The sequence below is a fragment of the Streptomyces sp. NBC_00122 genome, from assembly GCF_045160845.1.
Classification (GTDB): domain Bacteria; phylum Actinomycetota; class Actinomycetes; order Streptomycetales; family Streptomycetaceae; genus Streptomyces.
In genome coordinates, this window is record NZ_CP108191.1 from 6,429,576 (window position 1) to 6,484,465 (window position 54,890).

A 54,890-nucleotide genomic window follows, 5' to 3' on the forward strand; every position below is an offset into this window, starting at 1 on the left:
AGGCGAGCCTGGCAGGAGAACTGGACCGGGCCCGCGGCACCCTCACCGCCGCCGGGATCGAGCCCGTGGTGCGGCAGTCAGGGCCCCCGCTGCCCCCGCGGACGGCGGCCCTGCTGGGCTGGGTGGTCCGCGAATCCGTCACCAACGTCATCCGGCACAGTGCCGCCGCGACCTGCGAGATCGAGGTACGCGGGGCCGCCGGGCGGGCCCGCCTGGTGATCACGGACGACGGTGACGGCGTAGGCTCGACGCCGCCGGGCAGCGGCCTGACCGGCCTGGCCGAACGCCTCGCCGCGGCGGGCGGCACGCTGCACAGCGGCCCGGCTCCCGGCGGCGGGTTCCGGGTGACCGCCGAACTCCCGGTGGAGGAAGCGATGCAGGATATGGCGCAGGAGACGGCGCAGGAGACCGTGGACGGCACCGGGGCCGAGTCCGGCGCGGCCGTGGGTACCCGGAGCGAGGAGAGTCGATGATCAGGGTCCTGCTGGCCGAGGACCAGGGCATGATGCGGGGCGCGCTGGCCCTGCTGCTCGGGCTGGAGGAGGACATCGAGGTGGTGGCACAGGTCGCCGCCGGGGACGAGATCGTGCCCGCCGCCCTCGACGCGCGGCCCGACGTGGCCCTGCTCGACATCGAACTCCCGGGCCGCAGCGGGCTCGACGCCGCCGCCGAGCTGCGCACCCGGTGCCCCGGCTGCCGGGTGCTGATCCTGACCACCTTCGGCCGGCCCGGCTATCTGCGGCGGGCGATGGAGGCCGGGGCCGCCGGATTCCTCGTGAAGGACGGGCCGGTGGAGGAACTGGCCGCGGCCGTCCGCCGGGTACTCGCGGGGGAGACCGTGATCGACCCCGCGCTCGCGGCCGCGGCACTGAGCGCGGGGCCCAGCCCGCTGACGGCGCGGGAGGCCGATGTCCTCAACGCGGCGGTGGACGGGGCGACCGTGGCCGACATCGCGGCGAAGCTGCACCTGTCCGAATCGACCGTACGGAACTACCTGTCCTCGGCCATCGGCAAGACCGGCACCCGCAATCGCATGGAGGCCGTCCGCGCCGCCCGCCGCCAGGGCTGGCTCTGAGCCCCGCTCCGCAGCGGGGCCCGTGCGCCGGCGCCCGTTCTAGTAGGCCCCGTTGACGTTGTCGATCGAGCCGTAGCGGGCGGCCGCGTAGTTGCAGGCGGCCGTGATGTTGGCGACCGGGTCGTAGGAGTCCATCGAGGTGCCGGGCACGTGGTAGGCACGGAACGTCGGGTCGATGACCTGGAGCAGGCCCTTGGACGGGATCCCGTTCTGGGCGTTGATGTCCCAGTTGTTGATGGCGAGGGGATTGCCCGAGGACTCGCGCATCACATTGCGGTGAATTCCGTTGTAGCTGCCGGGAATGCCGTGCTTGGCCATCACGTCCAGCGACTCGCGGATCCAGCCGTCGAGATTGTTCGGGTAGGCGGCGGCGGGCTTGGCGGCCGCGGCGGGCTTGGCGGCCGCGCTCTTCGCCTGGGCGGCGAGGGTCAGCTTGAGGCCCGGCCGAATGATCGACGGGTCGGTGCCGACGGTGCCCTTGTTCGCCAGGTACAGCTGCTCCCAGCCGCCGCTCAGGGAATGCTCCGCCGCGATCTTGGAAAGGGTGTCGCCCGCGACCACGGAATAGGTCATCGGGGCGGCCGCCTCCGCCGCCCCGGCGGTGGTCGTGCTGATCAGGGGGAGGGCGAGGGCCGCGCCACCCGTGCCGGCGATGGCCAGCTTGCGGGTGATCGGGTTGTTCTTCGGCCGGCGGTGCTTTCCCTTAGCGGGCATGGCGCATTTCCTCACGTGGGGGGACGGAGAGGCCCGGGGGTGGCCGGATTAGGCAGCTGACCACCGGGAATGAGGGTGACCGTAGGCGAGCCCGCCGGGCGGGAACAAGGCCCGAATTCGCCCGGTAGATCGACTTCCTGCTTTCCGCCCCGAAAATGACCTTGGCGCCCCCTTCGTGCTCAAGACAACTTTCTTTCCGGGAAAAGGGAATCAGCCCTCCCGTGGAAATGATGTTGGCGGTTTCCGAGTGACTCACATCACGGGTCGCGGGCCCGGCCTGAGCCGGGTGTCGAATGGGGGCAAGTCCACCCCCGATAGGCCGGATTCGGGCGACACGCCTGTAGGTAGTGAATCGCCCATAGTGGACGCTTTCCGGCGTGTTTCCCCCGTGTGGTGGCGCCCGCCCCCGGCTGTCAGAGCTCCGCCAGCCGCTCCAGGGTGGCCGCCACCGCCTCCTGTGAGGCCGGCAGCAGGGGGAGCCGTACGCCGGGCGTGGGGATCCGTCCCTGGGCGTGCAGCACGCCCTTGACGACCGCAGGATTGGGCTCGGCGAAGGCCGCCGCCGACATCCGGGCCAGGGCGTGCCCCAGGGGCCGCGCCCGCGCCACGTCACCCGCCCGCCAGGCCGCGGCGAGCTCCGCGAACCGGGCCGTCGCCAGGTGCGCCGAGGCCAGGATCCCGCCCCCCGCGCCCAGCGCCAGCAGCGGCGAGAGGTACGCGTCGTCACCGGCCAGCACCTCGCACCCGGCCGGCAGGTCACCGAGGAGCGCCACCGTGTCCTGCCCGATGCCGCCGCCCGCGTACTTCACACCCGCGACCCCCGCGAGCGAGCCGAGCGCCCGCAGCGCGGCGGCGTCCAGCGGCTGCCCCGTCCGGTACGGGATGTGATAGACGATCAGCGGTACGGGGCTCACCTCGGCCAGCCGCGCGAAATGCGCCAACACGCCCGCCGCCGAGGGCCGTACGAACGAGGGCACGGTCACCAGCGCCGCCCGCGCCTGCGGCCACCGCGCCAGCCGGGTCAGTGAAGCCTCGGCGGCCCGGGTCCCGCTCGCCCCGGCGCCCACGGTCAGCGGCGCGCCCCGCTCCGCGCAGACCCGGGCGCAGACGTCGGTGACGAGATCGCGCTCCGCCTCGTCGAGCGTGGCCGCCTCGGCGGTGGTGCCGAGGGCGACGATCCCGGTGGCGCCCGCGTCGAGCACCTCGTGGGCGAGCGCCTCCAGTGCCTCGGCGGCGACCTCCCCGGTGTGGGTGAACGGGGTGACGAGGGGTACGTGGATCCCGTGCAGGGTGAGGCCTTCGATGCCGTCTGCCATGTTCCCCACCCCGTCCCGTGAACAGTCCTGTGCTGTGTGCCGTGCGTTGTCCTGTGCCATGCCGTCGAGCCTGGCCCGCCCCCAGCCTCGAATCCAGTTCGCGTTTCTTACGCGACCCGTAAGCTGAGCCGATGCTCGACGTACGACGCCTGCGCCTGCTGCGCGAACTGGCCCGCCGCGGGACCATCGCCGCCGTCGCCGAGGCCCTCTCCTTCAGCCCTTCGGCGGTATCCCAGCAACTCGGCGTCCTCGAACGCGAAGCCGGTCTGCCCCTGCTGGAGCGCACCGGCCGCCGGGTCCGCCTCACCCCGGCCGGGCAGAACCTGGTGCACCACGCCGAAGCCGTACTCGAACGGCTGGAACAAGCCGAGGCCGACCTCGCCGAGGCGCGCAGCGGCCTGGCCGGGGCCCTGCGCATCGGAGCCTTCCCCACCGCCACCCGGGCCATCGTCCCGGCCGCCCTGACCGCCCTGGCCCGGCGCCACCCGGGGCTGGAGCCGATGGTCTGCGAGACGGACCCGGCGGCGGTCGCCCACGCCCTGCGGGCGGGGGACCTGGACGTGGCCCTGGTCCACGCGTACGACTTCGTGCCCGCCGCCGAGGAGCCCGGGCTGGCCACCGAGCCGCTGTACGGGGAGGCGATGTACCTCGCCGCGCCGGCCGGGGAGACAACCGGACCGCCGCCCGGCACCGGCCAGGACGCCGCCTTGCGCGCCCACGCGGACGCCCCCTGGATCACCGCCACCTCCGGCACCCTGTGCCACGCCATGACCGTACGGGCCTGCCAGGCGGCCGGGTTCACCCCGCGGGTTCGCCACCAGGTCGACGAGTTCGCCACCGTGCTCGCCCTGGTCGCGGCAGGCCAGGGCGTGGCCGTCGTACCGCAGCTCGGGGTCGCCGGCCCGGCCGGACCGGGCGTGCGCCTCACCCGCCTGGTGATGCAGCGCCGTACGAACCTCGCCTTCCGCAGCGGAGCCGGCGCCCACCCGGCCGTGGCCGCCTTCGGCGCGGCCCTGCGGGCGTCCGTACCGCCGGAACTGGCAGGGGACGCCTCCCCGGGGTTCCCCGGGACGCAGTCCGGGGGGAGGTAGCCGGGGAGATCCCGCGCCGCGGAGTGGGGCAACTCCCGTACGGCGCGGAGCCCGTGTACGTTCTGGGGGGAGCCAACGAGAGCAGAGCGGGGTAGACGTGACGCATCGCGTACGAGGGGTCATCGCCCGGAGCAAGGGCGCACCGGTGGAGACGACGACGATCCTCGTGCCCGACCCGGGACCGGGCGAGGCGCTCGTCCGGGTCCAGGCCTGCGGGGTCTGCCACACCGACCTGCACTACCGGGAGGGCGGCATCAACGACGAGTTCCCGTTCCTGCTCGGCCACGAGGCCGCCGGGATCGTGGAATCGGTCGGTGCGGACGTCACCTCCGTGGCCCCCGGCGACTTCGTCGTCCTCAACTGGCGTGCGGTGTGCGGGACCTGCCGGGCCTGCCGACGCGGACGCCCCTGGTACTGCTTCGCCACGCACAACGCCACCCAGCCCATGACGCTGGAGGACGGCACCCCGCTCTCCCCGGCGCTCGGCATCGGCGCCTTCGCCGAGAAGACCCTGGTCGCCGCGGGCCAGTGCACCAAGGTGGACCCGGCCGCGGCGCCGGCAGCCGCCGGACTCCTCGGCTGCGGGGTGATGGCCGGCCTCGGCGCCGCCCTGAACACCGGCAACGTCGGGCGGGGCGACTCCGTCGCCGTCATCGGCTGCGGGGGAGTGGGCAACGCGGCCGTGGCCGGGGCCCGGCTGGCGGGTGCCTCCAGGATCATCGCGGTCGACCTCGACGACCGGAAGCTGGAGTGGGCGCGCGGTCTGGGCGCCACGCACACCGTCAACGGCCGTAAGGAAGACGTGGTCCAGGCCATCCAGGGGCTGACCGACGGGAACGGCGCCGACGTGGTGATCGAGGCGGTCGGCCGCCCCGAGACCTACCGGCAGGCCTTCTACGCCCGCGACCTGGCCGGAACCGTGGTCCTGGTCGGTGTGCCGACCCCGGAGATGAAGCTCGAACTCCCGCTGCTGGACGTCTTCGGCCGCGGCGGGGCGCTGAAGTCCTCCTGGTACGGGGACTGCCTGCCCGAGCGTGACTTCCCCATGCTCGTCGACCTCTACCTGCAGGGCCGTCTCGACCTGGACGCCTTCGTCTCCGAGACCATCCCCCTCGACGGGATCGAAGACGCCTTCGCCCGGATGGAGCGGGGCGAGGTGCTCCGCTCGGTGGTCGAGTTCCCGTAAGCCCCAGGCCCACACTGGACCCCGTACTAGAATCGCGCGGTACGCCACACCCCGCGCCCCCGCCGCACCCGGCCGGGGGCGCGGTCCCGCACCTCGTACCCCAGGGGCCGTCCGTGACCATCGAGCACAGCTACCGCCAGCCCGGAACGGTCCTCACCGACCACCGGTTCACCGTCCCCCTGGACCACGCGCGCCCGGACGGCGAGCAGATCGAACTGTACGCCCGCGAGGTCGTCGCCACCGGCAAGGACCCGGCGGGCCTGCCGTGGCTGCTGTACCTGGAGGGCGGACCCGGCTTCGGAGCCCGGCGCTTCACCGGGCGCCAGGCATGGCTGGAGCGGGCCCTCGCCGACTACCGCGTACTCTTGCTCGACCAGCGCGGAACCGGGCGCTCCACCCCGGTGAACCGGCAGACACTGCCGCTGCGCGGCACCCCCGCCCAGCAGGCCGAGTACCTCGCCCACTTCCGCTCCGACTCGATCGTGCGCGACGCCGAGGCCATCCGCCCCGGCCTGACCGGCGGCGCGCCCTGGACCGTGCTCGGCCAGAGCTTCGGCGGATTCTGCGCGACCCACTACCTCTCCACCGCCCCCGAGGGCCTCACCGCCGCCCTGATCACCGGCGGCCTCCCGTCCCTGACCGCCACCGCCGACCAGGTGTACGAAGCCGCGTACCCCCGCATCGAGCGCAAGAACCTGGCGCACTACGAGCGTTACCCGATGGATGTGGAGCGCGCCCGCCGGATCGCGGCCCACCTCGCGGAGCGCCCGGCCGAACTCCCCGGCGGCCACCGCCTCACCGTCGAAGCCTTCCAGTCCCTCGGCCTGATGCTCGGGTCCGGTGACGGCAGCCACCAGCTGCACTACCTCCTGGAGGACGCCTTCGTCCCGGCCGCCGCCGGACCGGCCCTGTCCGACGCCTTCCTGGAAGGCGCCCGGGCCCACCTCTCCTTCGCCGGACACCCCCTCTACGCCCTGCTCCACGAGTCGATCTACGCGCAGGACCCGGCCGCGCCCACCGCCTGGGCCGCCGAACGGGTGCGTGCGGGCCACCCGCGATTCGACGCCGCCAAGACTCTCGCGGGCGACGAACCCCTCCTCTTCACCGGCGAGACCATCCACCCCTGGCACTTCACCGCCGACCCCTCGCTCGCCCCGCTGCGCGAGACCGCCGAACTGCTGGCCGCCCGTACCGGCTGGGGTCCCCTCTACGACCGGGCCCGGCTCGCCGCCAACGAGGTGCCGGTGGCCGCCGCCGTCTACCACGACGACATGTACGTCGACACCGGCCACTCCCTGGAGACCGCCCGTGCGATCCGGGGCCTGCGGACCTGGGTCACGGACGAGTTCGAGCACGACGGCGTCCGCGCGGGCGGCCCGCGCGTCCTGGACCGGCTGCTGGCCCTCGTGCGGGGCGACGCCTGAGGAATCCGCCGGTGGTGTCCAGCACGCCAACCACCCGTCCGCGCAGGCCCATTCGCCTATTGTGCGAGTCATGACCGAACAGCATGATCAGCCCGCCCCCTTGCAGCCCATGCCCACCGACTGGCAGCGAGCCCTCGCCGTCGTCGCGCACCCGGACGACCTGGAGTACGGCTGCGCGGCCGCGATCGCGGACTGGACCGACGGCGGCCGCGAGGTCGTCTACCTGCTCGCCACGCGCGGCGAGGCGGGCATCGACACCATCGCCCCCGCCGACTGCGCGCCGCTGCGCGAGGCGGAGCAGCGGGCGAGCGCGGCCGTCGTCGGAGTGTCCGAGGTGGAGTTCCTCGACTACCGGGACGGCGTCGTCGAGTACGGGCTCGACCTGCGCCGGGACATCGCGGCGGCCATCCGGCGCCACCGCCCCGAGCTGATCGTCACCCTGAACCACCGGGACACGTGGGGCGGCGCGGAGGGCGGCGGCTACTGGAACACCCCCGACCACAAGGCCGTCGGCCGGGCCGTCCTGGACGCGGCCGCGGACGCCGGCAACCGGTGGATCTTCCCCGAGCTCCTCGCCGAGCAGGGCCTGGAGCCGTGGGGCGGGGTGCGCTGGGTCGCGGTGGCCGGAACCAGCACGCCGACCCACGCGGCCGACGCCGGGCCGGGACTGGAGCGCTCGGTCAGGTCCCTGCTGGAGCACAAGGCGTACATCGAGGTGCTGACGGACCAGGATCCCGAGGAGTACGTGCGTACCTTCCTCACCGACAACGTCCAGCGGGCGGCGTCCCGGTTCGGCGGCCGTCCGGCGGTCCCGTTCGAGGTCTTCCCCCGCTGACCGGGACCCCCTTAAACTGACACTTCGTCAGATGTCAAAGGGGGTGCAGGGCAGGGTGATCGACACCATCGCCACGGACATCGCGGAGGGTGAGGAGCGGATCCGGCTGGAGACGGCGGACGGGATCGCGGTCCTCACCCTGTGCCGGCCGGACAGGCTCAACGGCTGGAGCTGGGAGTCCACCCGCCAGCTGGGCCTGCTGGCCGACCGCGTCCGCTTCGACCCCTCGGTGCGTGCGGTCCTGCTGCGCGCCGAGGGCCGGGCCTTCTGCGCGGGCATCGACGTGACCGCCCCCGGCGGCGCGATCACGGGCGGGTCCGCCGCGGAGCGGACCCGGAACACTTACGAGGGCATCCGCTGGGTCCACGAGCGGTTCGCGGTCCTCTCCCGCCTCCCGCAGCCGGTGGTGGCCGCCGTACAGGGCTACTGCCTCGGCTTCGGCTTCGAGCTGGCGCTGATGGCCGACATCCGGGTGGCGGCCGAGGACGCCGTCTTCGCCCTGCCGGAGGCGCAGCTGGGGGTGGCGGTGGACGCGGGCGGCGACCTGCGCATCGCCCGCGAGGCCGGCGCGGGCTGGGCGAAGTACCTGGCCCTGACCGGCCGGCGGATCGACGCGGCGACGGCAGAGCGCCTGAACCTGGTCCAACTGGTCGTCCCGGCCGCGGAACTGGATTCCGCCGCGCGCACCCTGACGGCGGAGATCGCCGCGAACGCCCCGCTCGCGGTCCAGGGCATCAAACGCGCGGTCGACGCCTACGCGGACGCGGCCCTGCCCGCGGCCCTCGACCGCGTCGCGATGACGGCCGCCCTCACCCTCACCTCGGACGACTGCCGCGAGGGCTACGGGGCCAAGGCGGCCCGCCGCCCACCGCACTTCACCGGCGGCTAAGCGGCCTCGGGGACGTGCCCTACTTCCCCGAGGCCGCTTAGCCCACGCTTAGCCCGGCCTTTGACGTCCGGCGTCGAACGGCCCGCGCCCCAGCTGCTCCCGCACCGGCACGACCTCGGGATTGACCAGCGCCCGGCGCTGCCAGTTCGCGCCGTCGACCACCAGCGTGTGGCCGGTGACGAACCGGGCGTACGGCGAGGCCAGGAAGGTCGCCGCCCAGCCCAGTTCGCGCGGTGCGCCCACCCGCAGGGCGGGCTGGCGCCCGTCCCTGGCGTCGGGCGCGGGCGCGGCCCGCTCCAGACCGCCCCGGATGTCGTCGGTCATGTCGGCGTGCGGGAACAGCCCCGGGACGAGCCCGTTGATCTGGATGCCGTACGGTCCCCACTCGACGGCGAGGGTCTCCACCAGGTTCTTCACGCCGGCCTTGGCGGCCGCGCTGTGGGCGAAGCCCGGCCCGCCCGTCCAGGCGTACGAGGCGCCGATGTTCACGATCGATCCGGGGGTGCCCGCCGCCAGGTGGCGGCGGCCGAATTCGCGGGTCATGAACCAGGTGCCGGTCAGCGTGATGTCGACCACCGACCGCCACGCGTTCGGGGACAGTTCCTCGGCCGGCGAGGGGAAGTTGGCGGCCGCATTGTTGACCAGGACGTCCGGCAGCCCGAGCGCGGCCTGCGACGCGTCGAACACCTCCGCGACCCGCTCGGGGTCCCGGATGTCGCAGACGGCGGCCGTCACCCGGCCCGCGCCGGGTACGGCCGCCAGCTCCTCCCGCGCCGCCTCCAGCTGCTCGGCACGGCGGCTCGCGATCACCAGATCGGCACCGAGCCGCGCGAACTCGGCGGCGATGGCCTTGCCCAGCCCGGTGCCGCCGCCGGTCACGAGGACCACCTGCCCCGCGTACGTACCGGGAGGCAGGGCGGCGGCGCCGAGCGGCGGTGGCGCGGGCAGGCCGCGCCGGGTCTCGTCCGTCATGGTGCATCGATAGCGCGCGGGCGCTCAGATCACCATGCCCGTGACAGTGCCTCCCGCCGGGCCTACCGCTGGGGCAGGTACGCCTGCCTGGTGGCGCAGGTCCAGATCACCGGCTTCAGCTTGCCCTTGGCGTTGACGGCGGCTCCGCCGACCCGGCCGTCGTCGGAGACCGACTCCGCCGCGCTGGCCTGGTTCGCGGCGAGCCGCGGCAGGGCGAGTACCGGACCCGTGCCCGGCCAGAGCTGCGCCTGGTCGGGCAGGGTTTGCTCCTCGGGGTGGAACTTGGCGGTGCCGACGGTGACCTTGGTGGTGGGGCTGATCGCCTCGAAGGTGCCGTACGGGTGGGTGTTCAGCACTCCGGGGGAGGTTCCGACCGCGGTGTACGGCGGCGTCCAGGTCCACGGCTTGTACTGGTACCCGGGCCCGTACCAGTCGTATCCGACGACGTGGCCGCTCTCGTCGAGGTCCTGGACGTAGCTCTCCTGCCCGCTGGGGGCGAGGTACCTGGCCGGTCCGCCGTCACCCGGCCAGATCACCGGGTGGGACCCCGACAGGTGGCCGCCGGTCCCGGGGTCCTCGTAGTCCTGCTTGGCCAGGCCGAGGATGTCGCCCTTGTTGTTGACGGCGGTGACCAGCTCGACGGAGGTTCCCGGGCCGGCTTCCGCCGGCAGGGGCAGCTCGCGGACCTTCTGGCCGTCCTTCCAGACGATGCCGACGCCCGCCCGGTTGCGCGAGACCACGTAGTCGGCGTCGTTGACGTCGGCTTCTCCGTACGCGTAGTCGCTCCCGGGCAGCGGGGTGATCGCCGTGGCGCCCGCCCGGTAGGTGAACACGTAGCCTTCGGCGCCGTGAACGCGGCCCACCATCAGGCCGCTCTTGTTCACGGCGAGCAGCTCGCCCTGCAGGCCGGCCGCGGGCAGCGGAACCTTGTGGAGCGTGGTGCCGGTCCAGTACACGGGCTGCGCGCCGGAGACGCCGACCGACAGCTTGCCCGCGCCGAGGGCGAGGACGCCCTGGTTCTGCGGGTTGCCCGGGTTGTAGACGTCGTCCCCGAGGGAGCCCAGTACCTGGATCCTGGGAGTGCAGGTGGTGGCGGCCGCGGCCGGGCCGGCGGCGGTGACGATGCCTGCCAGGACGATCGCGGCGGCGGCCGAGGCGCCTCGCCTCATGGGTGTGCTGTACATCGCTGAATCCCCCTGTGTGTGCGGTGGCGCAAACGCGCGCCCGCAGCCGTGCCGGCTCCGGGCGCGCGAGATCCCCTGTTGCGTCATATGCCCTGTGACAGCGGCCTGTTGATGTTATCCCCGATGTACCCGGATGTTCCTGTTCACTCGTGGTTCGTGTGTCCGATTTCCGGGAATGTCCGCCCGGTCGCGGGGGCCGTCCGGTCCCGCACGCGTCGGCCCCGGTCCCTGGCCGGTCCGAGGGTTCCCAACAGGGCAAGCGACCGCTTAGTATGCGCGCGGAGCGTGATCCCTCGACGGCGGCTGGAGGCCCCGGATGCAGGCATGGCGAGTACACACACCCGGCGAACCCCGTGAGGCCATGCGCCTCGAAGAGGTTCCGGAACCGGTCCCCGGCGAGGGCGAGGTGAAGCTCCGGGTGCTCGCCGCCAACGTCAACTTCCCCGACGCGCTGCTCGTCCGCGGGCAGTACCAGATCCGCCCGCCCCTGCCCTTCACCCCCGGCGTGGAGATCTGCGGCGAGACCGAGGACGGCCGCCGCGTCATCGCCAACCCGAGCTTGCCGCACGGCGGCTTCGCCGAGTACGTCACCGCGCCCGCGCGCGCCCTGCTCCCCGCCCCGGACACCCTCGACGACGCCGAGGCGGCCGCCCTCCACATCGGCTACCAGACCGGCTGGTTCGGCCTGCACCGCCGCGCCCGCATCCAGCCCGGAGAGACCCTCCTCGTGCACGCCGCCGCCGGCGGGGTCGGTAGCGCCGCCGTCCAGCTCGGCAAGGCCGCAGGGGCCACCGTCATCGGGGTCGTCGGAAGCAAGGCCAAGGCGCGCACCGCCGAGGAGCTCGGCTGCGACCTGGTCATCGACCGCACGGCCGAGGACCTCGTCTCCCGGGTCAAGGAGTTCACCGGCGGGCGCGGCGCCGACGTCGTCTACGACCCGGTCGGCGGCGACTCCTACACCGCCTCCGCCAAATGCGTGGCCTTCGAGGGCCGCATCGTCGTCGTCGGATTCGCGAGCGGCACCATCCCCGCCCCCGCGCTCAACCACGCGCTGGTGAAGAACTACGCCATCCTCGGCCTGCACTGGGGGCTGTACGCCACCAAGGAACCCGCCGCCATCCTCGCCTGCCACGCCGAACTCACCCGGCTCGCCGCCGAGGGCGCCGTGAAACCGCTGGTCAGCGAACGGGTCCCGCTCGCGGAGGCCGCCGACGCCGTGCAGCGCCTCGCCGACGGGAGCACCACCGGCCGCCTGGTCGTCGTACCGGCCCTGGACGGAGGCTCCCGATGACCGGCACGACCGCCACCGCGGACGAACTGCGCGTCCGGGTCCGCGGCCTGCTCGCCGCGCACCCGCCCGCGACCACCCCGCGCACCGACTTCCTGCGCGCCCGCTTCGATGCCGGACTCGCCTGGGTCCACTACCCCGAGGGCCTGGGCGGCCTCGGTGCGCCCCGCTCCCTGCAGACCGTCGTCGACGCCGAGCTGGAGGCCGCCGGAGCCCCCGACAACGACCCGCGGCGGATCGGCATCGGCCTCGGCATGGCCGCGCCGACGATCCTCGCGTACGGCACCGAGGAGCAGAAGCACCGCTTCCTGCGCCCCCTGTGGGCCGGCGAGGAGGTCTGGTGCCAGCTCTTCAGCGAACCCGGCGCGGGCTCCGACCTCGCCGCGCTCGGCACCCGCGCCGTCCTCGACGAGGACACCGGCGAGTGGGTGGTCGACGGCCAGAAGGTGTGGACCTCCAGTGCCCACACCGCCCGCTGGGCCATCCTGATCGCCCGCACCGACCCGGCGCTGCCCAAGCACCAGGGCATCACCTACTTCCTCTGCGACATGCACGCCCCCGGTGTCGAGGTCCGGCCGCTGCGCCAGATCACCGGCGAGGCCGAGTTCAACGAGGTCTTCCTCACGGGCGTCCGGATCCCCGACGGCCACCGCCTCGGGGCCGTCGGCGAGGGCTGGGCGGTCGCCCGCACCACGCTGATGAACGAGCGCGTCTCCATCGGCGGCATGCGCATCCCGCGCGAGGGCGGCATGATCGCAACCGTGGCCGCCGCCTGGCGCGAACGCCCCGAACTGCGCACCCACGCCCTCCACCAGCGGCTGCTGGAGCTGTGGGTCGAGGCCGAGGTCGCCCGCCTCACCGGCGAACGGCTGCGCCAGCAGCTCGCCGTCGGCCAGCCCGGTCCCGAGGGATCCGGGATGAAGCTCACCTTCGCCCGCCTCAACCAGGAGATCAGCGGACTGGAGGTCGAACTCCTCGCCGAAGAGGGCCTGTCGTACGAGGACTGGACCATGCGCCGCCCCGAACTGGTCGATTTCACCGGCCGCGACGCCGGCTACCGCTACCTGCGCGCCAAGGGCAACAGCATCGAGGGCGGCACCAGCGAAATCCTCCTGAACATCGTCGCCGAACGCGTACTCGGCCTGCCCCCCGAGCCGCGCGACGACAAGGACCTGGCCTGGAAGGACCTCGCCCGATGACTGCACCGATGGGTCTCCTCTACTCCGAGACCGAGGAAGAACTCCGCGCCGCCGTACGGTCGCTCCTCGCCGCCCGCTGCGACCCGAAGAGCGTCCTCGCCCGGATCGAGACCGACCGGCCCCACGACCCCGAGCTGTGGCAGACCCTCGCCTCCGGGATCGGCGCGGCCGGGCTCCTCGTACCCGAGAAGCTCGGCGGCCAGGGCGCGGGCCACCGCGAGGCGGCCGTGGTCCTGGAGGAGCTGGGCCGGGCCGTGGCCCCGCTCCCGTACCTGACGAGCGCCGTGCTCGCGACGGAGATCCTGCTCGGCTGCGACTCCGGGGACGTCGCCCCGCTGCTGCGGGAGCTCGCCTCCGGGCGGCAGGTCTGCGTACCGGCCGTGCCGCTGACCCTCGCCCCCGGCGGCCCCCTGCCGGCCGCCGTCCGGGACGTCGGCGACGGGACCCTCACCGGTACCGTCACCTCCGTCGCGGACGTCGTGGCGGCCGACGTGCTGCTGGTCCTCGCCGACACCGGGCTGTACGCCGTCCCGGCCGCCTCGGCGGTGCTGACCCCGCAGGTCCCGCTGGACCTGACGCGCCCGCTCGCCACCGTCACCCTCGACGCGGCCGCCGGCACCCGGCTCGCCGACCCGGCCACCGCCCGGGCGGCCATCGCCGGAGCCCTGCTCTCGGGGGCCGGTCTGCTCGCCTCCGAGCAGCTCGGGATCGCTGAGTGGTGCCTGACGGAGACCGTCCGACACACCGGGGTCCGCCACCAGTTCAACCGCCCCGTCGGCTCCTTCCAGGCCCTCAAGCACCGCCTCGCGCGGCTCTGGCTCGACGTCGCCTCGGCCCGTGCGGCGGCCAGGGCCGCGGCCGACGCCCTCGCCACCGCGTCCCCCGACGCGCCCCTCACGGTCGCCGTCGCCCAGGCCTACTGCGCGGGCGTGGCCGTCCGGGCCGCCGAGGAGTGCGTCCAGCTCCACGGCGGCATCGGCATGACCTGGGAACACCCGGCCCACCTCTACCTCAAGCGGGCCAAGGCCGACTCGCTCGCGCTCGGTACGGCGGGCCACCACCGCGGCCTGGTCGCGGACTTCGCGGAACTCCCGGCGCCTTAGGGGGCGTCCGGGGTACTCGGGCCGGCCGGCCGGGTCGGGCGGGTACCCGTCCCCATCTCCCGGTACGCGGGGATGCTCCGCATGGGGCCGGCCGACAGGATCGTCTCGCGCTGGGCGAGCTTTCCGTCGTGCCGGCCGCCGAGGTAGTGGGTGGTCGTCTCCAGCAGCCCGCCCTTCTTGGGGTCGATCACCAACCGGATTCTTGAGTTCCGGGTGTCCACCTCGACGGCGGTTCCGGCCCGGCCCGTGCTGTCCGTCGCAGGTCCGACCAGCCGCAGCCCCGGCATGTCCGCGAGGACCTCGTACACCGCGGCCCGCTGCCGTGGCTCGAGGGGCGCGTACGAGAGCAGGTTGCCCAAGCTGAACACGTAGTCCGCGCCCGGTTCGGCCTGGCTGCTGGACCAGGGGCCTCCGGGGAAGAACTCCTCCAGGAGCACCTTCAGCGCCGTGGCGTCCGTGGGAAGCCGCTTCACCTCCTCCCAGGCCGACACCCCCGGGGCGGGCGACGGACATCATCCACTGGTACTGCTTCGCGGGGGTCTTGACGATCTCCCCGTCGGCTCCGTCCTGGAAGAACAGGGAGTCGGGCCCCACCCACGTGCTGGAGTCGCGGACCTGCGGCGTCTCGGAGTATCCGAGCTGGGGAATATCAGGATGTCCCCACACGGTCCGTACGGCGCGGGTCCGCCAGTACGGCGCGTCCGTGGCGGCGCCCCTGGCCTCCGTCGCGGCGACCTGCCGCAGGAAGTCCGCGGCGGTGGCGGTGGCCGCAGGCGGGGAACCCCGCAGGCTGCTGACCGGGTAGACGCTCACGCCCGCCGCGATCGCGGCTATCGCCGCGGCCGAGACCAGGAGCCTGCGGGTGCGCAGCCGGCGCGGCGCCGCGACGGGCACGGTTTCGCCCTTCTCGGAGGCGGCGGCCGCCCGCACGGCCAGCAGGGCGGCCTCCACGACCGCGGTGCCCGGCGCGACCACCTCGCCGGCCGCGCGCAGCCGGTCGGCGTCGGGGAAGTCCAGGAAGTCCGTCGTACGGTCGGTCATGCCATCTCTCCAGCCAGATGAAGGGGCTTCGGGGAGTCGAGGGCGGCCGTCAGGCGGCCGCGGGCGCGGTGGAGCCGCGAACGGGCCGTTCCGGCCGGGATGCCGACCACGTCCGCCGCCTCGGTGGGCGTCAGCTGCTCCCACGCGACGAGCAGCAGCAGATCGCGCTCCACCGCCGGGAGTCCGGCGAGCGTCTCGCGCAGTTGCGGTGCCAGGGCCGCGGCGTCCAGCCGCCGGTCCACGGCGTGCCAGGGATCGCTACTGTCCGGCTCGTGCCGATGCGCCTCGGGCCGGTCCTGCGCGAGACGCCGCCAGTGACCCGACAGAACGTTCCGTGCCACGCCGAACAGCCAGGCCCTGGCCGTGCCCCGGCCGGCGTCGAATCCGCCGCGCCCGGCGAAGGCCTGCAGCCACACCTCGGCCAGCAGGTCGTCCGCTGCGTCAGGCGCCCTGCGCGCCAGGTAGCCGTGCAGGCTCGCCGACTGCCGTACGACCAGTGCCTCGAAGGCCTCCGGCTCCCGGGCCGATCTGGTCAGCAGTTCCTCTTCGTCCGCGTTCACACGCGCTCGCCTCCCCGGCCGCGTGTCGTAGCGGCCTCACCCTGTACTTGTCGCCGCGCGCGCGAGCGTTCGCGTCCCCGTCCGCGACCAGCGCCTGCCCCGCCCACGGCGCGCCGGCGCCTGATCCCTATGCTCGGCCGCATGACGGCCGCCATCACTCCGCTCACCGCCACGCAACTGCGCGCCCACCGCGACGAACTCGCCGCTCTGCTCCTCGACGTGGTCGCCGACGGCTCCTCCCTCGGCTTCCTCGCCGGCTTCGACCACGCGGGCGCCGCCGCCTGGTGGGACTCGCTGCTGCCCGCCGTCGAGGAGGGCTCCCTGGCCCTGTGGGTCTCCCGCACCGGCGGCGACGGCCGCATCGACGGCACCGTCAGCTGGCACCGGGAGTCCAAGCCCAACGGCCGCCACCGCGCCGAGCTGCGCAAACTCATGGTCCACCCGGCCGCCCGCGGCCGCGGCACCGCCCGCGCCCTGCTCGCCGAGGCCGAGGCGGCCGCCGCCCGCGCCGGCGTGGTGCTGCTGTTCCTGGACACGGAGACGGGCAGCGGCGCCGAGAACGTCTACCGGCGAGCGGGCTGGACGGAGGTCGGCACCATCCCCGACTACGCCACCGACCCGGACGGCCGCCTGCACCCCACCACGCTCTTCTACAAGCACCCTCAAGGGTGACCTCGCCCGCCGCGCGGCGTTAGACCCGTAGTCGCCGGCCACCTAGCGAGGGAGACCGAATGTCCGCAACAGCCGCCGCCCTGCCCACCCGCCGCTCGTTGCTTCGTACGGCCTTCACCGCGGCCGTGCTCGCCGGTACGGCCGCGGTCCTGGCTCCCGTGGTGCGCGCCCGCCGCCCCCGGCAGACCCTCACGCCGGCCCCGCTCGCGGAGGAGACGTACCGGGGCCGGCACATCGCCGTCGACCGGGCGGGGATCCGCATCGACGGGCGCCCGCTGCACGTCATGCGCCGGGCCGACGGCAGTTACCTCAGCGGGGTCAACCACTTCGAGTCCTTCGGGACGCCGCTGGAACTGGCCCGCGCGGCCGTCGACGAACTGGGTACGGCCCAGCTGGCGGCCGCCGCCCCGCACCACGGCTGACGGGAGGAGCCCCGCGTTGTACACCCGGCAGAACCAGAGGAACCTCACCAGCGCCCAGAAGAAGCGGTTCACGGCCGCCGTTCTGGAGCTCAAGCGCAACGGCGTCTACGACGCCTTCGTGCGCACCCACGACAAGTACTTCGTGCCCGACCGCGACCGCAAGCTCCGCGTCGGGCACATGTCCCCTTCCTTCTTCCCGTGGCACCGGCGCTACCTGCTGGAGTTCGAGAAGCAGCTGCAGGAGGTCGACCCGGGCGTGTCCATCCCGTACTGGGACTGGACCACCGACACGAGCCCGGTCTCCTCCCTGTGGGCGGACGATTTCCTCGGCGGCACCGGCCGGGTGAGCGACCGCAAGGTGATGACCGGACCGTTCGCCTACGACAAGGGCAACTGGACCGTGACGGTGGGCGTCACGGAGTCCGCCTTCCTCACCCGCAACCTCGGCCGGCCGCAGAACCCGATCGCCCTGCCCACCCCGGCCGAACTCCAGTGGGCGATCGACGACCCGGTCTACGACATCTCGCCCTGGAACTCCACCGTCGACGGCTTCCGCAACAAGCTGGAGGGCTGGGCCGCCCCCAAGAGCGAGCGCTGGCGCAACCACAACAAGGTCCACCAGTGGATCGGCGGCCACATGACCGGCGGCACGGCGCCCAACGACCCGGCCTTCTGGCTGCACCACGCCTTCGTGGACCTGATCTGGGACCGCTGGCAGCAGAAGCACCCGAGCTCCGGCTACCTGCCCGCCGTACCGCCCGCCTACGGAGACCCGCAGCGCGGCCGGGTGATCGCCCTCGACGAGCCGATGCCGCCGTGGAACATCACCCCCGGCGAGATGGTGGGCCACCAAGGCCTCTACCGCTACGAATGACACGGGAAAGGGCCCCCGCCCAGGCGGGGGCCCTTCGGCCGATCACACGATCAGGCGGTCAGACGATCCGGGGGGATCAGTGACCGTAGTCGCCGCCCTCGGTGTGGTGCTTCTCCTCGTGGCCCGACGCGTTGACGCAGGTGTTGCCGAACGCCGGGTTCAGCAGAGCGATCACGTTCACGGTGTTGCCGCAGACGTTGACCGGGACGTGCACCGGAACCTGGAGCAGGTTGCCCGACAGGACACCGGGGGAGCCGACCGCCGCACCGTGCGCTCCGGCATCGGCGACGGCCAGACCCGCACCGGTGGCCATGGCGCTACCGGCGACAGCGGTGATGGCGATTGCCTTCGCGATACGCGACATCAAGAGATCTCCTCGTGAGATATGGGCGCCGCAGAATCTGCGGCATTTGACATGGCATACAACGCCGCGACGGCCGAGGGGTCACGGCCGCTGCGCCTACCTGGTGATCGAGAAACGCGCGGAGGCGAAATACTGCCGCACCTGGGCGACCGCGCCGGGCCGCAGGACCGCGACCGCCGGGCCCGCGCACCGCGGCTCGCGGTAGAGGGTCACCGTCCGCCGGGTCCCGTTGGTGACCGCCCGGGCGCCGCCGCCCTCCGCCTCGACGCAGCCCTCGGGGTCGCCGAGCGCGTGGACCCGGTCGTCCTGGCCGACGTACTGGAAGTCCGGTCCGTCGGCCGCATGGGCCGGGGCGGCCGCGGTGAGCGTGGCGGCCGCCAGCAGCAGGGCGGGCATGGTGTGGTGGATACGCAGGGATCGCATGTCCGTCCAACCGGGCCGGGCGCGGACACGGTCACGCCTTGTCACCCGTTGGACGGCTGTGCGACCGTGCGCCGAGCACCGGACCAGGAGGACGAGATGAGCGCAGCGGGCGGCGGCAGCGGTACCGGCGGCCGACCCCGGGCCAGGACCGCGTACGGCGTGGTCGAGGGCCGGACCGGGCCGGGCGGGACCGCCGTCTTCCGGGGCATCCCCTACGCGGCCCCTCCCGTCGGCGCCCTGCGCTTCGCGGCGCCCGCGCCCCCGGAGGCATGGGACGGCGTCCGCGACGCCGGCGCGTTCGGGCCCACCGCGCCCAAGGTGCCCTACCCGCCTAAGTTCGCGGCCCTGCTGCCCGACCCCGAGATCGCCGGGGACGACTGCCTGAACGTCAACGTGTGGACCCCCGACCCGGCTCCCGGGGCCGGGCTGCCCGTCATGGTGTGGGTCCACGGCGGGGCGCTCACCCGGGGCTCCTCGGCCGTCCCCGTCTACGAGGGCTCCGCCTTCGCCCGTGACGGGGTCGTGCTCGTCTCCTTCAACTACCGGCTCGGCGTCCTCGGCTACGGACTCTTCCCCGACGCGCCCGTCAACCGGGGCCTGCTGGACCAGATCGCCGCGCTGGAGTGGGTCCGGGACAGCATCGGGGCCTTCGGCGGCGATCCCTCCCGCGTCACCGTGTTCGGCGAGTCCGCGGGAGCCATCAGCATCGGCTCCCTGCTCGCCGCCCCCCGGGCCGCCGGGCTCTTCTGCCGGGCGGTCCTGCAGAGCGGGGCCCCCGAGGCGCTGTCCCGCGACCGGGTGCGGGCCATGGTCCGGCGGATGGCCTCGCTGCTGAAGACGGCCGCCACCGCCGAGGCCTTCGGCGCCACCGCCCTGCCCACCCTGCTGGCCGCCCAGGCGGCCGTCCTGCGCAGATCCAGCCCCCTGGCCGGCGGCCCCGCCTTCGGCCTGGTCACCGACCCGGACACGCTTCCCGCCGACCCGCTCGACGTCGCGTGCCGGTCCGGCGTACCGCTGCTGATGGGGTGGACCACCGAGGAGTACCGGCTCTGGCTCGCCCCGACCGGCGCCATGCGGCTGCTGGACCGGCTGGGCCCGCTCGCCGTGGAGCTGGCCCGGTTCCGCAGCGGCAAGGACCGGGCCGCCGTCAGTGCGCTGCGCGCCGTCCTGCCCGGTGCCGGACCAGCCGATCTCGCGGGCCAGCTGCTCACCGACCGGTTGCTGCGCGACCCGCTGCGCAGGCTCGCCGGGACGCGACGGACGGCGCCGAGCTTCCTCTACGAGTTCGCGTGGCCCTCGGGCGTCCCTGGCCTCGGTGCCTGCCACGCCCTGGAGCTGGGCTTCGTCTTCGACACGCTCGACGTGTCGGAGGCGTCCTGGCTGGCCGGGCCCGACACCCCGCAGGCCCTGGCCGACGAGATGCACGCGGCCTGGGTGCGCTTCGCGGTGCACGGGGAACCGGGCTGGGCGCCCTGGAACGGCAACGGCCCGCCGAGGGTGTTCGGCGGGCCGGAGCTCAGGGAATCCGAGTTCAAGGAGGCGGAGGTGTCGCCGGTTACTCGACGGGTCCTTCCATGACCTTGCTGATGAACTGGATCGGCCCCTCACCCATGTTCGGGACATAGGTCTTGGCGTTGTGCTGGCCGCCCTTGATGATCCTCAGGTCGGTGTGGACCGGCCCCTTGTTCCCGAAGGTGGCGATGAACTTCTGCACGTCCGGCAGGGTCTTCTTGTTGTTCTCGCTGTCTCCGACCTGGAAGGCGAGGTAGACGTCCGGCCCCTTGCGATCGATGAGCTGCTTCGCCAGGATCTCGGGGTTGTTCTCGGCCTTCTCCTTATCGTGGCCCTTCCACAGCGAGGAGTCCGGGACGATGTCGGGGCCGGAGGCGATCACGGCCTTGAACTTGTCCGGGTGCTTCAGGACGGCCTTCAGGCCGGCGAAGCCGCCGGTGGAGGAGCCCATGAAGGCCCAGCCGTCACGGGACTTGACCGTGCGGAAGTTCGCCTTCATCAGGTCGGGGACGTCCTCGGTCAGCCAGGTGCCCATCTTGGGCTGGTCGGGGATGTCGGAGCCGTCCCAGTAGATGCCCTTGTCGTCCGGCGCCGGGTTGAGCACGGGCATGGCCAGGATGAAGGGCTTGCTCTTCCCCTCCGTGTACCACTTGGCGATGCTGGTCTGGAGGCCCAGGTCGGTGCCCATCCAGTAGTTGCTCGGGTATCCGGCGCCGCCCGGCAGGGCGATCATGACCGGGAAGCCGCTCTTGGCGAACTTCGGGTCGTTGTACTCCTTGGGCGCCCAGACCCATACCTTGCCCTTGAAGCCGGACTTCTTGCCGTCCAGCGTCGTGACGGCGACGTGGGTCCCGTCGGGCAGGGTCATCGAGTTCTTGAACTCGGACTGGGGTCCGGTGGGCATGAGCATCTTGGAGTTCGCCGGCTGCTGCGCGGCGTCCTTCTTCTTGCCGTCACCGCCGCCGGGCGTCTGCCCGAAGGACACCGCGGAGCCCTTGTCGGTGAACGGGGGTATCTCGAAGTGGTACATCACGCCCGCCGCTATGCCCGCGAGCGCGAGAACGGAGACGCCCGCGATCACCCAGCGCCGGGCCCGGGACTTGCGCCGGGGCTCGTACTGCGGCTCCTGCCCGTAGGGCTCCTGCGGCTCGAACTGCTCCTGCCCGTAAGGCTGCCGGGGCTGGCCGTAGGGCTGCCCGCCATGGGGCTCCTGCGGTGCGTACGACTGCTGTCCGTACTGCCGCCGTCCGTACTGGTCGCCGTAGGGCTGCTGCGGGTTCTGCCCTTCCGGCCGGTACGGCGGCTGGTACTGCTGCCCGTCGGGTGCGTACGACATGTGCGGTGGCTCTCCGGCTGGTGCTGCCCCGAGGGGCGGTGGTCTGGCGGCTTGGTTCTTCCGTTCGAAAGATGAACGAAAGCATGCCAGGGTTCCGGATTTTTCCTTCTCTTGGGGTGCTTTAGGGAAGGCCGTTGCCCGACGCCGGAAGGGCCCGCCGAGTTCCGGTTCTGTTCGCCGAGCGTCCCTGGCCCATGCACATGCCCCTGGGTATGGTGCCTGCGCGCCGCCCCCAGAACCCCCACATCCGCCCGGAGGTACTCGTGTTTGGCATGACCCCGCCACTGTCCCGTCGTGGGACCGCCCTCGCCACCGCATTCGGCATCACCGCCGCCGCCGCCGCGGCCCTGTGGGCGGGCATCGGCGCCGCCCAGCCCGCGCACGCGGCCGCGCTGCCCGCCCCCGACCACGTCGTCGTCGTGGTCTTCGAGAACCACGCCTACAGCCAGGTCATCGGCAGCTCCAGCGCCCCGTACATCAACTCGCTGAAGGCCGGGGGAGCCAACCTCACCCAGTCCTACGGCATCACCCACCCGAGCCAGCCCAACTACCTGCAGCTGTTCTCGGGCTCGAACCAGGGCGTGACCGGCGACAGCTGTTACACCCCCGGCTTCAGCTCCGCGCCCAACCTCGCCTCCGAGCTGATAGCCGCGGGCAAGAGCTGGGCCAGCTACAACGAGACCCTCCCCAGCCAGGGCTCCACCACCTGCTCCAGCGGCAACTACGCCCGCAAGCACAACCCCTGGTTCGCCTTCTCCAACGTGCCCACCAGCACCGCGAAGACGATGACCCAGTTCCCGACGGACTTCACCACCCTGCCCAAGGTGTCCTTCGTCGTTCCGAACCTGTGCAACGACATGCACGACTGCTCCGTCGGCACGGGCGACACCTGGCTCAAGAACAACCTCAAGGCGTACGCGGACTGGGCCAAGACCCACAACAGCCTCCTCGTCGTCACCTTCGACGAGGACAACCGGCTCGCCGGGAACAAGATCCCGACCGTGCTCTACGGCCAGCCCGTGACCCCGGGCAGCACGTCGGGCACCACCTACAACCACTACGACATGCTGCGCACCCTGGAGGGCCTGGCCGGCCTGACCACCCATGCCGGGAACGCGGCCGGCGCCAAGGACATCACGGGGATCTGGGCTTCCTGACCATGTACGTTGCGGACAGTCGCGGCACCCCCGCGCCCGCCGTGACCCCCGAGCCGCAGGCCGTCGCCCCGGGCACCAGCCCGGGGCGGCGCGCCGCGCTCGCGCCCACGGTGCTCGCCCTCGGCACGGTCAGCCTGATCACCGACATCTCCTCCGAGATGGTCGCCGCCGTGCTCCCGCTCTACCTCGTCGCCGGACTCGGGCTCTCCCCGCTCGGATTCGGCCTGCTCGACGGCCTCTACAACGGGGTCGGCGCGCTGGTCCGGCTCGCCGGCGGCCACCTCGGCGACCGCTTCGGCCGCCACAAGGCCCTCGCCGGAATCGGCTACGCCCTCTCCGCCCTGTGCAAGCCGCTGCTGCTGCTCGCGCACACCCTGCCCGCCATCGGGGCCGTCCTCGCCCTCGACCGCACCGGCAAAGGCCTGCGCACCGCGCCGCGCGACGCGCTGATCTCCCTCGCCGCCGCCCCCGAGCACCGCGGCCGGGCCTTCGGCGTGCACCGGGCGATGGATACCGCGGGCGCCCTGATCGGCCCGGTCCTCGCCTTCCTCATCCTGCGCGGGGCCGCCGACGGCTACGACGCCGTCTTCACCGTCAGCGCCTGCGTCGCCGCCCTCGGGGTCCTCGTCCTCGTACTCTTCGTCCCCGGCCGCCCCGCCCGGGCCCGGCCCGCCGCGGGCGCCGCGGGCACCGAAGACACCGACGCCGGCGCCGACGACCGTGTCTCGCTCAGCGCCTCGCTCGGGCTGCTGCGCGGCCGCGACCTGCGCCGGACCGGTCTGTGCGCGCTGCTGCTCGGCCTGTGCACGGTCAGCGACGGCTTCGTCTTCCTGCTGCTCCAGCGCGCCACCGGGATCGCCGACCGCTGGTTCGCCCTGCTGCCGCTGGGTACCGCCGCCGCCTTCTTCCTCCTCGCCCTGCCACTCGGGCGGCTCGCCGACCGGATCGGCCGACGGCGCGTCTTCCTCGGCGGTCACCTCGCGCTGCTGCTCGCGTACGGGCTGCTCCTCACCGGCGGCCACCCCTGGCTGCCCTACGCGGTGCTCGTGCTGCACGGCGGCTTCTACGCCGCCACCGACGGGGTGCTGATGGCCGCGGCCGCCGCGGCCGTGCCCGAGGAGCACCGAGGCGGCGGCCTCGCCCTCGTCCAGACCGGCCAGGCCCTCGCCCGCTTCGCCGCCGCCCTCGGCTTCGGTGCCGCCTGGACCTTCTGGGGTCCGCGCCCCGCGCTCGCCGCCGCGGCCCTCCTGCTTGCCGCCGCCGTCGGCGTGTGCGTCCGGCTGCGCCCCGCCGCCGACTGATCCCCACCGTGTGAGAGACACGAGAGAAAGGCCCCCATGACCCTCCAGCGCCGGATCCTGATCCTCGCAGCCTTCGTCGTCCTGCTCGCCGCCGTGGCCGTGCACTCCTTCGTGCGGGCCTCCTCCCGGGCCGACGAGAAGAACCAGCCGCAGGCGGGCGGCCCGCAGATCACCCGGGGCGCGGTCTCCCTGGCCCCGGCCGGGGGCGGCCCGCGGATCGTGTTCCGGAACATGGCCTGGGGCCCGCACCGAGACGAACTCGCCACGGTCCCGGCCGCAGCGCCCGAGGGGGCCCGTACCGCGTCCGGGGTGAGCTGCCTGCGCTTCCACGCCGCAGCCGGCACCGGAATCTGCCTCCAGGCAGACAAGAGCGGGGTCCAGGACGGCTACCGGGCCGTGGTCCTCGACTCCGGCCTCAAAGAGGTCTCCGCGCACGCGCTGGCCGGCATCCCCACCCGCGCCCGGGTCTCGACCGGCGGCCACCTCGCCGCCTGGACCGTCTTCGTCGGCGGTGACAGCTACGCCGGTACGAACTTCTCCACGCGGACCTCGGTGCTCGATCTGCGTACCGGCAGGTTCGACGCCTCGCTGGAGGACTTCACGATCCTCAAGGACGGCAAGCCGTACCGCAGCGCCGACGTGAACTTCTGGGGGGTCACCTTCGCCGCCGACGAGCGGACCTTCTACGCGACGCTGGCCACGGAAGGCCGCACCCACCTGGTCCGCGGGGACCTGACCGGGCGGACCGTGACCACCCTGCGCGAGAACGTCGAGTGTCCCTCCTTGTCGCCGGACGGGACCCGGGTGGTGTTCAAGAAGCGGGTGCCGGACCTGCCGGCCGAGGCGCCGTGGCGGCTGTACGCGCTGGACCTGGCCTCCGGGGCGGAAACCCCCCTCGCGGAGGAGCGCAGCGTGGACGACCAGGTGGTGTGGACGGACGACCGGACCGTCGTCTACTCCCTGCCGGGGGACTTCGGCGCCGACTTGTACTCCGTACCGGCCGACGGGAGCGGAGCCCCCGCCCGGCTCATGGCTTCGGCCCTCGCCCCGGCCCTCCTCGGATGAGGAAGGCGGGGGCGAGGGCGTCGAAGGACCGTTACGCCGGGATCAGCGTCTTGCGGCGCCGCTTGCGCTGCGCGCCGGCCGACAGCCTCAGCTCGATGATCGACCGCACGGTCGGCCACTCCTCGTCGAGGATCGAGTAGAAGGCAGTACTGCGGACCGCGCCGTCGAGCCCCCGCGAATGAGCCCGGCGGACCCCCTCGCAGGTGAAGCCGAGACGTTCCATCGCGGCCCGCGAGCGCCCGTTGCGGGCGTCCGCGCGCAGCGAGATGCGCCGGACGCCCCAGGTCTCGAAGGCATGGCGGAGCAGCAGCAGCTTCGCCTCGGTGTTGATGCCGGTTCCCTGGGCGCTCGGGGACAGCCAGGTATTGCCGATCTCGGCGGCATCGGGGATCGCCGTCGCCGGATCGCCGAACGGGACGCCGGGCACGGCGGGCCACACGAGGGGCCCCTGCCAGTAGTCGAGTTCCAGGAACCGGGTCGAACCGACGACCCGCCCGTCGGTGGCTCTCACCACCGCGAACGGGACCGATCGACCCGCCGCCTGATCGGCGAGGGCACGGTCGATGTACTCGTGGGACGCCTGCACGCCGTGGGGTACGGGAGTGAAGGCGTAAGTCGTACGATCCTCGGCCCCGGCCAGGGCCAGAGCCTCGGTGTGGTGGGGGGCGAGGGGCTCGAGCCGCACGGAGCGGCCGGCGAGGAGTACGGGTACGGGCACGGAGCCTTCGGTCCTTCTGGGCGGTGGGGTGGTTGCACAGTCTGCGTCCCTGACGTCGCCCCCCGTGCAAAACACGGGTGAAAGGCAACGGGCTGTCAGGTGAACGCGAGTGGCTCAATGTAGCTCTTTAAAGTCCTCTCATGAACCCCCAATTTGGCAATGGCGTGAACCTCTTTTTCGACGACTTGGGTCCCCGCGCCGGAACGCCCGTAATCCTGATCCACGGACATCCGTTCAACCGCACGATGTGGGCCCCCCAGACGGCCGTCCTGACGGCCGCCGGGTACCGCGTTATCGCCCCTGACCTGCGGGGATACGGGGAAAGTCCGGTGCGGGCCGGCAAGGTGCTGCTCGCTGATCTCGCCGACGACATTGCCGATCTTCTCGCCCGACTGGAAATCGAACAAGCGGTCGTCGTCGGTGTGTCCATGGGCGGGCAGATCGCCATGGAGACGCGGCTGCGCCACCCGGGTCTGGTACGGGCTCTCGTACTCTCCGACACCACCCCCCTGCCGGAGACCGAGGAGGGCGCGAAACACCGCCGCGAGCTCGCCGACAGGCTGCTCGCCGAAGGCATGGGGCCGTACGCCGAAGAAGTCATCGACAAGATGCTGGCGCCCTACAACGTGACCGGCATGCCCGAGGCCGCCGAGCGGGTGAGCGCCATGATGCGCGCCACCGACCCCGAGGGCGCGGCCGCCGCGCTGCGCGGCCGGGCCGAGCGGCCCGACTACCGGCCCGTGCTCGCCGGGGCCGCGGAGCCCTGTCTCGTGGTCGTCGGCGCGGACGACGTCTACACCCCGGTGGCGGAGGCCGAGGCACTGCACGCGCTGATGCCGCACTCGGTGCTCGCCGTGATCGAGCGGGCCGGGCACCTGCCCGGTGTGGAACAGCCCGAGGCCTTCAACCTGGCGCTCCTGGAGTTCCTCGCCGGGCTCTGACCCGCGAGCTGATTGGACCGCTGAACAAAGCACCGAATGGCCCAGCTGAGTGGGCCGTTCGGTGGGCCGGCGGCCCGGTGGCGATCGCGGTCCAGCCCCCGCCCGGGGCGCCGCGCCGACCGGCCGCGGCCCGGTTCGGCCATTCCGTCGGCGACGGCGCCTCCTACGTGTGTTCGGCGCGTACTTCACGCGAGTGGTCGGCCTCTCGCCGGCGCAGATCGGGCCCGGCGGTCCGGGGCCCAGACGGCGGCGTGATGGGGCCCGCGGGGGCGTCGTACAGTCGGGGTGACATCCCGGCCGGGTTGTCACCCCGAGCAGGAGGACCCGCATGCTGCGTGGGCTCACGACGACCGCGCCCGAGGCCTGACGTGGACGACGTGCTGCGGGAGCTGGCCTCCGTGGGGCCCTTCTTCGCCGTGCCGTACGGGAAGGAACCGCCCGGCCCGGGCTTCCGGCCCATGACCGCCCTGTACGGGGAGCACCTGGGGGCGTACACCGCCGAGGTCGGGCGGCGGATCGGCAGCGGACCGGGGCGCGTGGCCGCCTCCACGGCGCACCTCGGCATCGCCTCGCGGCTGTGGTCGATCGGGCTGGGGTGCGCGGCGCTGGCCGGCCGGGTGCCGGACCTGGCCGCCGACCGGGTCTGGTGGCGCCTGCCCACCGCGGGATCACTGGAGCTGTGGCTGCCCGAGCCCGGGGAACTGCCGGCCGAGGAGCTCGGCGAGAGCGTGCTGGGGAACCTGGCCCTGCTCGACGCGGGTCTGCGGGAGCGGCTGCGGGTCTCGCCCAAGGTGCTGCGCGGCAACGCCGCGTCGGGGCTGGTCGGGGCACTGCGGGTGCTGACGGACCGGGTGGCGGGCCGGGTAGCCGTGGACCTGGCGGCCGCCCTCCTGGCCGAGGACGGGCCACTGGGCGGCACCGGCACCTTCGTCCACGAGGAGGGGCTCGGGGTGGCCTTCGCACGGCGCAGCTGCTGCCTCTACTACCAGGTGCCGGGCGGCGGCTTCTGCGGGGACTGCGTGCTGCGCACACGCTAGGTCCCGGTCCCGGTCCCGGTCGCGGAACCGGCGGAGGCCGCCGGGGGCGCAAGTGCGCTCCCCCGACGGCCCCGTCCGGCCGGAACCCCTAGAAGGTCAGGTTCCAGGAGTCGATCTTGCCGATGTCGCCGCCGGCGTTGTCGTTCACCCGGAGCTTCCAGGTGCCTGCCGCGACCTCGGAGGAGGCGTTCACGGTGTAGACGGTGTTGATGTTGTCGGTGCTCCCGCCGGCGCGGTTGTGCACGGTGTACACGGTGCCGTCGGGGGCGACGAGGTCCACCTTCAGGTCACCGATGTAGGTGTGCACGATGTTCACGCCCACCTTGAGGGTGGCCGGCGCGTTGCCGGTCACCCCGCTGACGGTGATGGGGCTCTCCACGGTGGTGTTGTCCGCGATGGCGAAGTCACCGAGGTTCTCGAAGTACTTGCCGGGCGGCGGGGTGGAGCCCACCGCCTTGAGCGCGTCGACCTGTCCCTCGCCGAAGAAGCCGTTCTTGGCGGTGGTGCCCGTGCAGCGGCTGTCCGACGGGCAGGCGACGTCGTTGGCCTGGGTGGCCAGCTTGTCGCGCAGCTGCGCCGGGGTGATGCCCGGGTTGGTGCTCGCCAGCAGCGCGGCCACACCGGTCACGTGCGGGGAGGCCATCGAGGTGCCGCTCATGGTGCCGTACTTGCCGCCCGGCTGGGTGCTGTAGATGCCGGTGGTGTCGCCGCCGGGAGCCGTGACGTCGATGACGTTCAGGCCGAAGTTGGAGTACGAGGCCTTCGCGGTGGTGCCCATCGCCGAGACCGTGACCACGCCCGGGAGTTCGGTCGGGATGTCGAGGCAGGCGTTGGTGATGGTGCGGGTGACCGGCGTCGAGTCGTTCGGGCTCTCGGTGTCGGTCCGCTTGTTGGCCAGGTCGATGTTGGAGTTGCCGGCCGCCGCGACCTGCAGCGAACCCTTGCCCTCCGCGTACTCCTGGGCGCGCTTGACGCCCTCGATGATCGCGGCCTGGTCGGCGTTGTCCGGGCAGTTGAACTGCCACGGGTCGGTGTAGTAGCTGTTGTTGGTGACCTTGAAGCCGTGGTCACCCGCCCACATGAAGCCGCAGACGGTGTTCTCGGCGAAGAAGAGCGAGGAGCCCGGCTCGGCGATGCGCACCGAGGAGATCTTCACGCTCGGAGCCACGCCGATGACGCCCTTGCCGTTCTTGGCGGCCGCGACCGTACCGGCCACGTGCGTGCCGTGGGTGCCCACGTCGCGCCAGGAGCCGGTGCGGGTGTCGGCCTTGCCGTACGCGCAGGAAGCGGAGTCCGCCGCGTTGAAGTTCGGCGCCAGGTCCTGGTGCTGGTCGTCCACACCGGTGTCCAGGATGCCGACCTTGACGGAGGGGGAGCCGGTGGTGACGGCCCAGGCCTGGTCGGCCTTGATCTGGGTCATGTCGGCGCGGACCGGCTCGCCCGCCGGGGTCGTGGCCTGCGCCGGGTTGGCGGGGAGCGCCGGGTTGTAGGCGTCCGCCGGCACGTCCGAGGTGCGGGTGGCGCCGACCTGCTGGACCCCGCTCACACCGCGCATGGTGGTGGCGAAGGTGCCGGAGGCGGAGTGGGCGACGATGACGCCGATCGCGTCGTAGTTCGCGAAGACCGTGCCGCCGTTGGCGGCGACGGCGGCACGCACCGCCGAGCTGTCACCGGGAGCGGTGATCACGAGGTAGGCACGGGTGCCGGCAACCCAGGTCGCACTCTGGGAAGTCGGGGCCGCGGCCTGGGGCGCCGCCGCGGCCGCCGGGGCGGAAGCGGAGGCGGAGGGCGAGACGGGGGCGGTGCCGGCGAGCGCGGCGGGAGCCCCGAAAGCAAGTGCGGCGCCGAGGGTGGCGGCCAGCACGAGGGTACGTCGAGGTCGGCTGGATATGTGGGGTATCAATGCGTCCTCCGATGGACCGACGGTGCGGATGGCACCTACCGGTCCGTACGAAACGAGTGGTGGACGCAAGATGTCAGACGCGTGCCCCGGTATGGAAGTACCTTTTACAGCACGCGCGTTCTCCCGGCTATGGCTGAAAACAGCCCCTACCGGGAGTAGTCGGGGCCGACCGGGCTGGGCACCGTGGGGGCGAGCCCTGCCCGGTCGGCCCGTGGGGGCGGACCGGCTACACCGGTACGCGGTCCTTGTCGCCGGCCGTCTGGGGCGGCACGGCGCCCACCGGTTCGACGTGCGCGTCGTCGACCAGCGTGGTCTCGTCGAACGGCAGCCGCCCGGCCAGCACTTCGGCGGCCCGTCCGTGGTCGAACTCCTTCGTCCATGTCCCGATGAGGACCGTGGCGACGGCGTTGCCCGCGAAGTTGGTCAGCGCCCGCGCCTCGCTCATGAACCGGTCGATGCCCACGATCAGGCCGACCCCGTCGACCAGTTCCGGCCGGTGCGACTGGAGTCCGCCGGCGAGTGTGGCGAGGCCCGCGCCGGTGACCCCGGCCGCGCCCTTCGAGGCGATGATCATGAACAGCAGCAGGGAGATCTGCTCGCCCAGCGCGAGCGGCTTGCCCATCGCCTCCGCGACGAACAGTGAGGACATCGTCAGGTAGATCGCGGTCCCGTCCAGGTTGAAGGAGTATCCGGTCGGCACCGTGATCCCGGTGACCGGGCGCGACACCCCCAGGTGCTCCATCTTCGCGATCAGCCGCGGCAGCGCCGACTCCGAGGAGGAGGTGGACAGGATCAGCAGGAACTCCCGGCTCAGGTAGCGCAGCAGGGCGAACACGCTGACCCCCGTGCACACCCGCAGCAGGGTGCCCAGCACCACGAACACGAAGATCAGACAGGTCGTGTAGAAGCCGATCATGATGACGGCGAGGGACTTCAGCGCGTCGATGCCGGTGGCTCCGACCACCGCCGCGATCGCCCCGAAGGCGCCCACCGGCGCCGCCCACATGATCATCGCCAGTACCCGGAAGACCAGCTTCTGCACGTGCCCGATGCCGCGCAGCACGGGTTCGCCCGCAGCTCCCATGGCCTGGAGCGCGAACCCGCACAGCAGCGCCACCAGCAGCGTCTGGAGCACCTGCCCGCCGGTGAAGGCGGACACCAGCGTGGTCGGGATGATCCCGAGCAGGAACTCGGGGGTGCTCTGCGCCCCGCCGGCCTTGGCCTGGGCCTCGCCCGCATGGCGCGCGGCCTCGGTCAGGTGCAGCCCGCTGCCCGGATCCAGCAGGTTCCCCACCAGCAGGCCGATGGCCAGGGCCACCGTGGACATCACCATGAAGTAGCCGAGGGCGAGCCCGCCCACCGCGCCCACCTTGGCGGCCTTGCGGACCGAGCCGATCCCCAGCACGATCGTGCAGAAGATCACAGGCGAGATCATCATCTTGATGAGGTTGACGAAGCCGGTGCCGAGCGGCTTGAGCTCCACGGCCACGCCGGGGGCGGCGAAGCCGACGGCGATACCGAGGAGCACCGCGGCGATCACCGCGATGTAGAGATAGTGCGTTCTGTCGCGCCTGGCGGCCACGATGCCTCCTGTGGTGAATACGTCCCGGGAGGACCATCACCCAGGGCTGTGACCCCGGTCACCCTTGCGTTCATTGAGTTCACGAGCCGGTGCACACTGAGCGCCATGTTCCGTTTGCCCCGGCCGCCGCGCAGCCTCGCCGGCCAGCTCTTCGCCATGCAGGTGCTGCTGGTCGCCGTGGTCGTCGCCGGCTGCGCCGTCTTCGCGTACGCCACCGCGCGCGGCCAGGCCGAGGAGGCCGCCCGGCGCCAGGCCGGGGCCGTGGCCCGCGCGGTCGCCGACTCCCCGTCGGTCCAGGAGGCCGTACGGGAAGCCGTGCGCGGCACCGATCCCACCTCCCGGCTCCAGCCGTACGCGGAGCGGGTCCGGGTCGACTCGGGAGTGGACTTCGTGACGATCATGGATCCGGCCGGGCGGCGCTGGACCCACCCCGACCCGCGCCGGATCGGCGAGCGCTTCATGGGCAACACGGCCCCCGCCCTGCGCGGCGAGACCTTCAGCGAGACCTACACGGGCACCCTCGGGCCCTCGATCCGCGTGGTCACCCCGCTCAACGACGACGGCCGCGTCGTCGGCATGGTCAGCGCCGGGATCACCGTCCGCGCGATCAGCGCGCGGCTCGCCTCCCAGCTCACCGCACTCGCCTGGGTCGCCGCCGCCGCCCTCGCGCTCGGCGGGGCGGGCACGTACATCGTCAACGCCCGGTTGCGCCGCCACACCCACGGGATGAACGCGGCCGAACTCAGCCGGATGTACGACTACCACCAGGCGGCCCTGCACGGGGTGCGCGAAGGGCTGCTGATGCTCGACGGCCAGCGCAGGATCACCCTGATCAACGACGCAGGACGGGAACTGCTGGGCCTGCGGGACGCGATGACGGGCACCGGCGTCGCCGACCTGGGACTGCCCGCGCCGCTCACCGGAGCCCTGCTCGCGGACCGGCCCCGGGTGGACGAGGTGCACCTGACCGCCGACCGGGTGCTCGTCGTCAACAGCTCACCCGTCGCGGGCGGCGGCCGCCGGGGAACGGTGGTGACCCTGCGCGACCATACCGAACTCCAGGTACTGACAGGGGAGTTGGATCACGAACGCGGATTCACCCAGGCCCTGCGCTCCCAGGCCCACGAGGCGGCGAACCGGCTCCACACGGTGGTCTCGCTCATCGAACTGGGCCGCGCGCAGGAGGCGGTGGAGTTCGCCACCGCCGAACTGGAACTGGCGCAGGCGCTCACCGATGAGGTGGTCACCGCCGTCGGAGAGCCGGTGCTCGTGGCGCTGCTGCTCGGCAAGGCCGCCCAGGCGCACGAGCGGGGCGTCGAGCTGGTCGTCACCCCCGACAGCACGGCCGTCGACGGCGCGGCCGGGACCCCGCCGGCCCGGGACCTGGTCACCGTGGTCGGCAACCTCGTGGACAACGCCATGGACGCGCTCACCGGCGTTCCCGGCGGACGGATCGCGGTCACCGTGCGCTCCGGCGCCGACGGACTGCTGCTGCGCGTGGCCGACAGCGGCCCGGGCCTGCCCGAAGGGGTGGACGTGTTCCGGCGCGGCTGGTCCGGCAAGGGCGAGGGACGCGGACTGGGCCTGGCCCTCGTACGGCAGGTGGCGCTACGCCACGGCGGCACCGCGGAAGCGGCCCAGCCGCCGGGCGGGGGCGCCGAGTTCACCGTACGGCTCCCCGTGCGGCCGGAGCCGCGGCCGTGAGCGCGCCCGAGGTGCGGGTCCTGATCGTCGAGGACGACCCCGTCGCCGCCGACGCGCACGCGCTCTACGTGGGCCGGGTCCCCGGCTTCACCGCCGTCGGCACCGTCCACTCGCTGGTGGAGGCGACCCGGGCCCTGGAGCGGACCCGCGTCGACCTGCTGCTGCTCGACCTCGGCCTGCCCGACGGGAACGGCCTGCGCTTCGCGCGCGGGCTGCGGGCCGCGGGCCATCCCGTCGACGTGATCGTGGTGACCTCGGCGCGGGACCTGGCCGTGGTCCGCGAGAGCGTCTCGCTCGGTGTGGTCCAGTACGTACTGAAGCCCTTCGCCTTCCCGACCCTGCGCGAACGGCTCCTGCGCTACGCCGAGTTCCGGGCGACGGCGGGGGAGGCGGCCGGCCAGGACGACGTGGACCGCGCGATGGCGGCCCTGCGCGCGCCCCGCCCGGCCGAGCTCCCCAAGGGGCTGAGCGCGCCGACCCTGGACCGGGTCGCCGCCCTGCTGCGGGCGGCGACCGAGGGGCTGACCGCGGCGGGGGCGGCCGAGGCGGCCGGGATCTCCCGGATCACCGCCCGCCGGTACCTGGAGCACCTGGTGGACACCGGCCGCGCGGACCGCACTCCCCGGTACGGCCAGGTCGGCCGCCCCGAACTGCACTACCGCTGGCTCGCGGCGGCCGCGGCCGGCTCGGTGTCGAAGGTGTAGAACTTCCGGTGGTCCAGCAAGTCGGCCGGGGTGACGTCGTTCCACGGCCGCATCGTGTCGCCCAGGTCCACGACGTTCGGCGTGCCGGCCGCCGGCAGGTAGCCGGAGTGCGGGTGACGGGCCTGCCACTCGGCCCACAGCTTGTCCACGTAGGCGTGGTGCATCCAGAACACCGGGTCGTTGGGGGAGACGCCGGTGGCCATCTGGCCGCCGACCCACACGTGCACCCGGTTGTGCAGGTTGGCGCCGCGCCAGCCCTCCAGGCTGTTGCGGAAGCCGCCGTTCGAGGCGCTGTTCCAGGGGGCCGTGTCGTAGACGGACATGGCGAGTACGGCCTCCACCTCCTCCTTGGTCGGCAGTCCGGCGACGCCCGCGCCGAGCGCCCGGCGCAGGTAGGCGCGCCCGTCCACCCGTACGGCTATGTTCCACTTGCCCGTCGCGTACGCGAACGGGCCGTCGAGGACCTGCCCGTCGCGGGCCCGGCCGGTGCCGCCGAGGAAGTCGGCGGCCCAGAGCGAGGAGCGGGTGGTGCGGTCGGCCGTCCAGTCCCAGTAAGGGAGCGAAACGCTCGCGTCCACAGCCTGCAGAGCCGCTTCGAACTCGAGCAGAAAGCGGCGGTGCCACGGAAGAAAGGAGGGCGAGCGGTGCCCTACCCGGTCGCCCGAGTCCGTGTCGCTCATGATGAAGCCGTTGTGGGTGGTGACGAGCCGGTCGTAGCGGCCGGTGCGCTTCAGCTCGAGCAGCGCGTTGGTGAAGGCGCGCCGCTCCTCGGGAGTGAGCGCGGCCTGGTTCTTGCGGACGGTCATGCCGTGCCTCCCATCGGTGCGAACGGCGCGAGCTCGGCGCCCTGGAGCTCGCGTACGGCGGCTCTGGCCAGCGAGGCCGGGTCCGGATGCGTTTCGTAGTGGTTGACCACGCTGATCCAGGTGCCGTCGGCGTTCCGCATCACGTGCAGCTCGCGGCCGTCTATCCGGACGGTGGGCAGACCGGGGGAGTGGTGGCCGCCGTGGTGGCCGCCGCCCTCGGTGGTTATCCGGATGCGCCGGCCCTGGTACACCTCGTCGACCGGGCCGACGGATGGGGTGGCGGCCCGGGAATCGGTGGCGGCCGCGCGCGCGGTGACGCCCGCAAGGCCGAGGGCGGTGAGTGCGCCGGCAGTGGTGCCCAAGGCCTGCCGACGGGTGATCGTGTCCATGGCCGAAGAACTATCAGGGCGTCAGGGGCAGTTGGCTGCTATCCGGACATCGAGGGATAAGTTTCGCATAGAACGAGTGCCATGATCTTCCCGCCTTCGGGGCGGGCCCGGAGGTCCAGGCGGGAGGATTTTCGGTTCAGATGCTACTAGTCAGTAATTCTTTCGGTCGGATCGTACGGCTGTGGATGCGGTCGCGCCGCGGAGTCGGCCGGAAGGTGCGGCCGCTCCGCTTACCAGCGCATGTCCAGCGCGTCCAGGGCCCTCACCCGCTCCGGGGTGAGGGAGGCGGCGCGGGAGCGCTGGTTGGCGATCCAGGAGCCCAGCCGCCGCTGTTGGCCGCCGACCGGCTCCACATGCGTACGGGGGACCCTGAGGTGCCCTTCGCGGGCGTGGAACAGCTGGGCCGCCTCCAGGTGGTCCGCCCACGCGGCGGCGTGACTGCGGCGCGGCGGCGGGCGTTCCGCCTCGGTCGCCGGAGCCATCCCGAGGGTGTGCTCCAGCAGCCAGCGCTGCGCCCAGGACAGCCGCTCCCAGTTCAGGCGCTGGGTACGGACCCACCCGCCCAGGTCCTCGCCCTGGACCAGCACCTCGCCGGGCGCCAGGGGGAGCCCGCCGCCCGCGTCCAGACGTAGCCGGGTCAGGTGGAAGGCGCGCTGCCAGGAGATCTCCCAGGCGGGGCACCAGGACGCGTCGATCGCCTCCAGGGCCTCCCGCCGGTCCGCGGACAGCGCCCCCGGTCCCTCGCGGCGGGCCGCGGCCCGCTGGTTCTTGACCCACACTCCGACCGGGGCGCCGCGCCACGTGGCATCCGCCGGCGGCAGCAGGTGGCCGTGCTCCGCCGCCCAGGCGCGGGCGACCGCGAGCCCCTCCTCGAAGGCCACGTCGAAGTGGCTCCACACCATGCCGAGTTCGTCGAGCCGGGCCACCCGCTCACGGCCGAGCGCGCCCCGGCGGTACGTGCGGCGCGCGTCCGCGATCCACTGGCCCAGCGGGAACCGCGCCAGCCCGGGCGGCCACGCCCCGCCGCCCGCCGGCACCTTGAAGCCGAACGGCACCTTCAGGTCCCCGGCCGTGTCCGCGTAGATCCGGGCGGCCTCGACGCCGCGCCGCCAGTGCTCGTGCTCCGGATGCAGCACCCGCAGCCGGACGAAGGCGGCCAGCAGCGCCGGATCCCGGGGCGTGGAGAAGCTCAGCAGCGCCTGCGCCCCGGTCCCCGTACCGGAGGCCGCCGCCGGGGCGGCCGTCCGGCTCGGCGTCTGCGGCTGGGCCAGGGCCTCGACCAGGCGGGAGTCGTGCGCCCGCAGCGCTTCCAGCAGCCGCGCGAGGTCCCCGTACGCCCGCGAGGTGAGCATCGTCTCGGGCGTCTCGTCCGGTCCCAGCAGTACGGGCACCACCAGCGAGGCGACCTTCCCCTCGCCGGGCCGGATCCGCAGCGCCCGCCCCACCGCCTGCACCAGATCGGGCATGGAACCGCGTACGTCGGCCCAGTAGACGGAGTCGCACTCCTTGGTGTCCACGCCTTCGCCCAGCACCCGGACGCTGCCGAGGAAGGCCTTCTCGGCGACCCGGCCGTCCGCGAACGCGCCCAGCACCCGCCGCCGGTGGGCCGCCGTGTGCTGCCCGCACAGCCAGTCCGCCCAGACGGTACGGGGGTACACCGGGTGCGGCCGGCGGCTCGTGAGCCGCAGCCGGGCCGCCACCGCCGGGAGCCCGGCCGCGAAGGCCTCCGCCTCCTTGGTCAGGTGGTGGAAGACGAGCGTGCGCCGGAACCCCTCGTGGGCGGCCGCCTTCACCAGCGCCGTCTGCAGCGCCGCCAGCCGTGCCCCGCGCACCGCGTCCGAGCGGCCGTCCCTGCCCAGCAGTACGGCCGCCCGGAACTGCGGGTCGGTGACGTCCACGCACACCACCCGGTACGGGGCGCAGACGCCGCGGTCGATGGCCTCGGACAGGGACAGCGTGTAGCAGCGCGCGCCGAACGGCCCCTGCGGATCGTCCTCCATGGACGCCACGAGTTCGCCGCCCCGCCGCGGCCCCTCACCCCGGTCGGGCGTCTCCTCGCCGTCCTGCCAGACGCGCGGCGTGGCCGTCAGGTAGAGCCGGCGCACGGCGGGGATCCGCGCGTTGTCGTGCACGACCGCCCAGGGTTTGCCGATCCGCCCCGACGTCCGGTGCGCCTCGTCGACCACGATCAGGTCCCAGCCCGGGAGTCCGGCGAGATGCGCGCGTTCGAGAGTGCCCAGGCCCAGCGAGGCGTACGTGGCGAACACCGTGAGCCGGTCCACCGACGGGCCGCCCCAGCGGGCCAGTTCGGCCGGATCGGTGGTCGTGGGCACGCCCGCGTCCTCCCCGCGCAGCGAGCACACGGCCAGGGACCGCCCGCTGCGGCCGCCCTCCCGCCAGGCCGCGACGGTCTGCACCAGCAGATCCAGAGAGGGCACCAGTACGAGCACCCGCCCGGCCCGCAGCTCCTCGGCCGAGCGGACGGCGACGAGGGACTTCCCCGAGCCCGTGGCCATGATCACCTGGGTGCGCAGCCCGTTCGCGGGCACCCGGCCCCCGGCGGGCAGCTCCAGCGCCCGCACCACGGCGTCGACGGCCTCGCGCTGGTGCGGCCGGAGGTTCTTCCTCGCCATGTGCGTCACCCCGCCCCTGTGATCAGCCGGTTTGCCTCCAGCTCCTATCCTGCCCCCATTTTGAGGCAAAGGGCGGAGAAGCCGGGGAACAGCTCCAGCCGATGTCGAGCGGTCCATGTGACGGCAGTCACAAAGGGTGGATGTCACGTTCGTCGGGGGTGCTGTGTCCCATGGGTATGACCGACACCAAGAAGGTACTGCTGGCGGGGGCGAGCGGAGTCCTGGGGCGCCACATCACCGAGGCCCTCACCCGCACCGGCCACACCGTGATCGGCCTCGGCCGCGGCGCCGCGGCCGACGTGCGGGCCGACCTGATGAACCGCGACCAGCTGCTCCGCGCCGTCGACGGCCTCAAGATCGAGACCGTGGTGCACGCGGCCACCGCCCTGCGCGACGCGCCGATGCGGCACAAGGACATGTTCGCGACGGACGACCTGCGGCTGACCGGTACCCGGCACCTCATGGAGGCCGCCCGCGCCGTCGGAGCCCGCCGCGTCATCGCCGAGTCGATGGTCTTCGGATACGGCTACCGGGACTTCGGCGACCACGTGATCACCGAGGACGCCGACCTGTTCGGCCCGGCCGGCGACGTGGCCGTGGAACGCCACATCGAAGGCATGCGCGTCAAGGAGCGGCTGGTCCTGGGCGCCGAGGGAATCGAGGGCGTCGCCCTGCGCTTCGGGCTCTTCTACGGCGCCGGGGGCACCGAGGCCCTCGTGGAGATGCTGCGCAAGCGGAAGATCCCGGCGGTCGCCGACCGCGGCAGGGTGCTGCCCTGGGTGGACCTGGCGGACGCCGGACGGGCCGTGGCGCTCGCCGTCGAAGGCGGCCGCGCGGGGCAGGCGTACAACATCGTCGACGACACCCCGACCGGATTCGGCGCGCACGTCAGGGCGGTCGCCGAGGCGTTCGCCACCCCGAAGCCGCTGACCGTGCCCGCCTGGCTGATGCGCCCCTTCCCGTACGCCCACCGGATGGTCATGACGAACATGCGGGTGTCCAACGCGAAGGCGAGGGCCGAACTGGGATGGGCGCCGAGCCACGCCGGCTGCGCCGAGGGGCTGCGCGCGCTCGCCGGGCGCTGACGCCGCTTGATCGATGAGCCGCGGGGGTGCCACGGTGAGGCTCATGACCGAGACTTTCGAGGAGTACCGGCGGCTGCTGTTCGGTACCGCGTACCGGATGCTGGGCAGTGTCGCCGACGCCGAGGACATCGTGCAGGACGCCTGGCTCGCGTGGCACCGCGCCGACCGGTCCGCCGTCGAGCACCCCAAGGCCTACCTGGTGCGCACCGTCACCAACCTGAGCCTGAACAGGCTCAGGTCCGCGCAGGCCGTCCGCGAGACGTACGTGGGGCCGTGGCTCCCGGAGCCCCTCCTCACCTCGCCCGACGTCGCCGAGGAGGCCGAACTGGCCGACACCGTCTCGATGGCGGTCCTGGTCGTGCTGGAGACGCTGACCCCGACCGAGCGCGCGGTGTTCGTGCTCCGCGAGGTGTTCGGGTACGCCTACGCGGAGATCGCCGAGGTCGTCGGCAAGTCCGAGGCGAGCGTGCGCCAGTCCGCGCACCGGGCCCGCGAGCACGTGCGCGCGCGGCGCCCCCGCTTCACCGCCGAGGCCGCCGAACAACGCGAGATCGCCGAGAAGTTCCGCGCGGCCTGCGCGGGCGGGGACCTGGGCGAGGTGCTCACGCTCCTCGCCCCCGACGTCGTCTCCTGGTCGGACGGCGGCGGCGTCGTCACGGCCGCCCGCCGCCCGCTGTACGGACCCGACCACGTCGCCCGCTGGTTGCTCGGCGTCCTGGCCAAGCCCGCGGTCCAGGGCGTCGAGATGCGCCTCGCCGAGATCAACGGCGAGCCCGGCCTGCTGCTGGTGCACGGCGGTGTGCACGCCGGCGCCCTCACCTTCGAGGCCACCGACGGGCGGATCACCGCGCTGCGCCTCACCGTCAACCCGGAGAAGCTGCGCGGCCTCCGGCCCTGAACCGCGCCTGCACCCGCGCGGCCGGGCCCGTCGGCGAGCGGCTCAGCGCGCGCCGAAGTTCTGCGTCCACCAGGGACCGCCCGAGCCCTGGTGGATGCCGACGCCGATGTCCTTGAAGGAGCAGTTGAGGATGTTCGCGCGGTGTCCCGGGCTCTTCATCCAGGAGTCCATGACGGACTGGGGGGTCTGCTGGCCCCGCGCGATGTTCTCCCCGTACGTCGACCAGCGGTACCCGGCGGAGGTCGTCCGGGTGCCCGGGTCCGCGCCGTCGGGGTTGGTGTGGTCGAAGAAGTTCCGGCTCGCCATGTCGTCGGAATGGCCCTGGGCGGCAGCCCTCAACTGCGGGTCCTCCTTCAGCGGGCCGCAGCCGGCGGCCGCCCGCTCGGCGTTGACCAGTGCCACGACCTGGCCCGCGACGCCCTGCGGGGCGGGAGCCGGCGCGGGCGCCGAGGCCCGCGGGGTCGGCGAGCTGCTGCGGCTCTTCGTCGGGCTCGCGGACGGGCTCGGCGAGGCGGAGGCCGACGGCGACGGGGAGGCGGACGGCGAGGGGGACGCGGAGGGCGAGGGCGACTGGGAGGGGAGGGGGGACTCGGTCGCCGAGAGGGCGGCCAGCGGGGCCGGGGCAGCGGTGTCCCCGACCTTCTCACCGCCGGAACCGGGGAGCGTGCCGAGGTACACCAGCCCGCCGCCCGCGACGCAGGCGGCGAGCACCGCACCGCCGATCACCCGGCGCCGGCTCTGCTTGCGCCGACGCATCGCGCTCCGCCCGCCGCCCGCCGTCGTCGCGTCCACGCCCAGGTGGGCCGCCGTGTCGGAGAAGTCGGCCCCGGCACCGTCGGGGGAGGCGGAACCCGCGGGGGCGAAGTCGGCCGCCGCGGCCGAGCGGACCCCTGCCAGCAGGGCAGCCGAGACGGGGACGAGGGCCAGACCGGCCAGCAGCCCCTCCGCCGGAACCAGTCCGCTCCACAGGCCGGAGCACCGTACGCATTCCCGCGCGTGCCGGGCTATTCGCTTGCGCCACAGCGCCGAGGGCCGTCCGTCCCAGCCCGCCGCGAGCGCCCGCAGCTCCTCGCACACCGGCTGGGCGCCCAGGGCGCGTTCCACCACACGGGCCGATTCCAGCTGCGCCTTCATCCGCTGTACCCGTACGGCGGTGTGCTGCGGGGTCAGTTCCAGCGCGGCGGCCACCTCGGCCCGGGTCAGCTCCCCGGCGCACTCCAGCCACCACAGCGACAGCAGCGCCCGGTCGTCGGGCTCCAGCCAGCGCGTGGCGCGCGCCGTCTCGCGGCGCTGGCCCGCCAGCTGCAGGCGTACGACCGTCAGGTCGACGAAGTCGGCACCCGGGTCCGCGACATCCTCGGCCGCTTCCAGGGTGCTCTCGCCGAAGCCGCTCTGCCGGGCCTGCCAGTGCGCCCGTACGCGGTTCATCGCGATCGCCACCAGCCAGGACCGGAAGCTCTCGTCGGCGCGCAGGCCGCCCAGCCCGTCGAGGGCCCGCAGCATTGTGTCCTGCACCACGTCGTCCACGTCGCAGGACCCGTTCAGGGCCCGCCCGACGATGTTGTAGACGAGCGGCAGATGGGTGCTGACGAGGTCGTCCTGCGCGCGGGGATCCCCCGCGCGGGCCGCTGCCACCAGCGCTGCCGTGTGCTGAGTGCTCATGTGATGTTCCCTGTCCGTACCGGCGGTCGATGATGCCCAATACCTGGGAGACCGTCGAGAGGGGCCTCGATAACGCTTATCCGGAATTCTTGTCCGAAGAAAAATCCGCCGCATCCCCGTCCGGAGCGGAAGGCTGCGGGTAGCGCCTGGCCGAGGAGTCACTCTGGGCCAGTCGGCGCAACGCCGCCAGCATGGCATCCCCCAGTACGGTGCCCACCACCACCCGCTCCACCATGTCCTCCGTGCTCCTCCCGCGCGCGACGAAGGACAGGTCGGCGTCGGCGATCCGCTCGGCGGCGGCCGCGAACTCGTCGAGGTCGTCCAGATAGTCCCCGTGCCCGACCGTCAGCAGCGAGGCCGCGGCGGCGGCCAGTGCGCGCGCCGCGGGATGGGCCGCCGGGACCTGCCAGCCGCGCCGCGCGATCAGCTCCTCGACCAGGGCCCGGGCGCGTTCGCCGTTCACCGGGTCAGTGTCCGGTGCGACGTCGGGGTCGACGGTACTGGCGGCCGCGCCGAGCAGGTCGTGCACCGGCCGGGCGCGGTCCTCGACCGCCTCCACCACCTTGCTGACGGAGGCGAGCGGCAGGCCGCCGACGTCGGTGAGGGCGCGGATCAAGTGCACGCGCCGGACGTGCTCCTCGCCGTAGTGGGCCTGATTGGGGCTGGTCAACTCACCGGCGGGCAGCAGGCCTTCGCGGAGATAGAACTTGATGGTGGGCACCGGAACACCGGTCGACCGGCTCAACTCTCCCATGCGCAAGGTGAATTCTCTCTTTCGTTCGGCCCGGGGACTTGCGGGGACGGGCTGGAGTATGGACAGTGACACTATCCGATACCGGATAGTGCTGGTATCCATTAGGGGGATACGGATGCGGAACCACAGAGAAGGATGGCATCGGCCGCTGCTCGTCTTCGCGGCGGCCATGGGAGTGCTCACGCTGGTCTCGGGGATCGGGCTGATCGTGGACGACCGCGTGATGGTCGGCTCCCCGATCTGGCACAAGCCGTTCAAGTTCTCGGTCTCGTTCGCCTTCTACGGCCTGACGCTGGCCTGGATGCACTCACTGCTCACGCGCGGCCGACGGACCGGCTGGTGGGCGGGAGCGGTGATCGTGGCGGCGAGCGTCATCGAGATGGCGGTGATCGTCGGCCAGGTCGTGCGGGGCAAGCGCAGCCACTTCAACCAGGAAACCCCGCTCGACAGCAGCCTGTTCGCCGTGATGGGGGCGACGATCGTCGTGCTCTGGCTGGCCAACCTGCTGATCGCGGTGGTGCTGTGGCGCCAGCCGCTCGCCGACCGCGCCACCGCTTGGGCGGTACGGCTCGGCCCGCTCATCGGGCTCGCCGGACTCGCGGTCGGCTTCCTGATGGTCCAGCCCACCGGGGCCCAGCTGGCCGGACAGATCGCCGACACGGTCGGCGCGCACAGCGTCGGCGTCCCGGACGGCGGACCGCACCTGCCGGTCACCGGCTGGGCCGCCACCGGTGGCGACCTGCGGATCGCCCACTTCGTCGGGATGCACGCCCTCCAGGTGCTGCCGCTGCTGGCGCTCGCCCTGACCTCCGCGGCCGGGCGGTACGGCTGGGCGGCCCGCGCGGCGGTGCGCACCCGGCTCGTCCTGGTGGCGGGGGCGGGTTACGCCGCTCTGGTGGCCCTGGTCACCTGGCAGGCCTTGCGGGGGCAGGCGCTGACCTCGCCGGACACGACGACGCTGACCGCGGTGGCCGGGCTGGCCGTCGCCGTGGCGGTGGGGGTGGCCCTCGCCCTGCGCGGCGGCGCCGCCCGGGGCGATGCGGTGCGGGAGGTTGCGTCGCCGGTCGGCCGCTGATCACCGGAGGGCGGGGCTCCGCTGCGGTTCACAGCAGCGGAGCCAGCGCCTCCGTGGCCGCGCGCAGCATCGGCGCGTACGACTCGACCTCTTCCCGGGAGACCAGGAAGGTGACGGTGGTGACGCTGACCCCGCCGATCGGCCGGCCGTCCGGTCCGAGGACCGCGGAGCCGACGCAGCGGATGGTGGGCTCGTTCTCCTCGTCGTCCAGCGCGAAGCCCCGGGCGCGGACGGCCGCCAGCTGCGCGTCCAACGCCTGTGCGGTGGTGACCGACTTCGGCGTCCGGGGCGGCAGTCCGGTGGCGGCGATCAGCTCCCGCACCTCCTCGGCGGGAAGGTGCGCCAGGATGCTCTTGCCGATGGCGGTCGTGTGCAGCGGCATGCGCATGCCGACGCGGGAGGCCGTCCGGAAGGGCTGCTCGCTCTCCAGTTTGCGGATGTAGGTGATGGTCTCGCCGCTGTGCAGGGCCAGATGGACCGTCTGTCCGCCGACCGCCTGCCGCAGTTCGTCGAGGATGCGCCCGATGCTCGCCGGCTCCCCGCCGCTGACCAGTGCGGACAGCCCGCGGAGCCGTGGCCCCACCCCGTACCGGCGCTCGCCCTCCTGGCGTACGAAACCCAGGTCGACCAGTGACGCGAGGATCCGGAACGTACTGGACTTGGGGACGGCAGCGGCCGCCGTCACCTCGGCGAGCCGGTGCGGCCCGCCGGGCGCCGCCACCGCCTCCAGGATGCGCAGGGACTTCTCCAGCGCGGATCCGGCGGCGGAGGTGCGGCCTCCGCGCCCGCCCTCCGAGGCTTCCGCCGCTCCTTCCGCCGCGCCCTCTCCGGAGGCTTCTTCCGTTGACACGAGAACTCCCGCTCTGTGTAGGGTCTAGACCACACGGTTCCGGTACACGATACTGCGTTCCACTACGTGGAACACATGGGAGGGTCCCTTGTCCTGTCCCCTGTCCTGCCACCCGTACGCGGCGATATCCGCCCAGCGCCTGCTGCCGGTGCTGCGCGACGCCGACGCCGACGAGGCCGTCCGCCGCACAGCCGCCCTGCTCGCCGCCGGCTGCCGCGCGGTCGAGCTGACCACCTCCACCCCCGGCTGGGCCGAAGCCGTCACCCGGACCGCCCCGCTCGCGGACGCGTACGGCCGCCCCGCCCTCATCGGCGTCGGCACGGTGACCACCACCGCGCAGGCCGAGACCGCCCTGGACGCGGGCGCCGGCTTCCTGATCTCCCCCCATCCAGCCCCCGAGGTCCGCGAGGTCGCCGGGCGCCGCGAAGCCGTCTTCATCGAGGGCGCCTTCACCCCCGGCGAGATCGCCGCGGCCGTCCGGGCCGGCGGCGCCGCCAAGGTGTTCCCGGCACACGTCGGGGGCCCGCGGTTCATCCGCTCGCTCAAGGCCGTCCTCCCGGAGGGCCTGATCATCCCGACCGGCGGGATCCGGCCCGGCGAGGTCCCCGACTGGCTCGCCGCCGGCGCGGCCGCCGTCGGCATCGGCGGCGGCCTCCCGGCCGACCCGGCCGAACTGGCCGCCGTATTCGCCGAACTGGCCCGCCCGTGCTGCGGGTCCCGCACCGGCTCCCCCGCGCGGGACCCGCGGTGACCGGAGGGTACGACGTCCTCGTGCTCGGCGAGGTGCTCGTCGAGATCCATGCCGCGGCCGCCCTCCGCGACGCTGTCGACGGCACCACGGCCCGCATCTCCTACTCCGGCGACGCCCTGAACGCGGCGGCCGCCGCCGCGGCGGCGGGAGCCCGGACGGCCCTGCTCGCCGTAGTCGGCGAGGACGAGCTCAGCATCCCGCTGCTGCGCCGCGCCGCCGAACTCGGCGTGGACGTCTCCCACGTACGCCGCGCCCCGCGCCCCAACGGCGCCTACCTGCTCTCCGCCGACACCGAAGGCGACCGGGAGTTCGTCTACTGGCGCACACAGAGCGCCGGCTCCACCCTCTCGCCCGCGCACGTCGAGTCCTGGCGCGACCTGCTGACCGCCTCCGCGGCGCTCATCACCAGCGGCGTCACCGGCGCCCTGTCACCGGCCGGCCACGATGCGGTGCTGGCCGCCGCGCATCTCGTGCACGGGGCCGGCGGGCACCTCTCGTACGACCCCAACTTCCGCCCCCGGCTGACCGGCCGGGAGCGGGCCCGGGAACTGCTGGCCGCCGTCGCCCCGTTGACCGGACTGCTCAAGACCTCCTGTCCGGCCGACGCGCTCGCCCTCGTGGACACCGGCGACCCGCGCACCGCCGCCGCCCGCTACCGCGCGCTCGGCGCCCGTACGGTCGTGGTCACCGCGGGCGCGGGCCGGCTGCTGCTGGACGACGGTACGGGAGCCCGGTACGAGGCCGTGCCCGTGAATCCGGCTCCGGTCGACGCGACCGGGGCCGGGGACTGCCTCACCGGCACCACCACTGCCCGGCTCGCCCTCGGCGACAGCCTCGCGGACGCCGTGGCCTACGGAACGGCGGCGGCCTCCCTGTCCGTCTCCGGCCGCGGGGGCACCGGGTGCGTCCCCGCTTTCACGCGGACGGCGGCGCTGGCGGCCGCACACCGCAGGATCACAGGGAGCCCAGCAGCGCGATCTCCTCGGCGGTGAAACGCACGGACGCCGCGGCGATGTTCTCGACGAGGTGGTCCGGGTTCCCCGTACCCGGGATGGCCAGGACGTGCGGACCGCGGTTCAGCGTCCACGCCAGGCGCAGCTGGGCCGCCGACACCCCGTGGGCCTCGGCCACGGCCCGTACCTCGGGGCCGTCCTCGGCGGTCACGCCCGCCTCCTTGCCCGCGCCCGCGATCGCGAAGAACGGTACGAAGGCGACGCCCTGTTCCCCGCACGCCTCCAGGAAGGCGTGGTCCTCCGCCGGGGACCCGATCCCGTACGGGTTCTGCACGCAGACCACGGGAGCGATGGCCTGCGCCTCGGCGAGGTGGTCGGGCCGCGCGTTGGAGATGCCCAGGTGCCGGATCAGACCGGCCGTGCGGAGCTCGGCGAGCGCCCCGAAGTGCTCGGCGACCGACCCGGTCGTCTCGCGGCGGGGGACGCGCAGATTGACCACGTCCAGGTGGTCCCGGCCCAGCTGGCGCAGGTTCTCCTCCACCTGGCCGCGCAGTTGGCCGGGCTCGGCCCACCACCACTGCCCGGCCGCGTCGCGGCCCGGCCCGACCTTGGTCGTGATGACGAGGTCGTCGGCGTACGGGGCGAGCGCCCGGTTGATCAGTTCGTTGGCGGAGCGCAGCGGGGAGAAGTAGAAGGCGGCGGTGTCGATGTGGTTCACGCCGAGCTCGACGGCGCGGCGCAGCACGCCGGTCACCCGCTCACGGTCGCTGGGGGAGCCGTCGGCGAGGTGGGTCAGCCGCATCGCGCCGAAGCCGATCCGATTGACGGTGAGGTCGCCGAGCTGCCAGGTGCCCGCGTCGGCCGCGGTGATCGTCTCTGAGGTCATCCGCCGACCGTACCGGGCTCGGCGACCCAGCCCGCGGCGAGGACCAGCCGCGATGTCCGGTGGACGGCGAGGAAGCCGAAGGGCCGGTCGAAGCGGACCTCGGCCCGGCGGGCCCGGTACTTCGCGCGGGGTGCCGCGCCACCGAACCCCGCCCTGACGGCGGTGACGGCGGCGGCCTCGAAGCCCGCCGCGTGGAAGCGGGCCAGCACGGACTGCCGGGCCGCGCCGATCGCCAGGGGCACCGGACTGATGCCGGGGAAGTGCCCGTGGTCCGCATCGGCGGCGGTCTCCAGCCCGAACAGCGGGGCGTGTTCGAGCAGATCGTGCTCGGCGTGCAGGGAGAACGCCACCGTGTCGACGCGCAGCTGGGGCTGCGCAGCGTACGAGTCCACCGTGCGGACCGTCAGGCCGGGACCCGGATCTCCCTCGGGCAGTGAACTGCCGGTCACCGGCGGGGCGGTGCCGGTGACGGCCGCGATGCCGGTTTCCAGTACCTGGTCGGCCGGGGCCGCCGGTTCACCGAGGAGCAGGTGCACGTCCACGTCGTCGGTGCCGGCCACTTCGAGGACGGTCACGGCGCCGGCCGTGCCCCGGGCCACGCGGACGTCGTCGAGCGAAGGGGTGGTGCGCGACAGCCATGGGACGTTGCGGCCCGCCCAAGGGCCTTGACCGGCCCGGCCGTTCAGCTCCCGGAAGGGGTGCTCCCACCGCAGCCGCAGTGCGAGCGCCGAGGCCAGGATCAGCTTTGCCTCCTCGTCTCCCTCGGGCAGGGCGACCGGCATGCGGTCGATCAGGCCGTCCGTCCGGTCGCGGGCCCACCGGTCCAGGGCCTCGCGGTCGGTGTCCTCGTCTCCCGTCAGGCGGCCCCGGGTGCCTGCCGGGAGCTTGGCCGACCAGTCCTCCTTGAGCGGGAGCTCGTCCTTGGTCCACAGCCCCGTGGCCGCCTGGAGGCCCCGTACGCCTCCCAGCCCGGCCAGCAGTTCCCGGGCGGCCTCGGCCGCGGCCTGCGCGGGTATGCCCAGGGCCTCCGCCAGTTCGGCGCGGGCCGGGCCGGCCGAGCCGTCCGCGAGCAGGGCGAGGAGCGGCCAGACCCCGGCCGCGGTGAACACCGTGCCCGCGTCCTTGACCGGAGCCTGAGCGGCCCAGCGCTTCGTGAGGCGGTTGACCGCCCGTACTGTCGAATTGTCCATGATGGGCGAGCCTACGTGGAGGGCGCCGCCGGGCCGGGTCGAATTTCCGCGGCCCGGCGGCGCCGGTCGGTGGGGCGGGCCGGCAGGCCGGCGGGTCGGGCGGGCGGCCGGTCAGCGGCCGCGCAGGCCGCGGTCGACGGCCGTCATCAGCTCGCCGTCGGCGGTGTCCGCGTCCAGTGACCAGAACATCGCGAGTTGATGTGCGTGAGCTTGCCGGCCGAGCCGTTCGCCTCAAGGTCCTGGACCTGGAAGTCCCGTCCGTAGACGCCCCATTGGGTGAAGTAGCCGACCTTCCGGTACGAACGGCCGTGGCCGCCCGCCGCGTCGGCTCCGGTGTCCGCGTCGGCGGCGGCAGCGGGCGCGAAGGCGGTCAGCAGGGAGAGGGAGCAGGCGGCGACGGCCAGCCTGCCGAGCATGCTGCGGCGCATGGGCTTCCTTTACGGATGCGGGAGCGGGGCGTGAGCGCGTGCGCGGTGCATGCCGGAAACTATTGGTCTGGACCAGGGTGGGTCAAGGGGGCGGCCCGGGCTCGCGGCGTCGACCACCGGAACCGGGGTCACGTCGAGCCGCCGGCGGGGCCGAGGAATTTCCACCCGGTTGATCGAAGAATTTGGTGGATCTTCGGCCCGAGCCGTGTCATCGTAGATCTCGCCGAAGGGGTGTAGCTCAGCTGGTCAGAGCGCCGGTCTCCAAAACCGAAGGCCGCAGGTTCGAATCCTGCCGCCCCTGCCACGCAGTACGGCTTTTCGATCGCCCGGACGGGAGCTCCTCTCCCCTCCGGGCGTTGCTGTATCCGGAGGCAGGTCTCCGGGGCCGGTCAGCCCGGACCGGGCTTCCCCCAGGACGGGTTGACGAGGCCGGGCAGGTCGAGGAGCGAGTCGACGGAGTAGTCGGCGACCTGCTGGACGGTCTCGTCGTCCGCCCACCAGTGGCCCCAAGGGCCGCGGCGCAGGTGCGCGGTGAGCAGGCCGGCCTCGGCGGCGGGGAAGATGTCGTTCTGCGGGTGGTCGCCGACGTACAGCGTCTGATGCGCGGGTGCGCCGGAGACGCCGGTGACCTGGTGGAAGAAGTCGAGGCTGGGCTTGGCGACGCCCCACTCGCCGGAGGTGACGATCAGGTCGGCAGGCAGGTCGAGGGCGCGCAGGAGATCCCCCATCCTGCGGGACTGGTTGCCCGCGATGACGACGCGGACCCCGGCCGCCCGCAGGGCGGTGAGTGCGGGGCGGACGTCGTGGTACAGGTCGGTCTCGTCGAGTTGCTCGCCGCGGCCGGCTGCCTCGCGGGCCCGGTATTCGGCGCCGACGTCTATGCCGGGTTTCAGGAGGCGAAGGGCGTCGGCGTTGTCGCGGCCGTCTACGACCACGGCGTCGACCAGGGCGGACATCGTGTGGCGGGGGACGTCGAGCCAGTCGGCCCAGGTGGCCCAGTAGCGGTCGTCCTTGGTGAGGGTCTCCCCGACGTCGAGCACGACAGTGCGAATCATGCGGGCAAGCCTACGGCGCGGTGGCCGCTGCCCGGTTACGGCTACCCGCCCCCGTGGCCGACTGGCCACGGGGGCGGGTAGCCGTCGCGAGGCCCACCGGCCCCGGAGGTGGTGGGACCGCTCGGGGACGGTCGGACGGTCTACGCGGCGCCGTCCTCCTGGTACCCGTACGGGCGCGTGATGATCTCCATCCCGTGCCCGGCCGGGTCCGTGAAGTAGACGCCGCGGCCCCCGTCATTGTGGTTGATCTCGCCCGGGTGCCTGCCGTGCGGGTCGGCGAAGTATGCGACCCCCGCCGCCCGGATCTTCCCGAAGGCCACGTCGAACTCCTCCTCGGAGAGGAGGAACGCGTAGTGCTGCACGGTGATGGACCCGGCCGGGACGGTCGCGAAGTCCAGGGTGACGCCGTTGGCCGTCTCCACGGGAATGAAAGGACCCCACTCGGTCCCGACCACGAGGCCGAGGACGTGCGCCAGGAATTCGGCGGACTCCCGGTTGTCACGGGAGTGGATGATCGTGTGGTTTAGTGCGACTGACATGAGTGAATGCCTCCGAAAGGCATGTCGCGGTCACCTCCATGCCTCACCCAGCCGGTGACCGACACGCGATGCCGCGTTCACGATCCTAGCCTCACCGCGTGCAGGGTATTGCTTTGCGTCCCAAGTTCCACATATCCGCCGTCGGTTCGGGGGGTGGTTGGTCACGCCGGGGCACGTCTACTGGCTGATCTCGCTGATGCAGCCGGCGAACCCGAGGAGCTCCGCTACCGGCTCCTGCACGTCGCCGCCCGGATCACCCGGGGCGGCCGTCGCCTCCGCCTTCGGATAGCGGCGACCTGGCCCTGGCGGCATGAACTCGCGGCCGCGTTCTACTGCCTGGCCGCACGGGCCCGCCCTGCCGGCTGACTCGCCGTCCCCGCCTGCCCTGACTCAAAGACCTCGGAGAACCCGACCACGCGTCGGGGCCTCGCCATGCCCACCGGCCGACGGTCCGGTCCTTCGGCCGCGCGTCACCTGGAGATGCGGGCTTCGATGCCGTCGAGCAGGAAGTCGAGGCCGATCCGGAAGGTGTGGTCGGCGTCCAGGTGGGCGGCATCGCGCACCACCGTGGCCAGTGCGTTGAATCGGCCAGTGGCGAAGGTTCGTTCCAGATAGGGCCCGAGGGAGGCCTGCCAACGCTTCTCGTCCATCCCGGTGGCCCGCTCGGCACGCCGCTCGGCGATCTCCCGACGCACGGCGCCGATCACGTACGCGTTGACTGCGGCGACCACCGGCATGACGGCGTCCACGTCGATGTCGCCCAGTGCGGCCACCACGGTCTCCCCACTGGCCAGGGCGTGCGGCCCGAGCTGGGGTCGGCCGCCCAGTAGATCGGCGAGCCATTCGTGCTCGTGTGCGGCGTGCCGAGTGGTTTCGGCGAGAGACCGGAGCACCTCCCGCCAGCCGTCTCCGACCGGCCGGATCTCGGCGTGGGCGGCGTCGACCATCAGGTCGAGCAACTCCTCCTTGCTGGCGATGTAGCCGTACAGCCGCATCGGGCGGACGTCCAGCTCGGTGGCGACCTTGCGCAGCGACACCGCATCCAGGCCGTCCGCGTCGGCCAGTTGGATCGCCGCTCGCACGATCCGTTCCCGGCTCAACGGGGCCGGCACGGGTCGATTCGGTGGCTCCGGCCTCTCCCACACCAACATGCCCCTAACAATACACCGCCTCGGTCGATACAGTGTATCGACCAGTACGGCGTATCGAAGGAGAGGCAGCCATGACCATCGCCATCGTCGGAGCCGGCTTGGGTGGCTTGGCCCTTGCCCGTGTGCTGCACGTGAACGGCATCGACGCCGTCGTGTACGAACGTGAATCGTCACGCGGTGCGCGCGGTCAGGGCGGCATGCTCGACATCCACTCCGGCCAGCGGGCGCTGCGCGAGGCCGGCCTGATCGACCAGTTCCACGCGATCGCCCGTGGTGAAGGCCAGGACATGCGCCTTCTCGAGCCGGATGGCACCCTGCTGCTCCAGGAGGACACGCCCGACGACGCCCCGCTTGACCGGCCCGAGGTCGACCGCGCAGATCTGCGCGACCTGCTGCTGGATTCCCTCCCCGAAGACGTGGTGCGCTGGGGGCGCGCGTTCACATCCGCCGACAACGGCCTGGTGCACTTCGCCGACGGCAGCAGTGCGACGTATGACCTGCTGGTCGGCGCGGACGGCGCGCAGTCCCGGGTCCGCGCGCTGCTCACCGACGCCCGCCCGGCGCATATCGGCCAGAACGTCGTCGAGGTCGGCATTCCCGACATCGACCGCACGCACCCCGACCTCGCGGCGATGGTCGGGCGCGGCACCTACTGGGTGCTCGGCAACGGACTGTCCCTGGCGGCGCAGCGCAACGGCGACGGCCGCGTTCGCATCGGCCTCAGCTTCTACAACACCGCCGAGGACTGGTTCGCCACCAGCGGGATCCCGTTCGACGACCCGGCCGCCGCCCGGGCGCGCCTGATCGACCTGCTCCCCGGCTGGGACTCACGGTTCACCGCGCTGATCGCGGCCTGCGACGACACGGTCGTGCCGCGGTCGATCACCACTCTCCCGGTCGGCCTCACCTGGCCGTCGACGCCAGGCGTCACACTGCTCGGCGATGCCGCGCACCTGATGCCGCCGGTGGGAGAGGGCGCCAACATGGCGCTGCTCGACGGCGCCCTGCTCGCTCTCGCGCTGGCCGCGCGCCCGGACGACTTTCCCGCCGCCGTCAAAGAATACGAACGCGAGATGTTCGAACGCACCAGCGCTGCCGCCCGGATGTCCGCGGACATGCAGGAATTGCTGACGTCGCCGGACGCCGCGCAGAAGATGCTCGCATTCTTCCAACCTGGCTGACGGTGATCAAATACGACCAGGAAACCGGTCGTGCAGCCAGCGCAATCATGGCCTCCGCCTCATGAGCCTCACGAACCCCCGTACACCGCCTTGACGTTGTCCTGCGCCGGGTGCGTCCGGCCGGCCGGGCCCGCCGCGAACACCCGTAGCAGGTTCTCCGTCACCCGGGTCGTCAGCGCACCGCAGCGCGCGTCCAGGCCGTGGTTCGAGCCGCTGCGCCCGTCGCCCGTCGCGTCCAGGGCCTCCACCCACCGCATCGTGCCCGTCGCGAAGACCCCCGCACCGCTCTGCACCGTGTAGTACGCCGTGTCCTGATGGCTGGGCCGGCCCTCGCACACCACGGGGGAGTGGGCCAGGATCTCGATCGGCCGGGGCGTCGGGAACGCGGTGTTCACCTTGTCGTACTCCACCCCCACCAGGTGCTCGAAGCGGTCGCCCGCCTTGGCACCGGTGCCCTCGAAGAGCCAGTGGCCCGGGTTCGTCACCACGTACGGGGCGTCCACCGGGTAGCCGTCGTAGATGACGCCGAGCAGCGAGCTCTCCGGGTCCGTACCGGGTGCCGAGCGGAAGTCCACCGTCGCCGGGTGGCCCCGTTTGAATCCGGGGTCCTGGTCGTAGGAGGACTTGTAACAGACCAGCGTGCGGTCCGGGCCCAGTTCCGAGGCCTCCAGCCGGATCCGGCGGAAGCAGCAGTTCGCGCCCAGGACGGCGATGTTCGTGCCGGCGTCGCGGGCTGCAGTGATGTGGGCCCGCTGTTCGGGCGACCAGTACTCGTCGTGCCCGAGCGAGAGCACCGCCGCGGCCCCCTCCAGCAGCCGCTTCTCCCGGGCCACGTCGGTGGTCGTCGTGTAGGCCAGGGGTATGCCGAGCCGCTCGGCGAGCGCGATCAGCGAGGCCTCGTACACCAGGAACAGACCCGCGCCGTCGTCGTAGTCGTACGGCCGGTCGAAGGTCACGGCGAGGGAGCGCGAGGCGTAGCCGCCGCTGGGTCCGTCATAGCTGCCGTAGCCGCCCCACCGGTTGTAGGCCTGCCAGGTCGCCACCGCGTTGACCACGACGGTACGGCCCGCCGTCGCCGCCGACCGGACGGTGAGCGGTACGAAGCGCTGGCCCTCGCCGCCCTGCGCGTCGAGCCGCAGCAGGTAGCAGCCCTCGGGCCAGTCCTTGGTGTCGACCGTCGTGGTACGGGCCCACCGGGTGCGGACCGTCCGCGTCCCGGAGTCCACCGTGTGCTCGGGCTGCCGCACGCCGGGCAGGGCCTCCGACCGCCACACCAGCCGGGCCCGGGCTCCGCCGTACCAGCCCATCCGGTAGGCGGAGACGGTGAACCGGGGCGCGGTGGTGGACACGTGCAGCCCGAAGGACTCGCCGGGCAGGACGCTGACCCGGTCCGCGAAGCCTTCGATGGCCCGGGCCGCTCCGGCCTTGGTCACCGGCCAGTCGGCGTGTCCGGGGCGGGCGTTCTCGGCCGTGACGTCGAAGGCTCCGGGCCCCGCCGCCGACGGCTTTCCCGACGGCGGCCGGGTCCCGGCGGACGGGTTCCCGCCCTGCCCGTCGGCGCCTCCGCCGTCGCCGCTCGCGCAGCCGGCCACGGCCCCGAGCCCGGCCGCCGTCGCCGCACCGGTCGCGATCGCGAGGAACCGCCGCCTGCCTGCGCCCTCGCCATCCCGGGCTATGTGCTCCTGATCCATGGAGGGCACGTTATGTCACCCTTCGGCCATGGCCCCCACCGGTCCGTGACCTATGCTGGCCCACCTGCCGGGCCCGGCATCAACTTACCCTGGAGGCAAGCGACATGAGGTACGACGGCGCACACGGTCTGGGCACGGTCCGGCAGCTGTGGCAGCTGCTGGAACCCGTCCACGCCCTCGTCTACTTCGCGCCCGAGAGCTACGAGGAGGCCGCGGGCCTCGGCTACGCCACGGACGAGCGGTGGCCCATGTACTTCGCCTTCAGGGCCGCCCCGCTCGGCCCGGCCGACGCGGAGCTCGTGAACGCCCTCTTCTACAGCTTCAACCCGGGCATGGTGCGGCGCTACGTCGCCCGCTCCTGGCAGCCCGCCCCGCCGGCCCGGGTCCTCGCGGCCCGCGCCGCCGCCACCGACCGCGCCCTGCGCTCGCTACTGGGCGAACGCACCGCCTCCCCGGACCTGGCCGAGGCGGCGCGCCTGGCCCGCCGCGCCGCCGAGGCCGCCGACACCGCAGCACGCCCGCTGGCCGCCGCCAACGCGGCGCTGCCCTGGCCCGGGACACCGCACGCCGTGCTCTGGCACGCCGCCACGATCCTGCGCGAGCACCGCGGCGACGGCCACATCGCCGCCCTTCAGGCCCACCACCTCGACCCTGTCGAGTCCCTGGTCCTGCACTCCGGCGCCGGAGCCGCTCCCGCCGAGGCGTTCGCGAACCGCGAGTGGTCCACGAGCGAGTGGAGCGCCGCCCGCGACCGCCTCGCCGCAGGAGGCCTGCTGACCGAGGACGGTACGGCCACCGCGGCGGGGCTGGCGCTGCGCACCGCCGTGGAGAAGCTCACCGACGAACTCGCCGCCGCCCCGTGGTCCGCGCTGACCCCGCAGGAAGTGGCGCGGCTCGCCGAACTGCTCCTTCCGCCGGTCCTCGACATCGTCGGCTCCGGACTCCTCCCGGCCCAGGGCACCCTGGGCATCGGGATGAAGTACGACTACGAGGGCTGAACCGACCCCCCCACTCGACGACGGTGCGCGCCTCCAGTGCCCCGACGCCGGCCGGAAGGAGCAGCCCGTGAAGTGCGCCCGGCCCTTCTAGACTGACCCGACGGCCGGTCAGGCATCGCACCAACGCGGAGGCTGGAAACGCATGCGCTATCTCTCCCTGGGCAGTTCGGGTCTTCAGGTCTCCGCCGTCGGGCTCGGCTGCAACAACTTCGGCGGCCGGCTCGACGCCCAGGCGACCCGCGCCGTCGTCGACGCCGCCCTCGACGCGGGCATCACCCTCCTCGACACCGCCGACATCTACGGCGGCCTCGGCGGCTCCGAGA

The 54,890-nt window shown here is 73.1% G+C and carries 55 protein-coding genes, 1 tRNA gene and 1 pseudogene (2 of these 57 cut by a window edge); 32 read left to right on the forward strand and 25 right to left on the reverse strand.

Features of this window, described 5'->3' with window-relative positions; translation table 11 throughout:
• Together OG737_RS29245 and OG737_RS29250 are read left to right on the forward strand one after the other, a co-directional pair.
• Window positions 1–473, forward strand: partial view of a sensor histidine kinase gene (locus tag OG737_RS29245; RefSeq protein WP_405922178.1) — the 3' portion only. The gene continues 811 nt to the left of window position 1, outside the view; 473 of the gene's 1,284 nt are visible here — the last part of the coding sequence; its start codon lies beyond the left edge, outside the window; its stop codon occupies window positions 471–473.
• Window positions 470–1,075: a response regulator transcription factor gene (locus tag OG737_RS29250; RefSeq protein WP_328929208.1), complete on the forward strand. Its 606-nt coding sequence runs from the start codon at window positions 470–472 to the stop codon at window positions 1,073–1,075. Before OG737_RS29245 ends, OG737_RS29250 begins: the two co-directional genes overlap by 4 nt.
• 39 nt (window positions 1,076–1,114) lie before the next feature.
• Here the strand turns inward: OG737_RS29250 and OG737_RS29255 are convergent, their stop codons facing one another.
• A complete protein-coding gene (locus OG737_RS29255; RefSeq protein ID WP_328929209.1) occupies window positions 1,115–1,789 on the reverse strand; it encodes a LysM peptidoglycan-binding domain-containing protein in 675 nt (224 codons plus the stop codon).
• A 413-nt stretch (window positions 1,790–2,202) separates the two neighbouring features.
• The gene (locus tag OG737_RS29260; RefSeq protein WP_405677053.1) at window positions 2,203–3,105 is read right to left on the reverse strand and encodes a dihydrodipicolinate synthase family protein; all 903 of its coding nucleotides are present in this window, start codon (window positions 3,103–3,105) and stop codon (window positions 2,203–2,205) included.
• Between the two features lie 131 nt (window positions 3,106–3,236).
• Here OG737_RS29260 and OG737_RS29265 point away from each other — a divergent pair, with 131 nt between their 5' ends.
• From OG737_RS29265 to OG737_RS29285, 5 genes are all read left to right on the forward strand, one after another.
• The gene (locus OG737_RS29265; RefSeq protein ID WP_328929211.1) at window positions 3,237–4,196 is read left to right on the forward strand and encodes a LysR substrate-binding domain-containing protein; all 960 of its coding nucleotides are present in this window, start codon (window positions 3,237–3,239) and stop codon (window positions 4,194–4,196) included.
• A gap of 97 nt (window positions 4,197–4,293) precedes the next feature.
• A complete protein-coding gene (locus OG737_RS29270) occupies window positions 4,294–5,382 on the forward strand; it encodes an S-(hydroxymethyl)mycothiol dehydrogenase (RefSeq protein ID WP_328929212.1) in 1,089 nt (362 codons plus the stop codon).
• Between the two features lie 119 nt (window positions 5,383–5,501).
• Window positions 5,502–6,806, forward strand: a complete 1,305-nt coding sequence (locus tag OG737_RS29275; protein ID WP_405681298.1) for an alpha/beta fold hydrolase — start codon at window positions 5,502–5,504, stop codon at window positions 6,804–6,806.
• Window positions 6,807–6,876: 70 nt separating this feature from the next.
• Complete coding sequence (locus OG737_RS29280) at window positions 6,877–7,641, forward strand: PIG-L family deacetylase (RefSeq protein WP_328929213.1); 765 nt, start codon at window positions 6,877–6,879, stop codon at window positions 7,639–7,641.
• A 31-nt stretch (window positions 7,642–7,672) separates the two neighbouring features.
• Window positions 7,673–8,530 carry an enoyl-CoA hydratase/isomerase family protein gene (locus OG737_RS29285; protein WP_405677050.1) on the forward strand — a complete coding sequence of 286 codons (858 nt, stop codon included), beginning with the start codon at window positions 7,673–7,675 and terminating at the stop codon, window positions 8,528–8,530.
• A 48-nt stretch (window positions 8,531–8,578) separates the two neighbouring features.
• Here the strand turns inward: OG737_RS29285 and OG737_RS29290 are convergent, their stop codons facing one another.
• Both OG737_RS29290 and OG737_RS29295 read right to left on the reverse strand, forming a co-directional pair.
• A complete protein-coding gene (locus tag OG737_RS29290) occupies window positions 8,579–9,502 on the reverse strand; it encodes an SDR family oxidoreductase (protein ID WP_405922179.1) in 924 nt (307 codons plus the stop codon).
• A 62-nt stretch (window positions 9,503–9,564) separates the two neighbouring features.
• A complete protein-coding gene (locus OG737_RS29295) occupies window positions 9,565–10,686 on the reverse strand; it encodes a hypothetical protein (protein WP_405922180.1) in 1,122 nt (373 codons plus the stop codon).
• A gap of 316 nt (window positions 10,687–11,002) precedes the next feature.
• Here OG737_RS29295 and OG737_RS29300 point away from each other — a divergent pair, with 316 nt between their 5' ends.
• From OG737_RS29300 to OG737_RS29310, 3 genes are read left to right on the forward strand one after another with little or no spacing between them, the layout of a single operon-like run.
• Entirely contained in the window at window positions 11,003–11,977 is a 975-nt protein-coding gene (locus tag OG737_RS29300) for an NADPH:quinone oxidoreductase family protein (protein ID WP_405922181.1), read from the forward strand.
• Window positions 11,974–13,173, forward strand: a complete 1,200-nt coding sequence (locus tag OG737_RS29305) for an acyl-CoA dehydrogenase family protein (RefSeq protein WP_328929218.1) — start codon at window positions 11,974–11,976, stop codon at window positions 13,171–13,173. Before OG737_RS29300 ends, OG737_RS29305 begins: the two co-directional genes overlap by 4 nt.
• Window positions 13,170–14,276: an acyl-CoA dehydrogenase family protein gene (locus OG737_RS29310; protein WP_405922182.1), complete on the forward strand. Its 1,107-nt coding sequence runs from the start codon at window positions 13,170–13,172 to the stop codon at window positions 14,274–14,276. The genes OG737_RS29305 and OG737_RS29310 overlap by 4 nt, the downstream gene beginning before the upstream one ends.
• Here the strand turns inward: OG737_RS29310 and OG737_RS29315 are convergent.
• A complete protein-coding gene (locus OG737_RS29315) occupies window positions 14,273–14,749 on the reverse strand; it encodes a hypothetical protein (RefSeq protein ID WP_405922183.1) in 477 nt (158 codons plus the stop codon). The two genes, OG737_RS29310 and OG737_RS29315, sit on opposite strands and share 4 nt — an antisense overlap.
• Window positions 14,750–14,817: 68 nt before the next feature.
• On the opposite strand from OG737_RS29315, the gene OG737_RS29320 reads away from it, so the two are divergent.
• Complete coding sequence (locus tag OG737_RS29320; protein WP_405922184.1) at window positions 14,818–15,081, forward strand: hypothetical protein; 264 nt, start codon at window positions 14,818–14,820, stop codon at window positions 15,079–15,081.
• 232 nt (window positions 15,082–15,313) lie between these two features.
• On the opposite strand, the gene OG737_RS29325 is transcribed toward OG737_RS29320, so the two are convergent.
• On the reverse strand, window positions 15,314–15,877 hold the full coding sequence (locus tag OG737_RS29325; protein ID WP_328929221.1) for an RNA polymerase sigma factor: 564 nt from the start codon (window positions 15,875–15,877) through the stop codon (window positions 15,314–15,316).
• A 141-nt stretch (window positions 15,878–16,018) separates the two neighbouring features.
• Here OG737_RS29325 and OG737_RS29330 point away from each other — a divergent pair, with 141 nt between their 5' ends.
• From OG737_RS29330 to OG737_RS29340, 3 genes are read left to right on the forward strand one after another with little or no spacing between them, the layout of a single operon-like run.
• Entirely contained in the window at window positions 16,019–16,549 is a 531-nt protein-coding gene (locus OG737_RS29330; RefSeq protein ID WP_328929222.1) for a GNAT family N-acetyltransferase, read from the forward strand.
• A gap of 59 nt (window positions 16,550–16,608) precedes the next feature.
• Window positions 16,609–16,971 (forward strand): tyrosinase family oxidase copper chaperone, encoded by a 363-nt coding sequence (locus OG737_RS29335; protein WP_405677037.1) that lies wholly within the window; start codon window positions 16,609–16,611, stop codon window positions 16,969–16,971.
• Between the two features lie 16 nt (window positions 16,972–16,987).
• Window positions 16,988–17,845: a tyrosinase family protein gene (locus OG737_RS29340; protein ID WP_328929224.1), complete on the forward strand. Its 858-nt coding sequence runs from the start codon at window positions 16,988–16,990 to the stop codon at window positions 17,843–17,845.
• Window positions 17,846–17,921: 76 nt separating this feature from the next.
• Here the strand turns inward: OG737_RS29340 and OG737_RS29345 are convergent, their stop codons facing one another.
• Together OG737_RS29345 and OG737_RS29350 are read right to left on the reverse strand one after the other, a co-directional pair.
• Window positions 17,922–18,209, reverse strand: a complete 288-nt coding sequence (locus OG737_RS29345) for a chaplin (protein ID WP_328929225.1) — start codon at window positions 18,207–18,209, stop codon at window positions 17,922–17,924.
• A gap of 96 nt (window positions 18,210–18,305) precedes the next feature.
• Window positions 18,306–18,632, reverse strand: a complete 327-nt coding sequence (locus tag OG737_RS29350) for a hypothetical protein (protein WP_328929226.1) — start codon at window positions 18,630–18,632, stop codon at window positions 18,306–18,308.
• Between the two features lie 96 nt (window positions 18,633–18,728).
• Here OG737_RS29350 and OG737_RS29355 point away from each other — a divergent pair, with 96 nt between their 5' ends.
• Window positions 18,729–20,210: a carboxylesterase/lipase family protein gene (locus tag OG737_RS29355; RefSeq protein ID WP_405922185.1), complete on the forward strand. Its 1,482-nt coding sequence runs from the start codon at window positions 18,729–18,731 to the stop codon at window positions 20,208–20,210.
• On the opposite strand, the gene OG737_RS29360 is transcribed toward OG737_RS29355, so the two are convergent.
• Complete coding sequence (locus tag OG737_RS29360; RefSeq protein WP_328929228.1) at window positions 20,188–21,480, reverse strand: alpha/beta hydrolase-fold protein; 1,293 nt, start codon at window positions 21,478–21,480, stop codon at window positions 20,188–20,190. The two genes, OG737_RS29355 and OG737_RS29360, sit on opposite strands and share 23 nt — an antisense overlap.
• A gap of 272 nt (window positions 21,481–21,752) precedes the next feature.
• Between OG737_RS29360 and OG737_RS29365 the strand changes: the two genes are divergently transcribed.
• From OG737_RS29365 to OG737_RS29375, 3 genes are read left to right on the forward strand one after another with little or no spacing between them, the layout of a single operon-like run.
• Window positions 21,753–22,637, forward strand: a complete 885-nt coding sequence (locus OG737_RS29365) for an alkaline phosphatase family protein (protein WP_328929229.1) — start codon at window positions 21,753–21,755, stop codon at window positions 22,635–22,637.
• Between the two features lie 2 nt (window positions 22,638–22,639).
• Window positions 22,640–23,938, forward strand: a complete 1,299-nt coding sequence (locus OG737_RS29370; RefSeq protein ID WP_328929230.1) for an MFS transporter — start codon at window positions 22,640–22,642, stop codon at window positions 23,936–23,938.
• 36 nt (window positions 23,939–23,974) lie between these two features.
• Window positions 23,975–25,003, forward strand: a complete 1,029-nt coding sequence (locus OG737_RS29375) for a hypothetical protein (RefSeq protein ID WP_328929231.1) — start codon at window positions 23,975–23,977, stop codon at window positions 25,001–25,003.
• Between the two features lie 31 nt (window positions 25,004–25,034).
• On the opposite strand, the gene OG737_RS29380 is transcribed toward OG737_RS29375, so the two are convergent.
• Complete coding sequence (locus OG737_RS29380) at window positions 25,035–25,721, reverse strand: GNAT family protein (RefSeq protein WP_328929232.1); 687 nt, start codon at window positions 25,719–25,721, stop codon at window positions 25,035–25,037.
• A gap of 140 nt (window positions 25,722–25,861) precedes the next feature.
• Between OG737_RS29380 and OG737_RS29385 the strand changes: the two genes are divergently transcribed.
• On the forward strand, window positions 25,862–26,662 hold the full coding sequence (locus OG737_RS29385) for an alpha/beta fold hydrolase (RefSeq protein WP_328929233.1): 801 nt from the start codon (window positions 25,862–25,864) through the stop codon (window positions 26,660–26,662).
• A gap of 368 nt (window positions 26,663–27,030) precedes the next feature.
• Window positions 27,031–27,699: a (2Fe-2S)-binding protein gene (locus OG737_RS29390; RefSeq protein WP_328929234.1), complete on the forward strand. Its 669-nt coding sequence runs from the start codon at window positions 27,031–27,033 to the stop codon at window positions 27,697–27,699.
• Window positions 27,700–27,787: 88 nt separating this feature from the next.
• On the opposite strand, the gene OG737_RS29395 is transcribed toward OG737_RS29390, so the two are convergent.
• Together OG737_RS29395 and OG737_RS29400 are read right to left on the reverse strand one after the other, a co-directional pair.
• Window positions 27,788–29,563, reverse strand: coding sequence for a S8 family serine peptidase (locus tag OG737_RS29395; RefSeq protein WP_328929235.1), 1,776 nt, complete (start codon window positions 29,561–29,563; stop codon window positions 27,788–27,790).
• 265 nt (window positions 29,564–29,828) lie between these two features.
• Complete coding sequence (locus tag OG737_RS29400) at window positions 29,829–31,184, reverse strand: cation:dicarboxylate symporter family transporter (RefSeq protein WP_328929236.1); 1,356 nt, start codon at window positions 31,182–31,184, stop codon at window positions 29,829–29,831.
• Between the two features lie 105 nt (window positions 31,185–31,289).
• On the opposite strand from OG737_RS29400, the gene OG737_RS29405 reads away from it, so the two are divergent.
• Entirely contained in the window at window positions 31,290–32,888 is a 1,599-nt protein-coding gene (locus tag OG737_RS29405) for a sensor histidine kinase (RefSeq protein WP_328929237.1), read from the forward strand.
• The gene (locus tag OG737_RS29410; RefSeq protein WP_328929238.1) at window positions 32,885–33,592 is read left to right on the forward strand and encodes a response regulator; all 708 of its coding nucleotides are present in this window, start codon (window positions 32,885–32,887) and stop codon (window positions 33,590–33,592) included. Before OG737_RS29405 ends, OG737_RS29410 begins: the two co-directional genes overlap by 4 nt.
• On the opposite strand, the gene OG737_RS29415 is transcribed toward OG737_RS29410, so the two are convergent.
• The 3 genes from OG737_RS29415 to OG737_RS29425 form a co-directional block, all read right to left on the reverse strand.
• Complete coding sequence (locus OG737_RS29415) at window positions 33,544–34,398, reverse strand: tyrosinase family protein (protein ID WP_405922186.1); 855 nt, start codon at window positions 34,396–34,398, stop codon at window positions 33,544–33,546. The genes OG737_RS29410 and OG737_RS29415 overlap by 49 nt on opposite strands.
• A complete protein-coding gene (locus OG737_RS29420) occupies window positions 34,395–34,787 on the reverse strand; it encodes an apotyrosinase chaperone MelC1 (protein WP_328929240.1) in 393 nt (130 codons plus the stop codon). Before OG737_RS29420 ends, OG737_RS29415 begins: the two co-directional genes overlap by 4 nt.
• Before the next feature lie 230 nt (window positions 34,788–35,017).
• Window positions 35,018–37,420 (reverse strand): Helicase associated domain protein, encoded by a 2,403-nt coding sequence (locus tag OG737_RS29425; RefSeq protein ID WP_405922187.1) that lies wholly within the window; start codon window positions 37,418–37,420, stop codon window positions 35,018–35,020.
• 170 nt (window positions 37,421–37,590) lie between these two features.
• Here OG737_RS29425 and OG737_RS29430 point away from each other — a divergent pair, with 170 nt between their 5' ends.
• Together OG737_RS29430 and OG737_RS29435 are read left to right on the forward strand one after the other, a co-directional pair.
• Complete coding sequence (locus tag OG737_RS29430) at window positions 37,591–38,505, forward strand: NAD(P)-dependent oxidoreductase (RefSeq protein ID WP_328929242.1); 915 nt, start codon at window positions 37,591–37,593, stop codon at window positions 38,503–38,505.
• Between the two features lie 43 nt (window positions 38,506–38,548).
• A complete protein-coding gene (locus OG737_RS29435; protein WP_328929243.1) occupies window positions 38,549–39,403 on the forward strand; it encodes an RNA polymerase sigma-70 factor in 855 nt (284 codons plus the stop codon).
• A gap of 42 nt (window positions 39,404–39,445) precedes the next feature.
• Here the strand turns inward: OG737_RS29435 and OG737_RS29440 are convergent, their stop codons facing one another.
• Window positions 39,446–41,065 carry a sigma-70 family RNA polymerase sigma factor gene (locus OG737_RS29440; protein WP_405922188.1) on the reverse strand — a complete coding sequence of 540 codons (1,620 nt, stop codon included), beginning with the start codon at window positions 41,063–41,065 and terminating at the stop codon, window positions 39,446–39,448.
• Window positions 41,066–41,141: 76 nt separating this feature from the next.
• Window positions 41,142–41,819, reverse strand: a complete 678-nt coding sequence (locus tag OG737_RS29445; RefSeq protein WP_328929245.1) for a MerR family transcriptional regulator — start codon at window positions 41,817–41,819, stop codon at window positions 41,142–41,144.
• A gap of 115 nt (window positions 41,820–41,934) precedes the next feature.
• Between OG737_RS29445 and OG737_RS29450 the strand changes: the two genes are divergently transcribed.
• Entirely contained in the window at window positions 41,935–42,894 is a 960-nt protein-coding gene (locus OG737_RS29450) for a hypothetical protein (protein ID WP_405922189.1), read from the forward strand.
• A gap of 28 nt (window positions 42,895–42,922) precedes the next feature.
• On the opposite strand, the gene OG737_RS29455 is transcribed toward OG737_RS29450, so the two are convergent.
• Window positions 42,923–43,744: an IclR family transcriptional regulator gene (locus OG737_RS29455; RefSeq protein ID WP_405922190.1), complete on the reverse strand. Its 822-nt coding sequence runs from the start codon at window positions 43,742–43,744 to the stop codon at window positions 42,923–42,925.
• Between the two features lie 88 nt (window positions 43,745–43,832).
• Between OG737_RS29455 and OG737_RS29460 the strand changes: the two genes are divergently transcribed.
• Together OG737_RS29460 and OG737_RS29465 are read left to right on the forward strand one after the other, a co-directional pair.
• Window positions 43,833–44,495 carry a bifunctional 4-hydroxy-2-oxoglutarate aldolase/2-dehydro-3-deoxy-phosphogluconate aldolase gene (locus tag OG737_RS29460; RefSeq protein ID WP_405677010.1) on the forward strand — a complete coding sequence of 221 codons (663 nt, stop codon included), beginning with the start codon at window positions 43,833–43,835 and terminating at the stop codon, window positions 44,493–44,495.
• A complete protein-coding gene (locus OG737_RS29465; protein ID WP_328929249.1) occupies window positions 44,492–45,487 on the forward strand; it encodes a PfkB family carbohydrate kinase in 996 nt (331 codons plus the stop codon). Before OG737_RS29460 ends, OG737_RS29465 begins: the two co-directional genes overlap by 4 nt.
• On the opposite strand, the gene OG737_RS29470 is transcribed toward OG737_RS29465, so the two are convergent.
• From OG737_RS29470 to OG737_RS29480, 3 genes are all read right to left on the reverse strand, one after another.
• Window positions 45,450–46,334 (reverse strand): aldo/keto reductase, encoded by an 885-nt coding sequence (locus tag OG737_RS29470; RefSeq protein WP_405677008.1) that lies wholly within the window; start codon window positions 46,332–46,334, stop codon window positions 45,450–45,452. The genes OG737_RS29465 and OG737_RS29470 overlap by 38 nt on opposite strands.
• Window positions 46,331–47,524 (reverse strand): serpin family protein, encoded by a 1,194-nt coding sequence (locus OG737_RS29475; protein ID WP_405922191.1) that lies wholly within the window; start codon window positions 47,522–47,524, stop codon window positions 46,331–46,333. Before OG737_RS29475 ends, OG737_RS29470 begins: the two co-directional genes overlap by 4 nt.
• Before the next feature lie 146 nt (window positions 47,525–47,670).
• On the reverse strand, window positions 47,671–47,952 hold the full coding sequence (locus tag OG737_RS29480) for a hypothetical protein (protein ID WP_405677004.1): 282 nt from the start codon (window positions 47,950–47,952) through the stop codon (window positions 47,671–47,673).
• A gap of 227 nt (window positions 47,953–48,179) precedes the next feature.
• Between OG737_RS29480 and OG737_RS29485 the strand changes: the two genes are divergently transcribed.
• A tRNA-Trp gene (locus OG737_RS29485) sits at window positions 48,180–48,256 on the forward strand.
• Window positions 48,257–48,341: 85 nt separating this feature from the next.
• Here OG737_RS29485 and OG737_RS29490 read toward each other — a convergent pair.
• Both OG737_RS29490 and OG737_RS29495 read right to left on the reverse strand, forming a co-directional pair.
• Window positions 48,342–49,007, reverse strand: coding sequence for an HAD family hydrolase (locus tag OG737_RS29490; RefSeq protein ID WP_328929252.1), 666 nt, complete (start codon window positions 49,005–49,007; stop codon window positions 48,342–48,344).
• 140 nt (window positions 49,008–49,147) lie between these two features.
• The gene (locus tag OG737_RS29495; protein WP_328929253.1) at window positions 49,148–49,546 is read right to left on the reverse strand and encodes a VOC family protein; all 399 of its coding nucleotides are present in this window, start codon (window positions 49,544–49,546) and stop codon (window positions 49,148–49,150) included.
• Window positions 49,547–49,744: 198 nt separating this feature from the next.
• Between OG737_RS29495 and OG737_RS29500 the strand changes: the two are divergent.
• Window positions 49,745–49,912, forward strand: a pseudogene (locus OG737_RS29500) (IS1380 family transposase); the annotation flags it as partial.
• 104 nt (window positions 49,913–50,016) lie between these two features.
• Here OG737_RS29500 and OG737_RS29505 read toward each other — a convergent pair.
• The gene (locus tag OG737_RS29505) at window positions 50,017–50,697 is read right to left on the reverse strand and encodes a TetR/AcrR family transcriptional regulator C-terminal domain-containing protein (protein ID WP_328929254.1); all 681 of its coding nucleotides are present in this window, start codon (window positions 50,695–50,697) and stop codon (window positions 50,017–50,019) included.
• A 71-nt stretch (window positions 50,698–50,768) separates the two neighbouring features.
• On the opposite strand from OG737_RS29505, the gene OG737_RS29510 reads away from it, so the two are divergent.
• Complete coding sequence (locus OG737_RS29510; protein ID WP_405676999.1) at window positions 50,769–51,878, forward strand: FAD-dependent oxidoreductase; 1,110 nt, start codon at window positions 50,769–50,771, stop codon at window positions 51,876–51,878.
• A 68-nt stretch (window positions 51,879–51,946) separates the two neighbouring features.
• Here OG737_RS29510 and OG737_RS29515 read toward each other — a convergent pair whose 3' ends face one another.
• A complete protein-coding gene (locus OG737_RS29515; protein WP_328929256.1) occupies window positions 51,947–53,569 on the reverse strand; it encodes a N,N-dimethylformamidase beta subunit family domain-containing protein in 1,623 nt (540 codons plus the stop codon).
• Between the two features lie 104 nt (window positions 53,570–53,673).
• Here OG737_RS29515 and OG737_RS29520 point away from each other — a divergent pair, with 104 nt between their 5' ends.
• Both OG737_RS29520 and OG737_RS29525 read left to right on the forward strand, forming a co-directional pair.
• Window positions 53,674–54,567: an SCO6745 family protein gene (locus OG737_RS29520; RefSeq protein WP_405676994.1), complete on the forward strand. Its 894-nt coding sequence runs from the start codon at window positions 53,674–53,676 to the stop codon at window positions 54,565–54,567.
• 142 nt (window positions 54,568–54,709) lie between these two features.
• Window positions 54,710–54,890: the 5' portion of an aldo/keto reductase gene (locus OG737_RS29525; protein ID WP_405922192.1), read on the forward strand. 773 nt of this gene lie beyond the right edge of the window; 181 of the gene's 954 nt are visible here — the first part of the coding sequence; its start codon is at window positions 54,710–54,712; its stop codon lies off the right edge, out of view.

Bases quoted from the DNA above. Each gene is read 5' to 3' on its own strand.
- OG737_RS29280 (WP_328929213.1), top strand. From the start codon at position 6,877: ATGACCGAACAGCATGATCAGCCCGCCCCCTTGCAGCCCATGCCCACC.
- OG737_RS29355 (WP_405922185.1), top strand. From the start codon at position 18,729: ATGAGCGCAGCGGGCGGCGGCAGCGGTACCGGCGGCCGACCCCGGGCC.
- OG737_RS29510 (WP_405676999.1), top strand. From the start codon at position 50,769: ATGACCATCGCCATCGTCGGAGCCGGCTTGGGTGGCTTGGCCCTTGCC.
- OG737_RS29285 (WP_405677050.1), top strand. From the start codon at position 7,673: ATGTCAAAGGGGGTGCAGGGCAGGGTGATCGACACCATCGCCACGGAC.
- OG737_RS29440 (WP_405922188.1), bottom strand. From the start codon at position 41,065: ATGAGCACTCAGCACACGGCAGCGCTGGTGGCAGCGGCCCGCGCGGGG.
- OG737_RS29305 (WP_328929218.1), top strand. From the start codon at position 11,974: ATGACCGGCACGACCGCCACCGCGGACGAACTGCGCGTCCGGGTCCGC.
- OG737_RS29290 (WP_405922179.1), bottom strand. From the start codon at position 9,502: ATGACGGACGAGACCCGGCGCGGCCTGCCCGCGCCACCGCCGCTCGGC.
- OG737_RS29345 (WP_328929225.1), bottom strand. From the start codon at position 18,209: ATGTCGCGTATCGCGAAGGCAATCGCCATCACCGCTGTCGCCGGTAGC.
- OG737_RS29435 (WP_328929243.1), top strand. From the start codon at position 38,549: ATGACCGAGACTTTCGAGGAGTACCGGCGGCTGCTGTTCGGTACCGCG.
- OG737_RS29480 (WP_405677004.1), bottom strand. From the start codon at position 47,952: ATGCGCCGCAGCATGCTCGGCAGGCTGGCCGTCGCCGCCTGCTCCCTC.
- OG737_RS29445 (WP_328929245.1), bottom strand. From the start codon at position 41,819: ATGGGAGAGTTGAGCCGGTCGACCGGTGTTCCGGTGCCCACCATCAAG.
- OG737_RS29505 (WP_328929254.1), bottom strand. From the start codon at position 50,697: ATGTTGGTGTGGGAGAGGCCGGAGCCACCGAATCGACCCGTGCCGGCC.
- OG737_RS29365 (WP_328929229.1), top strand. From the start codon at position 21,753: ATGACCCCGCCACTGTCCCGTCGTGGGACCGCCCTCGCCACCGCATTC.
- OG737_RS29310 (WP_405922182.1), top strand. From the start codon at position 13,170: ATGACTGCACCGATGGGTCTCCTCTACTCCGAGACCGAGGAAGAACTC.
- OG737_RS29515 (WP_328929256.1), bottom strand. From the start codon at position 53,569: ATGGATCAGGAGCACATAGCCCGGGATGGCGAGGGCGCAGGCAGGCGG.
- OG737_RS29520 (WP_405676994.1), top strand. From the start codon at position 53,674: ATGAGGTACGACGGCGCACACGGTCTGGGCACGGTCCGGCAGCTGTGG.
- OG737_RS29470 (WP_405677008.1), bottom strand. From the start codon at position 46,334: ATGACCTCAGAGACGATCACCGCGGCCGACGCGGGCACCTGGCAGCTC.
- OG737_RS29405 (WP_328929237.1), top strand. From the start codon at position 31,290: ATGTTCCGTTTGCCCCGGCCGCCGCGCAGCCTCGCCGGCCAGCTCTTC.
- OG737_RS29350 (WP_328929226.1), bottom strand. From the start codon at position 18,632: ATGCGATCCCTGCGTATCCACCACACCATGCCCGCCCTGCTGCTGGCG.
- OG737_RS29425 (WP_405922187.1), bottom strand. From the start codon at position 37,420: ATGGCGAGGAAGAACCTCCGGCCGCACCAGCGCGAGGCCGTCGACGCC.
- OG737_RS29415 (WP_405922186.1), bottom strand. From the start codon at position 34,398: ATGACCGTCCGCAAGAACCAGGCCGCGCTCACTCCCGAGGAGCGGCGC.
- OG737_RS29475 (WP_405922191.1), bottom strand. From the start codon at position 47,524: ATGGACAATTCGACAGTACGGGCGGTCAACCGCCTCACGAAGCGCTGG.
- OG737_RS29330 (WP_328929222.1), top strand. From the start codon at position 16,019: ATGACGGCCGCCATCACTCCGCTCACCGCCACGCAACTGCGCGCCCAC.
- OG737_RS29490 (WP_328929252.1), bottom strand. From the start codon at position 49,007: ATGATTCGCACTGTCGTGCTCGACGTCGGGGAGACCCTCACCAAGGAC.
- OG737_RS29300 (WP_405922181.1), top strand. From the start codon at position 11,003: ATGCAGGCATGGCGAGTACACACACCCGGCGAACCCCGTGAGGCCATG.
- OG737_RS29335 (WP_405677037.1), top strand. From the start codon at position 16,609: ATGTCCGCAACAGCCGCCGCCCTGCCCACCCGCCGCTCGTTGCTTCGT.
- OG737_RS29295 (WP_405922180.1), bottom strand. From the start codon at position 10,686: ATGTACAGCACACCCATGAGGCGAGGCGCCTCGGCCGCCGCCGCGATC.
- OG737_RS29250 (WP_328929208.1), top strand. From the start codon at position 470: ATGATCAGGGTCCTGCTGGCCGAGGACCAGGGCATGATGCGGGGCGCG.
- OG737_RS29450 (WP_405922189.1), top strand. From the start codon at position 41,935: ATGCGGAACCACAGAGAAGGATGGCATCGGCCGCTGCTCGTCTTCGCG.
- OG737_RS29385 (WP_328929233.1), top strand. From the start codon at position 25,862: ATGAACCCCCAATTTGGCAATGGCGTGAACCTCTTTTTCGACGACTTG.
- OG737_RS29370 (WP_328929230.1), top strand. From the start codon at position 22,640: ATGTACGTTGCGGACAGTCGCGGCACCCCCGCGCCCGCCGTGACCCCC.
- OG737_RS29260 (WP_405677053.1), bottom strand. From the start codon at position 3,105: ATGGCAGACGGCATCGAAGGCCTCACCCTGCACGGGATCCACGTACCC.
- OG737_RS29360 (WP_328929228.1), bottom strand. From the start codon at position 21,480: ATGTCGTACGCACCCGACGGGCAGCAGTACCAGCCGCCGTACCGGCCG.
- OG737_RS29265 (WP_328929211.1), top strand. From the start codon at position 3,237: ATGCTCGACGTACGACGCCTGCGCCTGCTGCGCGAACTGGCCCGCCGC.
- OG737_RS29255 (WP_328929209.1), bottom strand. From the start codon at position 1,789: ATGCCCGCTAAGGGAAAGCACCGCCGGCCGAAGAACAACCCGATCACC.
- OG737_RS29375 (WP_328929231.1), top strand. From the start codon at position 23,975: ATGACCCTCCAGCGCCGGATCCTGATCCTCGCAGCCTTCGTCGTCCTG.
- OG737_RS29495 (WP_328929253.1), bottom strand. From the start codon at position 49,546: ATGTCAGTCGCACTAAACCACACGATCATCCACTCCCGTGACAACCGG.
- OG737_RS29430 (WP_328929242.1), top strand. From the start codon at position 37,591: ATGGGTATGACCGACACCAAGAAGGTACTGCTGGCGGGGGCGAGCGGA.
- OG737_RS29420 (WP_328929240.1), bottom strand. From the start codon at position 34,787: ATGGACACGATCACCCGTCGGCAGGCCTTGGGCACCACTGCCGGCGCA.